Origin of the sequence: Nodosilinea sp. E11 (genome assembly GCF_032813545.1) — a bacterium.
In the GTDB taxonomy this organism is placed as follows: Bacteria; Cyanobacteriota; Cyanobacteriia; order Phormidesmidales; family Phormidesmidaceae; genus Nodosilinea.
In genome coordinates this window covers 4316870-4373253 of sequence record NZ_CP136520.1, presented here as the reverse complement: position 1 = coordinate 4373253, position 56384 = coordinate 4316870, and the positions used below count along the sequence as shown (strand labels likewise).

Genomic DNA, 56384 nt, shown 5'->3' with positions numbered 1-56384 from the left:
AAATCATTAATTGCTCGTCTTTTTGCCCTGGTGCTAGTGGCTGTCATCGGCCTGACCGGGTGCAGCGCAGGCACCAGCGGCATGCTCACCGGTGACTATCGCCAAGATACGCTGATGCTGGTGGACAGCCTCAGAACCTCAATTGCCCTGCCCGATGACGACCCTGCCAAAGCCGAGGCCCAAGCCGAAGCCAAGGCTGTAATCAGCGATTTTGCCTCCCGTTACCGTCGGGATACCTCGGTCGCCAACCTCAGCTCATTTACGACTATGCGGACGGCTCTAAATGCGATCGCAGGCCATTACAGCAGCTATCCTAATCGCCCTCTCCCCGAAAAACTTAAAACTCGAGTTGAGCAAGAATTGAAGCAGGTCGAAGCGGCCTTGAAACGCGGCGCTTAGCCCTTAAGCAGCTCGAGCCCTCGAGCCCCAAAAAGAAGCCGCCTTCCTGGGAAGGCGGCTTCTTTTTACCCTTAAGCCAAACTCAGTGGAAAAAATTTTAATTGACGGGATGCCGTCAGTTTGCTAGCATAGCAATTCTGTAGTGAAGTGCGAGTTGGACATGAAAGTCCGTGCGTCTGTTCGCAAAATGTGCGATAAGTGTCGTGTGATCCGCCGTCGCGGTCGGGTCATGGTGATTTGTTCGAACCCCAAGCATAAGCAGCGTCAGGGGTAAGTCTAGACTGGTACGGCATTAGCAATCCTTGTAAATGCCGATTCAGATGCCAGATAGCGCTGAGTATATTGACTAAGAGCAAGTGTTCAAGGTTTTTGTATAAGGCTTTTGATGGTCTGGGCAGCGGCCCAACATAAAAATACTGAGTAGCCACAACTGGGCTGCATGGTTAGTACCAAGTATTGGGGGAGATAGGTAAAGGTGGCACGGATAGCAGGCGTGGATTTGCCGCGCGACAAACGAGTTGAAATTGGCTTGACCTATATCTACGGTATTGGTCTAACCCGCTCTAAGGAGATTCTGGCTAAAACCGGAGTCAATCCTGACGTGAGGGTCAAAGACTTGACCGATAGCGATGTAGCAAAGCTACGGGACTCTGTCGAAAGCGATTACCAAGTAGAGGGAGACCTCCGACGACTGGAAAGCATGAACATCAAGCGATTGATGGACATTGGTTCCTACCGAGGACGACGTCACCGGGCTGGTTTACCAGTGCGTGGGCAGCGTACTCGTACCAACTCTCGCACCCGTCGCGGTGGTACCCGTCGGACCGTTGCAGGTAAGAAGAAAGCTCCTCGCAAGTAAGTTCAATTCTGTACCCTGAATCCCCATGGGTTTCGGGGTTTTGGAATGAATAAAGCTCGCTGACCCATGTGGCGAGTTTTTCTGACTGTTTAGCAGTCTGCTCCTCAGTGAGCTGCTGACCTGAGTTAATCGAGCAGTGCTTCTATTGACTTCAAGTTTCGTTGAATAGAATTTAGTGACAACGCCATGGCCAAACCAACCCGAAAGACCGGACCTCGCAAAAGCAAAAAGAATGTGCCCAGTGGGGTAGCTCACATTCGCTCTACCTTCAACAACACCATTGTGACTATCACTGACCAGTCGGGAGAAGCCATTTCCTGGGCTTCCGCCGGGTCTAGCGGATTTAAGGGTGCCAAAAAAGGGACTCCTTTTGCGGCCCAAACGGCGGCAGACAGCGCTGCACGGCGAGCCATGGATCAAGGCATGCGTCAGATAGAAGTTATGGTCAGTGGTCCTGGTGCCGGACGAGAAACTGCAATTCGTGCTCTACAAGGAGCTGGATTAGAGATCACTCTAATCCGTGACGTTACCCCCATTCCTCACAACGGCTGTCGTCCGCCCAAGCGTCGCCGAGTTTAGGGGTTAGAGGTATCATTGGCCAGGTCTATCGCGAACCGGGTTCATCGCGAGGTTAAAGGGAGGCAGGATTTTGGCACAGTTTCATGTTGATTGCGTAGAGTCTGTCGTTGAAGACGATCAGAGTCAGTACGGTCGCTTTGTGATCGAGCCCCTTGAGCGTAGCCAGGGCACTACAGTGGGCAACGCCCTCCGCCGAGTGTTGCTGTCTAATCTTGAGGGGGTAGCTATTACAGCGGTGAGAATCGCTGGTGCTACTCACGAATTCTCTACGATTACAGGCGTTCGAGAAGACGTGCTGGATATTCTCCTCAATATGAAGGAGATTACCCTGCGGAGCTACTCGAGCCAGCCTCAGATTGGCCGCTTGCTCGTGCAGGGTCCGGCTAGGGTGACCGCTGGGCATTTTGAACTGCCCTCGGAAGTAGAGGTGGTGAATCCAGAACAGTACGTCGCTACCGTTGCCGACGGCTGCACTCTAGAAATGGAGTTCAGAATTGAGCGCGGGCAGGGCTATCGAGCCGTCGAGCGGAGCAAAGATGATGCTACTGCGCTCGATTTCATTCAAATTGACTCGATTTTCATGCCGGTCAAAAAGGTCAACTATACCGTTGAGGAAGTAGTTGTTTCTGGCTCCATGCAGCGTGACCAGCTCATCATGGACATCTGGACCAACGGCAGCATTACTCCCCAGCAGGCCATGAGTCAGGCAGCAGACATTCTAGTGGGGCTGTTTATGCCACTCAAGGATGTCACCTTAGAGCCTAAATTTGACGAAGAAGTTAAGGAAGAAGATCCGAATAATCAGATTCCTATTGAGGAATTGCGGCTGTCAGTGCGGGCCTACAACTGCTTGAAGCGAGCCCAAATTAACTCTGTAGCCGATCTATTGGATTTCAGCCAAGAAGATCTGTTAGAGATTAAGAACTTCGGTCAAAAGTCTGCCGAAGAAGTGATCGAAGCGCTCCAAGAGCGACTTGGTATTACTCTCCCCTTAGAAAAAGCTTCTAAGACCGCTTAAGGCTACGGTTTTTTAACCCTTACCTTAGGTTTAACTAGGAGCAGGCCAAGTGAGCGGGCTAAGCTGCCCCTCCCCTTATGTTTCTCCTGTTACGTGTAGTTTTGTTGTTCACCTGAGTTCAGTGTCATGCGTCACCGTTGTCGCGTTCATCAATTAGGGAAGCCCGCAGACCAGCGTAAGGCCCTACTTCGCTCCTTGACTACCGAGTTAATCCGCCATGGTCGAATCACCACAACCAAAGCTCGGGCTAAGGCTGTGCGCGAAGAAGCCGATCGCATGATCACATTGGCCAAGGATGGCTCTTTGCCTGCCCGACGCCAAGCGATGGGTTACATCTACGATAAGCAGTTAGTGCACGCCCTGTTCAGCCAAGCAAGTGAGCGCTATGGTGCTCGCGATGGTGGCTATACTCGCATCGTCAGAACTGTTCGTCGCCGTGGCGACAACTCTGAGATGGCCATCATTGAGTTGACCTAGTGCGCTGCTGGCTTGTCTAACGTCGTTATTTTTAGTCCTTTGCCCGTTTTTATGGAGAAGTCGTCACCCATACAGCGCAGCTTAGAAAGCCAGCCTGCCGAGTTTGCTGAACAAACTCAGCGGGTCGCTCTAGTTGTGCAGTATGTCGGCACTCATCTCCACGGCTGGCAGTGGCAACCCAATGCCCGTACGGTGCAGGGCGAGATCGAAGCAGCGATTCGTTCCGTATTGGGTTATGACGCACGTCTCAGTGGAGCTGGTCGTACCGATAGTGGCGTTCATGCAGCGGCTCAGGTAGCTCACTTTGATGCCCCTAACTTTATCCCGGCTCACCGCTGGGCTGATGTGTTAAATGCTCGACTGCCTGATGACATTCTGATTCGAGCATCGGCAAGGGTGGCCGATACCTGGCATGCCCAGTTTTCGGCCTGTTGGCGGCGCTACCGATATACCCTTTACACGGGGCAGCAGCCTAACCTGTTTGTGCGTCCCTTCGTGTGGCACTACTATCGCCACTACTTAGACCAGGGCAAAATTCAGACGGCGCTTGATGCTATGGTGGGCCACCACGATATGTCTGCCTTTCACCGGGCGCGATCGGGCAAGAGTCATTCTTGGGTAGATCTGCAAGCTGCCGAGTGTAGTCGTCAAGACACATTTCTCACGGTTGAGCTTCAAGCCAAGGGTTTTTTATACGGCATGGTACGGCTGATTATGGGTTTGGTGGTCAAAGTCGGTAGCGGCGACCTCACACCGATAGAGTTTGGTCACCTTTGGCAACAGCGCCAGCGTCATAGGGTCAAGTATGCCGCCCCGGCCCAAGGCTTATGTCTACTCCGGGTAGGATACGACGATAATCCCTTCGCTCAAGACGTGTGGTTTGACGCCCAGCCTCACTTCTTTTGGGGGTCATCAGTGGCCTAAGTTTTTCCAGTTTTTTTAACTCGTTTGTTTCATTAGTGTGGTTCATCCAAGAAAGGCAGCTCAAGCGCTATGACTACTAAGACCTACATTCCCCCCACCGATTCTATTCAGAGGCAGTGGCACGTAATCGACGCTGAAGGTCAGCGCCTGGGACGGCTGGCCACTGAGATTGCGACTATCCTGCGCGGCAAAAATAAGCCGACCTTCACCCCCCACATGGATACCGGCGACTTTGTCGTTGTAGTCAATGCTGAAAAAGTGGTGGTTACCGGTCGCAAGTCTACGAACAAGCTCTACCGACGCCACTCGGGTCGCCCCGGCGGTATGAAGGTAGAAACCTTTGACAAGCTCCAGGCTCGTATTCCTGAGCGGATCATTGAACAGGCCGTAAAAGGCATGCTACCCAAGAATTCTCTCGGTCGTAAGCAGTTCACCAAGTTGAAGGTGTACGCTGGATCAGAGCATCCCCACCAGGCTCAAAATCCTGAAATCCATGTTGTCAACACTATTCCTGGAGAAGCGAAATAATGCAGGCTACCGATCAATCTGAACGGGCTGTGTACTGGGGTACCGGCCGCCGTAAGACCTCAATCGCACGGGTACGCCTAGTACCTGGTAATGGTCAACTGGTAATTAACAAGCGGCCTGGGGATGACTACTTGCAGTTCAATCCGGCCTATCTCAACGCCACCAAGGCTCCCCTAGAGGTTCTTGGTCTCGAAAATGCCTATGACGTTCTAGTCAATGTCAAGGGTGGGGGTCTGACTGGTCAGGCTGATGCAATTCGTCTGGGCGTGGCTCGCGCCCTATGTGAGCTCGACCCTGAGAACCGGAAGCCTTTGAAGGTTGAAGGCTACTTAACTCGTGATCCTCGGGCTAAGGAACGTCGGAAGTATGGCCTGAAGAAAGCTCGTAAGGCTCCTCAGTTCTCTAAGCGTTAAACTTTGTATGGGGATGGTTCAGGCATTTTCTACTGGAATGCCGTTTCAGGTTTCTAGTTAGAAATTTTCCTGACTGCTCTCGTTTCTGCTGTTGATGTTGTTTTAACCTACTGCTATGGCAAAGCCTGATATTCACCCCACCTGGTACCCCGAAGCTAAGGTTTTCTGCGACGGTAAAGAGATTATGACCGTTGGCTCTACCAAACCCCAGCTCAGCGTAGATGTCTGGTCGGGAAACCACCCCTTTTATACTGGCACCCAAAAAATTATTGACACCGAGGGTCGTGTTGAGCGCTTTATGCGCAAGTACGGCATGGCTGATACTTCGGCTACCTCTGAGGACAAGGCTGCCGACAAAGCTTAGGAATTGCTTTCCTTGCAGAGCGTGAGGGTTGGGCATTCTGGCTAGTTCGGTGGACAAGAGGAGATCATGGCTGAGGCATACTTAATTGAAAAGCTTAATTCTGTGGAACAAACGTTCCAGGAGTTAACTCGGCGATTAGCTGACCCGGATGTCGCTAGCGATCCGGATGAGTTTCAGCGTATTGCTAAGTCTCGGTCTTCCCTAGAAGAAACCGTCATCACTTACGCCGAGTGGGTATCTACTGGCGAAGAGCTAGCTGGTGCACGGGAAATCTACAAGGAAGCAAACAGCGACCCTGAGATGAAGGAGATGGCAGGCCTTGAGGTTGCTACTCTGGAGGAAAAGTTGGTAGGGTTAGAGGCTCGCCTTAAAGTACTGCTGCTGCCGCGTGACCCCAACGATGATAAAAATATCATGTTGGAGATTCGCGCGGGTACTGGCGGCGATGAGGCCAGTATTTGGGCTGGAGATTTAGTTCGCCTCTATTCCCGCTATGCCGAAACCCAAGGCTGGCGAGTCAAACTGCTCAGCGAGTCGGCAGCCGACATGGGTGGATTTAAAGAAGCAATTCTAGAAATTGCTGGCGATCGCGTCTATAGCCAACTCAAGTTTGAGGCTGGAGTACACCGCGTGCAGCGGGTACCCGTTACTGAAGCCGGAGGACGCGTTCACACCTCCACTGCCACCGTGGCCATTATGCCTGAGGTGGATGATGTGGAAGTACAGATTGATCCGAAGGACATTGAGCTAACTACGGCGCGATCGGGTGGAGCTGGGGGACAAAACGTCAACAAGGTGGAAACAGCCGTTGACCTGTTTCACAAACCTACGGGTATTCGGGTGTTTTGTACCGAAGAACGCTCTCAACTGAAAAACCGCGAGCGGGCGATGCAGATTCTGCGGGCCAAGCTATTTGATATGAAGATGCGGGAGCAGCAGGAAGCGGTGTCGTCGATGCGTAAGTCGCAGGTAGGCAGCGGGGCACGGTCTGAAAAGATTCGCACCTATAACTACAAAGACAATCGGGTCACTGACCATCGCCTCAACCAGAATTTCACTCTGACGCCCGTGCTGGAAGGAAATATCGACGATCTGATTCAGTCGTGCATTAGCCGCGACCAGCAGGAGCAGCTGGAAGAGCTCGCCGCTGAATCTTCACCGGTCTAGGTGCTAGCCTGGGGGGGTTGCGATCGCAGGCTGGGCTATGGCCAAGTTTCTCCATATTGCCGACATTCATCTGGGGTTTGACCGCTACGATACCCCAGAGCGCACCAAGGATTTTTTTCGCGCCCTGCAAACGGTGCTAGAGCGCTATGCCATTGAGGCAGGCGTAGATTTTGTGGCGATCGCGGGTGACCTCTTTGAGCATCGCAACATTAAGCCTGCGACCCTCAACCAGGCCCAGGTGTGTCTCCAGGCACTCAAGCAGGCCAATATTCCAGTGGTGGCGATCGAGGGCAACCACGATAATCGTCCCTACGGCACTCGTACTAGCTGGCTCAAGTACCTGTCGGAGTGGGACTTACTTAAGCTGTTGGAACCCAACGACGGAGCCGATGCCCAACATCGGTTGACAGCTTGGGATGAGCGCACGCGCTCCGGTGGTTACATTGACCTACCCTGTGGCGTGCGAGTAATTGGCTCCAACTGGTATGGAGCCACGGCATCCCGCGCCATTGAACTGCTGGCCGATGCGATTAGCGCTCTGCCCCCTGGTCCTACCCATACGGTTTTAATGTTTCACCACGGCCTTGAGGGGCAAATTGCCCGTTACGCTGGGGCCTTGCGCTACAGCGAGTTGCTGCCGCTTAAGGCAGCGGGGGTAGATTATCTGGCCTTAGGCCACATCCACAAAAACTATACCGCTGAGGGCTGGGTGTTTAACCCCGGTTCTCTAGAGGCCAACAATGTGGAGGAAAGCCGTTATCCGCGTGGCGCTTACCTCGTAGATCTATCTGCTGAGGGGGTTAATGCCCAACTTCAGACAGGCTACTTTCAGCGACCCATTGTTCGCTTAGAGCTGGTAGCTAAGGGGCAAGAAAGCTTAGATGAGTTGATGCAGTTGGCGATAGATCAGGCGATCGCCGCGGCGGCCCAACACCAAGGGGACACCGCCCCTATTTTAGAGCTTAGGATCACGGGCCAAGTCGGGTTTGATCGCCTGGAGCTCGATACTCGTCGTCTCCAAGAAGCCATCAAAGCCGCCTGCAATGCCCTCATGGTATTGATTAAATACGACGTTGAAGACGTAGCCTACCAAACTCCCTTAGGAGATGGCCAAAACCGCATTGAAATTGAGCAGACCATCTTTGAAGACATGCTCACCGCTCACCGGGATTACAAAAACCGGGCCACCGAGCTGGCTCGGGGCCTAACTGATCTCAAGGATCGCCAGCTCTCGGGGGCTGATGAAGAGTCTCTCTACAGTCTGGTTGAAACGCTGCTCGACCTGGCTGAAACAGCAGATGAACCCATCCATCAAGCTGTTGTCCCCGAGTAATCCTAAAGTCTATTTGCCTACCCCCGGTTCAGCAGGCGCATGACATGTACCCCTAAAGTTTGGCCGTTTGAAAATCAGGATTACGCAATTCGGATTTGGTATCAGCTGTTGTCCCCGGGTAGGTAGATTGGCAACCAAGGCCCTGAGATACTTAGCGTTACATCAGCCAGACCGTTAAAAAGTGACGCTGCTGCCAAATCATGGCCACGCCGCTGACGGCGACGAAGGCAAACACCAACTGACGAAACTGCTGAGCAGACATTTTGGCCAGCACCCTCTTGCCCAACCAATTAGCTGGAATTGCGCCTAGCCCAATCACCAGCCCGTAGAGCAAATACTCTCGGTTAAGGCTCCCAAAGGCTGCATAGGCGGTTAGCTTAACCAGATGTAGCACGGCCTTGTTCAGCGCTTTGGTCGCGACCATCGCTTCTTTTTCTAGACCGTAACTAAGATATACCGGGTTCATGACAGGGCCGGTGCTGCCAATTAGCCCAGAGCCAATGGCGTTGACTAACGACAAAGGCAAGAAGTACCACAGCTTGAGGGTAAATTGACTGTCTTGAGAGGCGAATAGATAGTTGGCCACCATCACCAGCAGCCCCACACCCAGTAAAAGTTGTAGCCCCTCCGCATGGATTTGAGTCAGCCCGTAGCAACCAATTACGGCTCCGACCAAAGCCCCTGGTACGTACCAAGCAGTTACCGCCCAGTCAACATCGTCCCAAAATGCTAGCCCTCGCTGCGTATTGCCAATCAGCAGCCCAGTCGTAATGACTGGCGCTACAGCCTGAGCCCCCAAGAGCAAAGAGATCATGGGAATTAGAATAAACGGGCTACCACCACCCGCCAGCATACTGAGGAACCAGGCCACAAAACTGGCCACAAACAGGCTGAGAGCGATCATAAGGCAGGGGCACCGTGAGCAGTGATGTTTAGTCTAGGATGCAGCTGAGAGTCTCAGCCAGGGTGCTTCACCCCAATTATCTTGGGTTCTTAGCTTTTGCCTTAGGGTAAGCCTAAAGACCAGAATGGGAATAGTTGGTTATGCTTGAACATTTCTACCCTGTAGTGGCGTATGGCCCAGCCCATAGACCCTAATTCTCCTACTCCAAACTCCGATCGTCGCCCCGGCAGATCGGTAGAGGAGGTGTATCGCCAGGCGGTGTCCGCGTTCAAAGGCCACCAGTATGCTCAATCTCTGGTACTGTTTCGGCGGTTAGGGCAACTGCCACCGAGTTCGCCCTACTACCCTAAAGCCCTGATGGGCCAGGTGCGATCGCACCAACGACTGGGTCAGCTTGTTCAGGCTAGAAGAGTTTGCCGCCAGCTGCTAGACAGTGATTCCCCCGCAGCAAGTCAGTGGGCTAAGCAAACATTAAGCCAGCTGCCTCAAGCAAAAGAGGGGGTAACCCCGCCAGCAGAGGGGGTAACCCCGCCAGCAGAGGCTCAACCGCCGGCTAAACCCACGAGGGGCCAGGCTAGCCGGTCGGATCTAAGCGGATTTGTACCGCTAGAAGGTACGGTGAGTACGCCCCAGCCGCCACGCCAAACGCCTCCAGCAGCAGCGTCGGGGCCGTCGCCATCACCGTGGCCTGGAGCAGCCAGGGATGAGGATTTTACCCCCAACGACATTGACCGTGACCCCAGCGCTCCTGAGGCTGAATACCGCTCGCTGTTTCATTATCAACAGCTCAACCAACAGTCAGAGCCGGAAGCGGCCTCCGAGCAAGCCCCAGGGCAACGCTTAGAACCGCCCCTAGAGTCAGCGCCATCACGGCTACTAAGCCAGTCGGCTGCAGGCCAACGTTCTACCGCTCAGACGGTAGCTCCTAAGACCAGCTCCATCAAGCCTCGATCTGAGCCTCAAAGACCTCTACCCAAACGTCCGCTAGAGCTGTGGGCGGGGCAGGGATTAACCGCGATCGCCGTGCTGTGGGCGATCAACTGGGCCGTTCATGCTGCCCTCAGAACCGTGGATAGCGGCCTACGCTGGGTACGCTGGCCCCTGCGGCTCAGCCTGCCCGGTGCCCAGCAGTCCTACACACTATGGATTGTGATCGGTCTAGTGCTGCTCGCTCTGGCCAGCCCTTGGATACTGGATTTTGCCCTAGCCCGCTGGCACCGTCAGCAGCCGCTGACGCCCCGCCAGCTTCAGGCTCATAGCCCCAGTGCCCTGCGCCTGCTACACCAAATGTGTCGTCAGCAAGATTGGCAACTGCCGGAACTGCGGCTGATTTCTGATCCAGCACCGTTGTGCTTTAGCTATGGTTGGCTGCCACGCAACACTCGCATTGTTATCAGCCAGGGTTTACTCGAAAGCCATTCCGATCAGGCTTTAGCCGCACTCTACAGCTATGAACTCGCCCGCATGGTCAACGGCATGCCGGTACTCTCGGCTATGGGGCTACTTTTGCTACTGTTACACAGTGGCTATCGGTGGCTAGCTGAGGTAGGCAACGGCCTCAGCAACCTACTACTTCGCAATAGTCTTGGCCTTTTGTCTAGTACTTTCTACGGCTTATTTTGGCTGCTGCGGCAGAGCGCGCTATGGCTATCGCGGCTGTGCTGTAGCTGGGGCGATCGCCGCGCCGTAGCTCTGACCCAGCATCCTGACTACCTAGCTGAAGGCTTGTTGCAGCTAACTGGGGCGATCGCCACTCATCTCCAGCGGCAAGGCACCCTGCATCCCCTCCAGATCAGTCTCGAGATATTAATGCCAATCAGCCATCGGCAAGCCATTACTCCTGGTAGCTTGCTGATCTCAGCAGAGCCCCAACCCGATTCCTCGCTGATGCTGATAACGCTGGATGGCCAAAACCCCTACCGGCAGTGGCTGCGGGTCAATGCCTCCCATATTCCGCTCGGAGAACGCTTACGTTGGCTCAACCAACAAGCCTTGCTACGGGGGCAACCCAGCATCAGCTCAGACCATCAGCCTGCGATCGCTACCACAACCGTTTCGCTCCTCCTGCTATGGCTTCAGAAAGCCCCCCTAGCCGGTCTTATGCTGGGCGGAGGCCTAGCCATGGGGCTTTGGTTTTTAGGAGGCATTTTCGAGTGGCTAGGCTGGCAACGCCTCAGTTGGCTGTATCAAGACCCCAGTCTTTTGTGGGGCGGTCTGTGGCTAGGTCTGGGCCTAGGACTCATGGTACGGATCAATGCATTATTTCCTGATGCAGAACATCAGCTCCCCCCAGCCACCGCGACCTTGAGCAGTGGAACCGTTGCGGCCCTACTACAGAACACATCGCCCCTACCCGTTCAGGGCCAACCGGTAACCCTACGGGGCAAGCTCAGGGGTAGTGTAAAGATAGAGAACTGGGGGTGCCAAGAACTTTACCTTGATGACCCCTCTGGCTTGGTAAAACTGATTAACCCCGTGCCCCTAGGCAGTATTCAGGGCCTCCTTCAGGCAGGTCATCACCCGCTTCGGTGGATAGGGCGCATAGTAACGGTCAAGGGCTGGGGACGTTACGGCGGAGGCATGCTCTGGGTAGATATTCATCAGATTCAGCTGGATCAACGCTCCCGTTTTCAAGCCCATGGTCCAGCCTGGGCCACCCTACTGAGCTTAACGAGCAGCCTGATTGGCATCATCATCATCGTTAGGGGGGGCTAAAAACCAAGCGAATAAATCAGAAAATGTAAAGTTGTGTTGCAATCAAGCGCTGCCAGTGTTACATTGATTTACAGAAACACATACCTGGGTTCCAAGCCAATTCTGAAGGATTGGCGGCTGGATTGGTTAGGTATTGGGTTCTCCTACTCTCAACACAGCAAATGAACCAGCCCTCGTCGGCTGGTTTTTATTTGTGGGTTAGGTTTCAGTTCAGCGGTTTGGCTAATTGCAGGGCAAATACCGTGTTACCTTGATAGGTGGTTCCGTCGGCTAGGGCAAAGCCCGCCCTGGAATAGCTGTCATGCACAGCCATGCCGATAGAATGGTACATAGCTTGGCTCTCTCTTTAGAGAGGTGACTAAAGGAAAGCATCTTTGGGACGCTTGTTCTATTTAATCTAAGGCTACTTGAAACATCAAACTGGATCACTCGGGCTAGCCGTTGGTTTTATGGTACGAAACTTAACTCAGAGCCAGGAAGCGGTTAGGTTAGCCCTGAAGTAAAAATTGGTTTATCTACTAAAGGACTTAGATTGAGCGTCTACACGGGGTTTATTGGCGTTTTAGGTCAAGATCTGTGATCCTGATAGTAGTTAGCAATGTAGGTAAATGGGTTCGGGAATGGCAGCTAACCCGTAGTCCAAACTTTAATCGGCAAGGTTATCGATCTCGATTTATTTGCCTTTAGTTTTAGAACACCAGAGGTATCTCAAATGTCAATTCGCCTTTACGTCGGCAATCTCTCTAAAGATTTAGAACGGCAAGAGTTTGAAAGCGTTTTCTCTGACTTCACCGCCGACTTAGTATCTATCAAGCTTATTGCTGATAAGAAAACTGGAAAATGTCGAGGGTTTGGGTTTGTCACGGCAAAAACCGACGAAAAGGCCGATGAGCTAATCGAGAAGTTGAACGGTCAGGTTGTAGCCGAGATGCCCATGAAAATTGAGAAGGCTTTACCCCGGACCAAACCCGAAGGAGAAACTGAGGCGCGTCCTAGTAGTGAGGGCACCGCTAAGCGCTCGAGTCGCAATGGTGCTCGTAAGGCTGCACCCGCCGCCACGGCGGCCACCAGCGCATCTGCGCAACCCGACCCCCGTTGGGCTGGTGAGCTTGAAAAGCTCAAGCAGATGTTGGCCGCTCAGACTACATCTAACTAACCCCCTGAGGGCTATCTAGCCTAGCACTAAGCCCTCTTCAGAGGTTCAAGCCCTCAAAGGCCATGGAGATAGTTATCTCCATGGCCTTTGAGGGCTTGTCGTGTTGACTGGCCTGGCGGTGACATGAGGGCTAAAACTAATGGTCAAGGGTTTCGGCAACCTGCTTAAGACGGTTGAGCTGGGCCGCCATGTCGCGTTGAGTCCAGCCAGCGGCAAACCAGTTAAACCCAGCTTGAACCAAGGGGTTAGGAATTTCAAACTCAAATTGATTGAACAGCTGAGTTTCCCCACCGTCGGGTCGCCATTCCCATCGATCTTGGCCGGTGAAAAATCCTGAAAAAGCCCAAACAATTGAATCGGGTCCTCGCTCTACCACCGTACTGATTAAGGTCGGTTGCCATAGGGGCAGTCGCACGATGAATCGGCTTTTGGCACCCAGGTCGGTGCTCCAGTCACCGATGGGTTCACAGCATAGGGCCGGATTAAGCCAACGGTGCATTAGATCTTGGCGAGTGAGACACTGCTCGATTGCGGTAGCACTGGCACAAATCGAAATGCCGTGATTAAACACTTGGCGGGTAGACATCCTGACGTTCTCCTGCGAGAATCACCCTGAGACGACGTTTTTCAAGAAAAATGACTCTAATACTAGAGTAATGGATGCTGGCAACTCGGTAGTTCGCGACCATTTATTCGGCTGCAAACTTGTGAGTTATCTGGTAAGCAACGGTCCAACTGTTATGGCTGTTGCCGTTCCTCTACCGAACCTGCGTTAAGGGTGGGTTTGCCGCAGTGCTGTTTCAGGATGCCCTCAACCGCCACCACAATGATGAATGTTTACCCCCTAACTTTACTTCAAACGCCCGGGACGCCAATTGCCCCTTTAGCTAACCCGGCCAATGGCTCTAATGCCTTTCTACAAGGAGCTTTTGCTCAGCTAGGACTGTTTTTGCCCAGCTTAATTGGAGCAATTGCGCTACTGCTGCTGGGCTGGATTGTGGCGACTATAGTCGCCTTGGTTGTGCGCAAGCTGCTGCAACAAACGAATTTAGATAACCGCTTGGCCAATTGGGCCATGGGCCGGGAGGCAGATCGCCCCATAGCCGTAGAAAAGTGGGTTTCGACCCTGGTCTACTGGGTGATCTTTTTATTCGCCATTGTGGCATCACTCAATGCGCTCAACTTGGGTGGGGTATCGGCACCACTCAACAACTTCTTGAGTCAAATTTTTCTGTATCTTCCCCGCATTGGTGGGGCGTTGCTATTGCTAGGCATAGCCTGGCTGGCGGCAACCCTCGTGCGATCGCTGGTAATCAACGGTTTAGGGCGGTTTAACCTAGATGACCGTTTAGCCCAGCAGACGGGTTTAGAGCAAGGAAGCAGCCCGGTGGTTTTAAACGAAACCATTGGCAATGTGCTGTATTGGTTCATTCTGCTGCTGTTTATTCCGTTAGTGTTAAGCGCTCTACAATTGCCGGGACTGCTAGCCCCAGTGGAAGGGTTGATTAACTCCTTCCTGCAAGCGATTCCTCGCATTGTCACGGCAGGCATTGTGCTGGTGATTGGTTGGGTGATTGCCCGGATTGTGCGCGGGGTGGTGACTAACCTGCTGCTGGCTGCTGGGGCCGATCAGCTAGGGGCTCGGATGGGACTACGGACAGGGAGTCCAGGTGTCACCTCTAGCGGTCTTTCTCTGTCGAGCCTGGCGGGCACCTTGGCTTACGTGCTGGTGTTGATACCAGCCGTGGTAGCAGCGCTGAATGAACTCAACATTGATGCCATTTCAGCTCCAGCGATTTTGATGTTGGAGCGGGTGCTAACCGCTATTCCGCAAATCATCATGGCTGGGGTTGTGATTGCCGCTGCCTATTTTGTGGGCCGGATTGTGGCCGATTTGGTGACCAGCCTACTGCGGGGGGCTGGGTTTGACGGCATCATGGGCATTCTCGGTCTGCCAGAGCTCAATCTGGGTACTGGGGCAACGGTTCAGCCTGGCCTGGATGCCGAAGGTCGACCGATCGCCTCAGTGCAGACGCCAGGGCGCACCCCTTCAGAACTCGTGGGCATTGTCACCCTAGTTGCGATTGTGCTGTTTGGGGCGGTTACCGCCACCGAAATTCTTAACTTTGCTGGCCTAACCGATATCGTGCGGGCCATTCTGCGCGTTGGAGCACGGGTGCTGAGTGGGGTCGTGGTGTTTGCGGTGGGCCTCTATCTAGCCAATTTGGCCTTTCGCTTGGTCAATGCCATGGGCACCGGGCAGGCCAAGGTGCTGGCCCAAGCCGCTCGCATTGCCATTTTGATCTTTGTCGGAGCGATGGCCCTACAGCAGATGGGGGTGGCCCCCGACATTGTGAACCTGGCCTTTGGCTTGTTGCTGGGCGCGATCGCCGTGGCGATCGCGATCGCCTTTGGCCTAGGCGGGCGCGATGTTGCCGCTGACCAACTGCGCCAGTGGATGGCAGACTTTAGGCAGCGCCGCTAACCCCAGGGAGCTGGAATTAGCGCTAAGATTCGCGCCAAGCTCGGTGACTGAGGCCGGAGGGATTTCTCTCCGGCCTCAGTCACGTTAGTATTATTAACTCGGTCTTAACATTACTGCGGCAGGGGAGTCTTCTTAACACCATGGCTACGGTAGACCATCGCAGCAGCAAAGCAGACCCCGATCTCAGCGATCCGCAGTATTACTTTAGCCGCGAGCTGAGTTGGCTGGAGTTCAATCGACGGGTGCTGCACGAGGCTCTCGATGAGCGTACCCCCCTGCTGGAAGCGCTGAAATTTTTGGCGATTTTTAGCAACAACCTCGACGAGTATTTCATGGTGCGGGTAGCGGCGCTCAAGCAGCGGATGGAGGCCCAGATCACTCGGCTTTCCCCCGATGGGCGATCGCCAGCAGAGCATCTTCAGGCCATTAGCACCGCGTTGCGGCCAGTGGTTGAGCAACAGCACCAGACCTTTGCCAGCGAGCTCCGGCGACAGATGGCCCAGCGGGGTATCTGGCTGCTCGACTATGACGAGCTAACCTCGGCTCAGCAGACCTACTGTCGTGACTACTTTGAAGAGCAGATCTTCCCAGTACTCACTCCCTTAGCGGTCGATCCGGGGCATCCCTTTCCCTACATTTCAAATCTCAGCTTGAACCTAGCGGTAGTCGTGCAAGACCCCCGCAACCAACAAACCCACTTTGCCCGCGTTAAAGTTCCTCGGGTATTGCCTCGCTTCATTGCCCTACCCACACCACCAGAGGGTGAACCTAAGGGCGATCGCCAGAACCATCGTCCCTGTCGCTGGCTGGGGGTCCCCCTTGAGCAGGTAATAGCGGCCAACCTAGCAGCCCTATTTCCCGGCATGGTGGTGCAAGAACATTACAGCTTTCGTATTACCCGCAACGCCGATCTGGCCGTCGAAGAAGACGAGGCCGACGACTTGATGCTAGCCATAGAGCAAGAACTGCGCAAGCGCCGTCGAGGCGGGTCAGCCGTGCGTATGGAGATTCAACGCACGACTCCCGGTCCCGTGCGAGCCATGCTGATGGAAGAGCTGGAGCTGGCAGAAACCGACGTCTACGACATCGATGGACTCCTCGGGCTGGGCGATCTGATGACCTTTATGGCTCTGCCCCTTCCCGACCTCAAAGCTCCTAGCTGGAAACCCACTGTGCCCCCGGCCATCGACAGCCTCAGCCCGCCGGGGGTCGAAGCCGATGACACTGACCTAGAAACGGCTGAAGAACTCTTCTCACTGCTGCGACGGCAAGATCAGCTCCTCCATCACCCATACCACTCTTTTCGGGCTACGGTACAGCGCTTTATTACCCAAGCCGCCCATGACCCCCAGGTGCTGGCCATTAAAATGACCTTATACCGCACCTCGGGCGACTCACCCATTGTCAGTTCGCTGATTTCTGCTGCCGAAAACGGTAAGCAGGTAACCGTGCTGGTCGAGATTAAAGCCCGCTTTGATGAAGAGAACAACATTAATTGGGCTCGCAAGCTGGAGCAGTCGGGGGTGCATGTGGTCTACGGCCTGGTAGGGCTCAAGACCCACAGCAAAGTCGTGCTGGTGGTGCGCCGGGAAGGCGAGCACATTCGCCGGTACTACCACGTGGGCACTGGCAACTACAACCCTAAAACAGCCCGTCTCTATACTGACCTAGGGCTACTCAGTGCCCGTGAAGACATTGGGGCCGACATCTCTGACTTGTTTAACTACCTCACTGGCTACTCTCGCCAGCAGGTCTATCGTCAGCTTTTGGTAGCGCCCCTCACCCTGCGCCAGCGGCTGAGCACAATGATTGAGCAAGAAATTGCGTTTCACAAACAGGGTAAGGGCGGACGCATTATTGCCAAGATGAACTCCCTAGTCGACCCGGCCCTGATTACCCTGCTCTACCAGGCTTCTCAGGCGGGGGTATCCATAGACCTGATTGTGCGGGGCATCTGCTGCCTGCGCCCAGGGGTGCCCGGCGTGAGTGACAACATTCGTGTGATTAGTATTGTCGGTCAATTTCTAGAGCACTCTCGCATCTTGTATTTTCAACATGGCGGGCAGGAGATTTTTCTGCTGGGCAGTGCCGACTGGATGCCCCGCAATCTAGATCGCCGGGTGGAGGTGATGGTACCAATTATCTCTGCTTCGATTCGCCAGGAGCTCAAGACTTTGTTAGATCTGTGTTTGGAAGACAATCGTCAGGCTTGGGATATGGCCGCCGACGGCAGCTATAGCCAGCGCCGTCCCCAGGATGGAGAACCTAGCCGCAGTGCCCAGGCGCTGTTGATGGATCGAGCCAGTCAGGCGCTGCCTGGTTCAACTCGAGATCGGTAGAGTTAGCGCAGAGAATAGTTGAGATTGATACCGCATCTGAATTCCATACCCCCGATACCCAACCGGTCCACCTATAGGGGCGAACCGCCGTTCGCCCGGTGGAATCGGGAGTTAGCCAAGTAAGATTTGCTCTAAAAATAACCCTGAGACGGTGCATCGCTGCGCGGATGCACCCTACCTTTTTCATCGTTGGGGGTGTCATCTTGGCGACATGGACGATTGGTATTAGTCTTATAGCGATAGTCACTTGGGTTAGGACATCCAGATACCTTAGAAACGTTCGAAAGTTCAAACGTTTTTAGGGAAAATGTCTTAACCAGACTGGCTACAGCTATAAATTCTGGCCTTGGATTCTGACCGAGGATAGGGGAGATCGAAGACAGATTATTTAGCCCACCGACTCCGGCGAAAGATCAGCAGGCCTAACCCCGCTAGCAGGGTCAATCCCAGCAGACCCGCTAGGGGATTGCCATCGATTCCGGTGACCCAGTCTGGCACCGCTCCGGTAGGCTGCAGCAAATTACCTACCGAAAGCAGGTAGTAGCCCCACACCAGACCAGCGTGCAAGCCTACAGGATGGCCCAGCCCCGTCTTGTCGGGGCCAACCGGAATGCGTCTGGCCCAGCCCAGCACCAGACCCAGCAGCAGCAACCCAGCAAATTGGGGGAGTAGGGCCAAAATAGCATCGAGGGGTTTAATAAAGTGGGCGATCGCAAAAATCAGGCTAGTTGCCCCCAGGGCCAACCCCGGCGACCAACCCTGCTCAAGCTCGCGCAGCAGCCAACCCCGAAATAGGACTTCCTCAGACCAGCCCACAGCGGTGGACGCGATCGCACCCACCAGCGCCACCTGCACCAGGCCTAGACCACGGGAGCCGTCAGGGTCTAGGGTTGCCCAGCCCAGGGCGAGCTGTACCACCACCAGCAACCCCAAACTCACGGTCCCCAGCATCACGCCAACCGCCATCCCGTTTGCCAGCGCCCGGCGACCCACAAAACCTACCTTCGTCCAGGGCTGACGCTCACCCCGCACCCGCCGCTCCCACTGGGGGAGCACCAGCAAAAACACAACATATAACAGTGCCGTAGGCAGTAGATCGCCACCGGGCAGTAGCCCGCGCCCCGCCAGCCAGTACAAGGGCAGCGCTCCAGGCAGCCAGAAGGCCACCACAATCAGCAAAAAAACTAGCACCCGCAGCAGGGGCGGATAGGTAGCAAGCTGGGCCGAGGCAAGTTTATTCATCGGGCTCGATGGTACTACTCAGCCCCAGATTGCACAGCCCTTCGCTGTAAAACTCAGCATGCTCAAGTTCGCAGGTGATCACCAGAGCAACCCCAGCGGTGTGAGCCTGCATCATAATGTCGACCGCCTGGGGCATGGTGAGACTCGGCACCACCTTGAGCAGCGATTCCACCACATATTCCATCGAGTTGAAGGCATCGTTGTGCAAGAGCACGCGGTAGCGGGGCGCGGGCTTGCGAATGGTGGAGGTTGTCGTTCGCTCGATGGTTTCAACTGACACAGCTATACCTCTTTACCTGGCTCACGGGCACGTTTAAACAAGATAACTGAGGAAGGCTAGCCTTGGCCTAGGGCATTCGGGAGCTGCTGCGGGTAAGACGAGCCAGATCACGGGGCGATCGCACGATCGCAGCTCCTCAGGCCAGAGGTGTACCCAGGCAGCTTACCTCAGACGTTCCACCATCATAAAACTTCACGATGGCATTGACACGAGCCTAGGATCGAGAGCACGGTGTTGGGCCATCGTCGTCTGGGAAATCTGTCTACCATAGGAGCAGCCGCTCATCTACCGCTTTACTGGGGCCTACGCTACCCCAGGCACAACTTTTGTTCCTATGACTACCTTAATCGCCGGTCAAATCGTCTTTTTAGAATGTCGCCATACCCGCCTCTACGCAGAGGTCATTCAGGTGCTCGAAACCCGGCAGATGGGATGGCTGCGTCCCCTAGCTCTGGTCCACGACCAAGAAATTAGTCCGCTAGGCACGGCCTTTGGTTTAGCCCAAGCCGGGTTGGATCTCACCACCCCAGATATGCTCTGGCCCCTCAACCAGCTTCAGCCTGCCCTCGATACCGACGTCATACCGCTGTTGACAACTCTAACGGCCAAAGCCTCAGCCAATGAGCAGACTCTCTCTCCAATATCTCACCCTGGACAGATGACTGTAACCGAATTTGTCCGACAATTTTGGGCCGAATACCAGGCAAACTGGAACGGCGAATCGCCAGCCCCGGGCCTAGGCTAAAAATCCGGAAGATCTTTGTTAAGTTTCCATGAAGATAAGTTTGCCTCTCAGAGAAATCTCTGAGTTGATATAAAAATGCTGGGCAACAGCTAATCTTGGGCTCTAGGTTGGGGGCGAGAGTCTGCTCAAAACAGAGGCGAGACTGTCTGCTGAAGGGGATCGCCACAAAAGCCCACTCTTGGAACCAGGCGAATGCGTCCTTCGTCCATCTCATACATCAGGAGCTCTAGAGCTTCAGAATCACCGATGGGCAAATAGCCCAAACGGGTTAGTTCAGCGTTGATCCCCTGCTCAATATCAGGGGTTAGTAGCCCACTATGCAGGGCTTTCTCAACCAGTCGACGAATGGAAAAGGTGGAGGCCATAACCATTTACCTGAGGTGTGGTGATATCTGCTGATTGTCCGCCCTAACAGGCATTTCACGGGTGACAGCACCTCAAAAAAATTGTGAAACTGACCACAGCAAACCGTGACTCAGATCACAAAACAAATCAACCGTAAGAGATATCTTCGGTAGATTCACGGAGGCGAAAGATTAATTGGGTCTGAATCTATATCAAGATATGACTAACCCGTACTCCTACTCCACCCCAAAGCCAATTATTAGAATTACCTTCGTGAAGTAGCTCACCCGTTTAATTAGTTCTTGTCAGTATCCGTTGATCTGGAGTATATCGATTATGCAGACTATGTCTTCTAAAGAAATGGCTATTTTTCAAGCCGAGGGCTCCCTCAACGCCTCCAATGCCCACGCCTTTCACACCTCTCTCATGCAGCAAATTCAGTCTGACCTGGCCAGTGGCCTATTTGTTGATATGAGCCAGGTTGAGTCCCTTGACAGCGCCGGTCTGATTTCCCTAGTGTCGGCCCTCAAGCATGCTCGCCAGCTGCAAAAACGTCTCTGCCTGTACTCGGTGCCTCCGGCCATTCGGATTGTATTTGAGCTGACTCAGCTCGATCGCGCCTTTGAAATGGTCGACGAGCTACCCCAGCCTCTGCCCATGGCTGCTTAGGCTTCTCCCCTACGGGTCCCAAAGGCAGACTCCCTGCCTCGGTATAGTATGAACAGTAGAGCGCCCGCCCTGGGAATTGGCCTAGCTTACCAGGGCGGCAGGTTTAACCGTTGGCGAAGGCAATCTGCCTTTTGAGCGAGTTGACCGCTGCTCTAGTGTTTCTATCCTTGAGGGTGATTGGGCTGTGCCTGTATCAATCAATACATTAGTCGCTGCTGACATTGCAAAACCTGCTCGTTATCTAGGTAATGAACTGGGTGCTGTTCACAAACCCTGGTCTCAGGCGGCAGTGCGCTGGGTACTGACCTATCCTGAGGTCTATGAGGTTGGAGCCTCAAACTTAGGCCACATCATTCTCTACAGCATTTTGAACGCCCAGCCTCGGCAACTGTGCGATCGCGCCTATCTGCCCGCCGCCGACCTGTCCACTAAGCTCAAAACCACCGGCACGCCTCTGTTTGCGGTAGAGTCGCAGCGCCCCCTGACCGAGTTTGACATTTTAGGCTTTAGCCTCAGCTACGAACTAGGGGCCACCAATATTCTTGAAATGCTCTCGCTGGCAGGCATTCCCCTCACCTGGCAAGAGCGTGACCAGGCCGGGGCCTTTGCCGTAGACAAGGGCGCTTGGCCGCTGATCTTTGCCGGCGGACAGACAGCGACCTCTAACCCCGAGCCCTACGCCGACTTTTTTGACTTTGTCGCCCTGGGCGATGGTGAAGAACTGCTGCCTGAGATTGCCCTGGTGCTCGAAGAGGGTAAGGCCGCTGGTCTCAGCCGGGAAGCACTGCTGCTCGACCTCGCCCAGGTGCCCGGGGTCTATGTGCCCCGCTTCTACGATATGGCCGACGACGGCTCGGTACACCCCAACCGGCCCGATGTGCCTACGCGAGTGCTGCGGCGGGTAGCCACTCCGATTCCGGCCTACGCCATGGGCCTGGTGCCCTACGTCGAAACCGTGCACGATCGCCTGACCGTAGAAATTCGCCGGGGCTGCACGCGGGGCTGCCGTTTTTGCCAACCGGGTATGCTGACCCGCCCCGCCCGCGACGTAGAGCCTGAGGCGGTGGTTGACGCCATTGAAACCGGCATGCGCAAGACCGGCTACAACGAGTTTTCGCTGCTGTCGCTGAGTTGTTCTGACTATCTGGCCCTGCCAGCGGTGGGGGTCGAGGTAAAAAATCGCCTCAAGGACGAAAATATTTCGCTGTCGCTGCCCAGCCAGCGGGTCGACCGGTTCGACGAAAACATCGCCAATATCATCGGCGGCACCCGCCTCACCGGGTTAACCTTTGCCCCCGAGGCGGGTACCCAGCGGATGCGCGACATCATCAATAAAGGCCTGACCAACGAAGAACTGCTGCGCGGCATCAAGACTGCCCACGAGCAGGGCTGGGGTCGGGTAAAGCTCTACTTTATGATTGGCCTGCCCGGCGAAACCGATGTAGATGTGCTGGGCATCGCCGAGACCGTGCGCTGGCTGCGCCAGACCTGCTACATCAAGGGGCGGCGGCCTCTGACCTTCAATATCACGATCTCCAACTTTACCCCCAAGCCCCACACCCCTTTTCAGTGGCACTCCGTCTCGACCGAAGAGTTTCGCCGTAAGCAGCGGCTGCTGCGGGCCGAGTTTAGCGAGATGCGCTGGGCCAAGGTGAACTTCACCGACGTGCGGATTTCGGCGATGGAAGATTTTGTGGGCCGGGGCGATCGCCGTTTGGGTTCGGTGGTGCGCCGCGCCTGGGAACTGGGCGCTGGCATGGACAGCTGGTGGGAAAGCATAGAGAAGGCCTTTGGGGCTTGGACCCAGGCCATTGACGAGGCGGGGCTGACCTGGAAGTACCGCAAGGTAGACCAGGGCGAATGGAACGTGATGGACACCGATGTTACGGATAGCGGGAGCGATCGCGCCAGCCTAGACGCCCCTCTGCCCTGGGATCACCTGGACACAGGCATCGACAAAACCTGGCTCAAAGAAGACCTGCTGCGCGCCCTCGAAGCCGCCACGGTGCCCGACTGCTCCTTTGAGGGCTGTAGCCACTGCGGCGTGTGTGGCCCCGACTTTGGCCACAATGTAGTGGTACCGCCGCTGCCGATTCCGGCCTTTGCGGGCCACGGACAGCCCAACTCCGAGCGGGTGCAGCGGCTGCGAGTGACCCTGGGCAAGCTGGGGACCATGGCTCTAATCGGTCACTTAGATCTAGTGCGTCTATTTGACCGTGCCCTGCGACGGGCCAGCTTACCCATCGCCTTTACCGGCGGCTTTCACCCTGGCCCCCGACTGTCACCGGCCAATGCCCTGCCCCTAGGGGCCACCAGCAGTGGTGAAGTGGTCGACTTTGAGCTGATGAGGGCGATCGCCCCCGACGACTTTCTGCAGCGGCTCGCCGCTCAGCTCCCCGACGAAATTCCCCTCTATGGCGTCACTGAGGTGCCCCTTGATCAGCCCTCGGCGACCAAATGCCTCGACCGGGCCGAATACTACCTACAGTTTGCGCCAGAGCCCAATACTATTGCCCCTTGGGAGAGCTGGATCAACGCCATTCTGGCCCTAGAGGAGGTGCCGTGGGAGAAGACCACCAAGTCTGGCAAGGTTCAAATAGTCAACCTGCGAGAGCGGCTGCACGAACTCTCGCTAGTTACCCCGGATCAGTCCTTACCCCCGAGCCTGAAGTATCCTAGAGAAGGGGAGAGTGTGTGGCTAAGGGTAGTCGGCAACTGCCGCAACGATGGGAACCTGCTGCGTCCAGAGCACGTCGTGACTCTAATTGAGCAGGTGGCGAATCAGAGCGTAACCCTACAGCACGTGCATCGCAGCCGGTTGATTTTTGTTTAAAGAACCCTAAGGGGGCAGGATTATGGGTAGGCAACTAGGCTATTCGCCACAGGTACAACGATTTTGCCTACCCCTAGCGATCGCTGGCATGCTGCTAGCGGGAACCGCAGCCCCCAGTCGGGCGGGGGAAGAGGTCTGTGGATCTGATTCTGCTAGCGCTACCACCGATGCGGCCTGCTGCCCTAGCGATATGTTGTCAACGTACTGGCCGGGGCGATCGCGTCAGCTGAGCGAAACCCTTTGCCAACTGCTGATGTTTCCCACCGCTAGTCTGCAAACCGGTGACGACTTTACCCAACGCATTATCGACGGCTCTCTCTCTAGCGACAGCCGCCGCGCCTCCGCCGATACCATGACCTTGCCCAGCCTCTGGTGGAGCCGCGATTCGTTGACTTCTCACCTCGGCGGTCGCCGTCTGGTGCAATCTTGGATTTCTTACCAAATTAAAGACTCAGCTACGACCGTAGTTGATGTCATGGTCAACCCTCAAATGTGGTCAGTGCTGACCTATAACGAGCGCTACGCCGTGCTAAACCAGTTTGGCACAGCGGCTCGAGACTTTGGCTACAACCTACGATTCTTTCAGGGCAACACCCGTAATTACCGTCTGGTGGGGCTTTACGCCTGCAATTTTGAGCCTCAGCCCAGCGAAGCGTCGGTCGCCTTAACGCCTGGTCTCACCTGCTCTGCCAATTTAAATGCGGGGCTGATTGTACAGCTCCAGCGCAATTTGGTCGCCGAAAGCGAACGTCGTCAGCAGTTGGCAACACCCACCGCCCAGTCTGTTGCCGCCGATAGCAGACTGTAGGTACCAGAGCGATAAGTACCAGAGCGATCGCCCCTAACTCCGCACCGTCTTCCACAGGTCGAGATAGCGCCCTTCAGACTCGGCCCCAAGGGGAAGCAAAAACTCGCTCTGCTCAGCCACAGTGGGGGGCAACGCCAGCCCGCGCGGCTCTTGTAGGGGCTCGGGCAGCTGATCTGGGCTTACACCCCACAACCGAGTAGAGGTAGCTTGGCCAAAGATAGCCAACTGGGTAGCAAAGTCGTCGTTGAGGCAAAAATCTAGCCAATCGTCAGCCAAGGACGACCCATTGGCAGTGGCTTCTAGCACCTGGGGTCGCACCCAGAGCTGAGCACTGAGCAGCGTTCCCTCCGGCGGCACGGCTACGGCCAGGTGCCGATATTGCTTCACCATGGGCAAGACATCGTCGGACCAGGCCACGACCGCCGTGGCATTGCCAATCAGCAAACTTTCGAGGTAATGATTAGCGTCGTAGGCTCGCACCTGCTGGTGCAGATCGTGGTAGAAAGCCTCTAGCCCCGTCGCCGGAGTTTCACTGTTGGCCGAGGCCCCCAGCGCTTTTTGGGCCAAGCCCAGCACCAGGCGCGGGTGGTCGGGCAAAATCACGCGGCGCGTTAGCTCAGGGCGCAGTAGATCGGCCCAGGTGCTGAGTTGATTGCGATCGCGCGGCAACCGGCTAGGATCGTAGAGCAATACCAAGTGGCTCCAGCGATAGGGCACAGCCCAAATACTGCCATCGGGGCTGGGCAGACCGGTTTCGCTCCGGCGCACTAGCTCTGGCCACACCGCCGCCAGGTCATCCCAAGCGCGGAGGGAGTCAACCGCTAGCGGCTGCACCAGCCCTTGGCGAATGGCTGGGGCCAGCCAATAGTCGGCCAGACTGACCCAATCGGCCACCGGAGCACGAGCGGTCCCCTGCGCCTGACTCTGCCAAGTTTGCAGCAGGGTATAGAGACCCAGCAACGACTCTTCGGGGGTAACGGCAACGGTAATGGTGTCCTCGGGCTGTTGCTGAAAGGCTCTGAGCAACTGCGCAGGTACAGCATTGGCTAGCATGGCCAGCCGCAAATTAGCGGCACTCGATCGCTGGCATCCGGCCAGCAAAGTAGCCAGGGCTACCCCACCGGCCCCCGCCAAAAAGCTGCGACGATTCATGAGCATTTGGCCCTCAGCTTCCCTCTCCAGGGGAGAATACTGATCAACCATAGCGCTTTACTAGGCCCATGAAAGCTGTTCGAGATATTGTCAGCGTCTCTATTACCATCGTTTTGGTGTCGTTTATTGGCCTCAGTTTGGCCCGGATAGTGTACTTCTTTCTCCACAGCCAGCAAATTATCTAGGGCCATACTCTGCCCACTAGCACCAGCCATTGCGATCTCGAGCAGCTCCGTCTGGGGCACAGCTCGACTGCTAACCAGGGGTAAGGGATCGCACCCTCCACAGCATCTTCCCAGTCGCTCCGAAATTTAGGCAACAGCCGGGCCAAGGGTCGAAGCAATCCGTAGGGCCAATTCTGTGAGATTGTCGCCGTCGGTGCAGAAATGCTCGGCCTTGGAGCGAGGCACCCCAGCGTCGACCAGGTACTCTACCAGCAGGTTGAACAGCATATCTTCGGCTAACGCCCGCTGGTCGGCCCAGCCTCGCTGCTGGTAGTGCAAATATTCTTGACAGCGCAGGGCTAGGTCTTGGTAGGTGGCGTCGCTGGTTAAAAACTGAAGGCTGCTGACAATCATGGCGACCTCAGAATGCGGGTTGCCTTTAGTTTAACGAAGGGTCGATCGGCTAAGGCGACTTCTGGAAAACGTTCTCCCTCATGGTGGGCAGTGCCCACCCTTGTATCTTTAGAGGTGTGTGGCAGACCGTCCCACCCTAGGTTGTCCAAAACCGAACGTAGCATGGGTCGCTGCACACCTCTGAAGTTAACTCGCAAAATCGCCAGGAGCTTAGACTCCGTATCGAGCAAGGACGAGTGATGTCAGATTAACCTCCTACACGGGTGGATACAACCATGACTGAACTATCACAAGCGCATCAATGGGTTGGCATTGACGTATCCAAGCGCACCTTAGATGTGTACGTCCGTCCACTTGGATTAAGCGTTCAGGTGGCCAACAGTGACTCTGGTTTAAGAGAGTTGCTACAGGCGTTAACGGCGTTTCGTCGCGAGACGAGTCTGATTGTGCTGGAAGCGACCGGGGGCTATCAAGCCCTGGCGGCGCGAACGTTGATGGCGGAGGGCTGGCCCGCCGTTGTGGTGAATCCACGTCAAGTGCGTGATTTTGCCCGGGCCACGGGGCGCATGGCTAAAACAGACAAAATTGATGCCGAGGTGTTGGCTCACTTTGCCGATGCCATCCGTCCAGAGGTACGGGCGATGGCGAGTGAGGCCAGTCAACACCTTCAAGACCTCGTCACGCGACGGCAGCAACTCGTCGAGATGATGAGTGCCGAAAAAGCCCGGCAACGCTCAGCACGAGCCAGGACGGGTCAGAGCATTGAGCAGCATATTGACTGGCTCAAGCAACAGATCCAAGACCTCGATACCCAGATTGAGCAGCTCATCGCCCAGAGCGATCAGTGGCAGCGCACCCGCGAGATCCTCACCAGTGTGCCGGGTATTGGGGCTGTGACGACGGGGCTCCTCTTGGCCTCACTCCCCGAGTTAGGACAGATCTCAGCGAAGCGCCTAGCCAGCTTGTGTGGCCTCGCCCCGTTCAACCGCGATAGCGGCCAGATGCGGGGTAAGCGGATGATTAGCGGCGGTCGAGCCACCGTGCGCACAGGCCTCTACATGGCCGCGTTAGTCGCCACTCGCCATAATCCGGTCATTCGCGATTACTACCAGCGCCTGCTGCAGCGGGGAAAACTCAAAAAGGTTGCCCTGGTGGCCTGCATGCACAAACTGGTGATTATTCTCAATGCCATGGTAGAACATGACACCCTCTGGCAGGCTCCGGCTTGCTCCCTGCCCGCCGCCACATAAGGAACAGCAAGACTCTGTCTGATGCAGGCAGGGCTCCTGGCTTGATTTCCGCTGCCATCCCGCCGAGGCTAATCGCATAGCAGGATGAGCTTGACAAAGAAGATAATCGCTACGGTGGCTACAGTCGCCGAGTAAAGCGGGGATCTTCTTTTCTGTCTCCTAAGCGATCGCCCTGAATATCACCGAAAGATTGTTGGCGGGCATGGCTACGGTTTCGACTAGGGCGAGATTGTGGGCTTTGGCGGCGGTGACCACCACTTCTAAATCGCGCACGCCCCAGTCAGGGTTTTGGGTCTGCAAGCTAGCATCGAACGCCGCATTGCTAGGGGCGGTGTGCTGCCCGTTTTGCTTGTAGGGGCCATAGAGGTACAAAATACCGCCGGGCGGCAAAATTCGCCCCGCCCCTGCCAGCAACCCCAGGCAGGCCGCCCAGGGCGAAATGTGAATCATATTGATATTGACTAGGGCGGTGATGGGATAGCGCTGCAAGTCTAGCCCGGTCAGCGCATCTTTGACGTTTTCAGATTCGATTGGCCATAGGGGAGCGGCGGCATCTAGCGCTAGGGGCGGATGCAGGTTTTCGGCAGGGGCAGCGGCTTGCCAGGCCACAATGCTGTCGCGGGCCAAGGGGTCGAGGTCGGAGGGCAACCACTGCCGAGGCGTAAGGCGAGGCGCAAAGAAAACGGCGTGCTCTCCGGTGCCGCTGGAAATTTCGAGCACGGTGCCGGTGGGGGGCAGCACCCGCTGGAGCACCGCTAAGATCGGTTCGCGGTTGCGCTCGGTGGCGGGGGCATAGCGGCGGGCATCGGGAGGTGTTGACATGGTCACTGTGGGCCGCTCAGATTAACGAGAATCGCCGCCCTCTATCATAGGAGGCTTTGGGTGGGGGAAAGCTTGCGCTCAGCCGTTTGGGTGTGGCCGATGGCCTGATCGTCGCTGGTTTGCCTGTGACCGAGCGGCACCCAACCGCTGTGAGGCTGCTGGGTGCCACTGGTGCGTTAGGGCCTGGTCACCCCTCGGCGGCGGGTCATGACGCTGATATATTCGCCGCTGCGCCCGGTGGGGATGGGCTCTGACCAGGCGACTCTGTCGCAGTAGCCCAGCGAGGCTAGATGGTTGATGCCATCGATCAGCGCACTGTAGTCGCCTAGCAAAATATGGCGTAGGGTCTCTTGCCGATAGGTGGGCAGAGCGAAGGTGTCGGGGCCGTTGCCCTCTGGGGTGTTGTCTACAAACATTCGGGTTGTCTCCGTTTTCGGTAAAGAAAACGGGGAACTATTCAGATCCCTCGTTGTGGTGAAGCAAGAGACCGGAACTAGAATGAGTCCAGTCGTCGCAGCTTACCTTGCTTAAGTTGGGACGATTAGGGGGCTTGAGGAGGTGCAACTCCTCAGGCCCCCGCCTGAAATCATTCCCCGCAAAAATAACTTACTTCAGGTACGCCACAAGTTCAACCGTATTGGCTGGTTGATATATCAAGATCTTGTGACGGCTCTAGTATGTGAGATAAGCGCTGATGCAAACTGGCGTAGCTTTGTTGAGAGATGCGGAAGGTTTCTTGCGATCGTTCTAAAACCGAAACTTTCTCTCTAAATTGAGATTGTTAGCTGGCATAAAACGTACTCAGCTCTTAGCATAGTGTTAAGCATATCTGTGATGCCTTAAGAGACCTATGCAAGCAAACGTCGTTTTCACTCCAGGATTTTTGCCGGAATACACTTACAACGAGCGGGAGCAACTTAAGCTTGAACAACGCCTCTCACAGGCTATCGCGACACGAGGTTTTATTTGCTCTGTTTCTGGACCATCCAAAAGCGGTAAAACTGTTCTCTGTGAAAGTGTAATAGGCAAAGAGAAAATGCTCCTTGTTACTGGAGGAGGCATAAACGAAGAATCAGTATTTTGGCAAAAAGTTCGCAAAAAATTGCAACTACCCTCATCCAGATCTATCTCTACACAAGCTACACGAACCTCACAACTTACAGGCAAGTCGGAAGCTGGATTGCAAGTACCTCTGCTACTTAATGCAAAAGGAGGGATTGATGGGAGCCTATCTACAGGGCAATCTCAAAGCGAAATTAATCAATATGATGGCCCCGACGGCACTGAGTTACTTGAATTTATAGGGGAGAATGGATACACACTTGTTGTTGACGACTTTCACTACATTGGCAAGCCTGTACAGCAGTCACTTGCAGAACAGTTCAAAGAAGCAGCTAGACTTGGCACATCAATTGTAATTGTATCAGTAACCCATCGTAGTGATGATGCAATTCGGGCAAACCCAGATTTGCGTGGACGAGTTTCTTGTATAGACATTCCCTATTGGGAAAAGCAAGAGTTGCGAGTTATTGCTGACAAAGGATTTCCTCTGCTCAAACTTCAGCCTGAGCCAGCACTTATTGATAGATTTGTATCTGAGAGCGTGTCGTCGCCACAGCTAATGCAAGCTATATGTTTACAGTTTTGTCGAGATATAGGCTGCGATGTAACTCGGCCAACCATGGCTTCTGTTGATTTAAATCAGGAGCAAGTAGGAGTGCTTCTTCGCAACACAACTTCATTAGCTAATTGCAAAACTGCATTTGATATTATTGTGACAGGACCAAAGCCACGAGGAACTGACCGAAAAATTCATTATCTAAGTGATGGAAAACCTGGTGACGTTTACTATGTCATACTAAAAGCCCTTGCATTTGGAGATCCAGTACTGACCCTTCCTTATGCAAATATTAAAGATCGTATTGAGATTTTAGTGCCACATGATCCACCCCGTGGTGTTGGCATAGTACAAGCCCTTCAACAAATGGGCAAAGCTGTTGAAGAAAAACTTGGTGAAGATAGAGTTTTAGAATGGGACGATGAAAAAGAGTTTCTTAACGTTCCAGATCCGTATTTTATCTATTATCTCCGGTGGGCTGATTGGTGACACACTAGAAAAGCTAGTGCGATCGCCCGCCCGTAGTTTGGGTTGATGAAGGAAACCCAACAACTCCTTAACCACCTACCTCACTTGCTTCAGCGATCGCCAGTTAATCCTTACGCGCATCGGACGGACAGCAACCTCTGGCTTCCGAACTCTTTCAGCTAGTGCCCCAAGCCTCCAACGGCTAGCCAGTCTAGGGTTGACAGACCACTAGGCCATATTTTGCTCTCAAACAGTTTTGAAGGGAAATTGAAATAAGATTTTCCTTTCGACAACTTGAGAAAAGCCCTTGACAGTCTTCCAAATGGTGGGCAGTGCCCATCCTACAGTAGTTACAGTCTCTGGGTTGAAGTGGGTATCTTCTCTTCTAGAAATCTCCTAACCACCCTGTAAAAATCCACAAAAAGAGGGCACAGCTAAGCTGCACCCTCAAAGTTAAGCTTTGGCTTAACGACTAGGTTTTATCGGCTACTCGCATAGCTCGGGTTCACACTCTGACTTGAGGTAAAGATATCCCAGTCACGGATGCCGTTTTCGCGCAGCACCAATTCAGCAGCCCGAATATCTTGCTCGGTACCATCTACCAGCACCAGATACTCATTGCTGTTATTAACGCGATCGTTGTAGTAGTTGGCCCGGTCTTCGGGTACGCCAAGACCGATCAATGCGCCCAACAAACCACCACCAGCGGCACCAATACCACTACCGAGCAGCGTGTTAGCCAGCAAAATGCCAACTTCAGCAACTGGGCCAACGCCTGGAATCGCCAGAACGCCCAGACTGCCAATTAAACCCATGGCACCACCTGTGACAGCACCAGCGGTAGCACCAGCACCGGCACCCCCCTGGGCTTGCTCTTCCTTAGACTTGCTGGGGTCATACTTTTGGTCAGTGGTGAGATCTCTTAACCCCTTCCCTGACTTGGCGATCACAGAAATGCGATCCATATTAAAGCCTGAGTCGCGTAGACGGTACATGGCCTGCTCGGCCTCTGGCCGACTCGCAAACAGCCCAACCGCACGACGAGATTGATTAGATCGATTGTCAGTCGTTCTCATAAAATTTTCCTCCAGTGAGGATTGCAACAGGCGAGGTCAATGGCAAACACCATCGCTCACCTATCGATAGCCTCACAAATAAGAGGCTGATCCACCTCGCTCATTAGCCATAAACCAAAGTCACTCTTGAGGTAGACATCAGCCCTATGGGTAGCAAGGAAAAAATTGGCACCCTAGCCATGCCGTTGCAGCGCCAAACGAGCGGCTCCGACCATGCCGGCCTGGTTGCCCAACTCGGCCACTAAGACCTGCATGCCGTCGCGAGACGTGGGCAGCACACGAATCTCTAGCTCCGCCAGGGTAGTCGGCAAAAACAAGTCTGCCGCCGCACTAATGCCGCCGCCAAGGATCACCGCCTCGGGAGTGAACACGTAGGCCAGGCTGGCAATGCCCGCACCCAGCCAGCGCCCGTAGGTCTGCCAGAAGGCGATCGCATGTTCATCTCCCGCCTTAGCCTGGTCAAACAGTGCCGCTGGGGCTAGCCCCGTCTCTCGCTCGATGGCCTGCACTGAACAGTATTGCTCTAGAGAACCCCGATTGCCGCTGTTGCAGGGGGGGCCATCGGGGTTGAGGGTCATCAGGCCCAGTTCTCCGGCGGTGCCGGTGCGGCCCACAAACAGCTTGCCGTCGAGAATAATCGCGCCGCCCACCCCAGTGCCCAGCGTCAGCATCAGCATGTCGCTAAAATTGCGCCCAGCTCCGAGCCAGGCTTCGCCCAAACCGGCACAGTCGGCGTCGTTGGCCACGGTGACGGGGCGATCGGTTTTGGCTTCGAGCAGGTCGGCGATCGGCACATCGTGCCACCCGGCCATATTGATAGCCACGCGGGCAATCCGGCCCGTGACATCGGCGGGGCCAGGGGTACCCACGCCAATGGCGGCGGCTTCACGGTTGGGGTCGATGGCGTCGATCGCCGCTGCGATCGCCTCTATCACTGCCGCTGGCGTCGAGGGCTGAGGCGTGGGCACCGTCACACTGGTTAGGCACTGCCCAGCCTGGGCAAAGCGCCCCAGCTTAATCGCCGTGCCGCCCAAATCTACGCCAATCACCTGCTGCGCTACTGTTGCCATCGCTGTTCTTTAGCCCTTGAATAACCCGCCAGGGCCATTGTCGCAGATTGTTTGGGCGTTGTTAGCGGCGGGCGGCGGCGGCTTGAAACGCCTCACAGTATTGCCGGTAGCCGCCGGGAAACACGACGTTGAGCACCAGCGGATCGTCGCCATCGCGGGGATCGCCGGGGCCTTCGATCACCACGCTGGTGCCGCGACGATCTTCTAGCTTGAGGGCTTTGCGGTTCTTGAGTTCACCGCCGCTGCTATCCACGTAGGTAACGATATTGCCCGTATCAAAGTGCTGACCGATCGCTTGAATCAGGTGCAAAAAGTTGCGATCGCTCCCTCCCCGCTTGGCCACCGGTTGCCCAGCTTCTGTTACCACCACACTGGTCACCGTATCGCCGACCCCGACCAGGGTAGGCATAAGCGCCGGATCAAAGGTTTGCTTAACCAGATCCAGCAGCTCGGTGTGGCTGTGGGGGGCCTGGCGCACGCTAAAGTCTTCGCCCAGGGGAAAGGCTCCCGTTCTGGCGGCATAGTAGCGGTTTAGCAGCGCCAGCACCCCGGCCTCTTTGATCGCCCCCCGCAGCATAAACTGAAAGTCGGTGGTACCCGACTCACCGCCTTGACCAAACCAAAGAATCTCTTTACCGTCAGGGCCGCGCCCATGGTTGGGGGCATAGTGCACAAAGAACGAATCCCCTAGTCCTTGGCGGGCCGCATCGCGCAGCAAATCTTCCATCAGCGTCTGCATGGCGTATTGGAGATCGGCATACACCGCTGGCTGAAGTCGGTTATGCAGCGTATTTAGGTTAGCGGTCGGAGAGGCAAGGTTGTCTAAGACCGTCGACTGAATCACCGTTTCCAGATCTGTCTCCAGATTTAAGCTATCGCCATCCCTGGGTCGCCGCTGCCAAAATTGCCGCAGCTGATCGGCCATCTTCTGGGGCACCGCCGCCAAAAAGGCCAGCTCGGCCTCGCTCACCCCTGGGTGAGAAATCTGACCCTCGCGGGTTTGCCACTGCACCCCTCCGGCTGCCAATCCCGGTAAATAATAGCTCCCTGCCTGGGCCTGGGCTTTGCCCCCTAAGGCCCGTTCAACAATGCCGTTCACGCCCCGCTTGCCGGTGTGCTCTCCATTGGTCAGCACGTAGAAGTGGCCATCAAAGCGCTGGGTGGCCTCTAGGTAGTCGAGGGCCATCACCCGGTCGAGGGGATCGTTGACCAGCCCCATACAAACCCCATCGAGATCTTGAATAATTAGCAGATTTTCGGTGCCAGCTAGCTGATCAACCCAGGCAGCATGATCGAGGGAATACACCTGCTGATGCAGCGAAGGAGACGCTAAAGAAGACATAGATGGGCCAAAATTACCGACTGGACAAACAGCCCAACCTTACTAGAGAGCACCTTAAATGACACCTACCCCCCGACTGAAATTGCTGTCTACAGCCAGCCCTTTAGCCAATAGATGCCGATGCCTAGGTATTCTTTTAGGGCGCGGGTGAGATAGTGCAGATTTTCGGTTTGGGGCACGAGGCTGAGGGTGCGGCCCTGCCAGGTGCGCATTTCAACATCAAGAGGGTCTTGCACGACATGAAAATCGGCAGGGGCGGGGGTGACGTCAAAGCCCTGCTTTTTGAAAATCGCCAGCGACCGGGGCATGTGCATGGCAGAGGTGACCAACAAAATGCGCTCAATCCCCAAGTTGGCCAACAGCGCTTTGGTATTTAAGGCATTTTCAAAGGTATTTAACGAATCTGGTTCAATCAAAATAGCGCTGGCGGGCACTCCTAGAGCCTCGGCCAGCTCAGCCATATCGGCCGCCTCAGAGCGGCGCTGGTGTTGCCCCCAGGTAATGCGCCCGCCGCTGAAGACTAGCAGGGGTGCCCGCCCGGCCAAATATAGCCGTGCCCCGTGCAAGACGCGATCGCCTTCTTCAGCCACCTCTATCCACGGACGCGGCGACAGTTGAGGGTGGATTGCACCCCCCAATACCACGATCGCCTCTGCCGTCGGCAAATCGACCGTATCGGGATAGCGCCACTCCAGCGATCGCATCATGCCCGTGGCCACCCAGCGATTGCTGCTCACCAACAACAGGGCTAGAGCGAGGGCGATCGCCGCTGTCGCCCACTGTGGTCGCCGCTTAACGCACACCAGCGCCACGACTAGCAACCCACAGGCCAACCCCAGCGGGTAGATCAGCAGCGGCAGCAGTTTAGAGAGAAACAAAAACATCGCGGGTCTAGTCCCCCAATCTGGCGTCTTGTTTGAGCAGGGTACGCAGTTCTGCCATCAGGGTTTCTTGCTCGGTTTGCAGCATCTCTAGACGGGCGACAATTTCGCTGAGGCGATCGCGACTCTCCGCCGTCGCTGAGGGCTTCACCCAGCGCCGCACTAGCAGCCCCGACAAGGCCCCAAAGATCCAGCCACTGAGCTGAAAGGGTAACTTAACGAGGGAGAGCCAAAAGCCCTCGGTCAGACGGGCGATCGCACTCCACAGCCCTGCAAACAACAGCAGCGCCACCCCCGCCACGGCCCCCGCCACTAACGGGTGCCCCACCAGCCAGCTCAGCAGCGGATGCGCCGCCAGCCAGTTTTGCACCGGCCCCAATAGCACCGACTGCATCCCGTCAGCCCAAGAATTTATCACCGTATCCGTCCATATCCCCATCGTTTTGCCTGCGGTGAGCGCCAGCTAAACCCTCGCCAGCCGCCTAGGGAGCCGGGGCCGCAGGCGGCGTTTCAGGCGTCTCGGGCAGCTCCGGCGCTCGGCTTGCCAGCCACCACCAGCCTAGCAAGCCCACCAGCAGCACCGATCCCGATATCGCCAGCAGCCAACGGGGAATGCCCGCCGGCGGTTTAGACTCGGCGGCAGAAACGAATTCTTCCTGGGGCGAGCTTTCGCCGTAGAGCTTAGCTCCCACCGGGGACGCCGACTGCTGAGCGCCCGTGCGGGCGGCTTCCGACCCAGTTTGTGCCCCAGGCTGAACCAAGACCTTATGCTGCATCAGCACCACAGCGGTGTTGTCGTGACCGTTTTTTTGGTTGGCCAGCTCAATCCACGACGCCACCGCCGAGTCAAGGGTGACAATGTCCTTCACAATTAGGCCAATGTAGTTAGCCCAGGCATCTTCGATCCGGTAGTTATCGCTGAGGCCATCGGTACACAGGAGCAAGATACCCGTTTCATCAAACACAAACCGCTGAATATGGGGCCGCAGGTGATCGCCGCTGCGGGTGCCCAAGGCCTGGGTCAGCGCATCGGCATCGCTGCGCTCTAGGGCCACCGGCCAGGTTTGGCGACCGGCGATCACCTCCCGCCCGGCAATGTCGTCGTCTACGGTGAGCAGATGACAATAATCGGGCGTAATCCAGTAGGCGCGGCTGTCGCCCACGTGGGCCAGATACACCTCATTGACTCGCTCCCAGCCTTCGCCGGTCTGCACCCGCTGGGGAATCACTACCGCCATCGCGAGGGTGGTACCCATACGATGGCGACCCACCCGACCCTGGTTATCGTTTTGAAAGTTGATCAGCTCATTGACGATGCGAATGACCGCTTCCAACTGCTGAATGATCACCTCAGGCGGCAGCGCTCGCAGCTCGTTTTGAGTCTCAGCCAGCAGCGCCTGAAGCTGAATTTGCAGGGACTGCACCGTTAGCTGGCTGGCCACTTCTCCGCCATCGTGACCGCCTACTCCGTCACACACCATGGCCACCTGCAAGCCCTGCGCCCCATCCGCTTGGGTACCCTGGGGCCAGCAGGCGTCTTCATTGCGGGGCTGGGTCGGCCCCTGGGCCGTAGCCCCCGATAGGGCAATGCGAGTGGTAGCGGTGGCTGCCTGACTCAGCAATATCTGGTTCAGTTCTAGGCTGAGGGTATCGGCATCTAGGGTACCGGCATCTAAGCCATTGACTAAACGGCGCAGCGGCTCTGATACCGACAGATGCAGGGGCGACAACAGCGATCGCCACAGTTCCGTCAAGTCAGCTAGGGTAGGCGGCTCCACCTCAGGCGCTAGCTCCCGCAGCCGCAGCCGCCAGCCATCTACCCGCAGATTGCCCGGCATCAACACACTGCCCGCCAGCCCCAGCTCACCCAAATTTTTCCACAGCTCCCACAGTTGCCACAGCCAGTTGGCCTGGCGCAGGGGCAACGCACTAGCCAACCCAGCCGCTAGCTCCGGCAGCAGATCGCCCGATTGGGGGTGAATAGGAGCATTGTCCAACAGCAGAATCGGCGGTGCTCCGGTGCGTTCTAGCACACTGTACAGGCCCGGCACATGCAGCCGCAGGGGGTGAGCCTTCAGATAAGGCATCGCCTCGGGGGGAAACGTATCTGGGGCGCTCGGGCGCTGGTCAGGCTGAGTATCTAACCAAATATAGGGAGCCACCACGCGGTAACGCTGTCCCACCAGCTCGTCCACCGGCAGGGTTTCTAGATCAGTCCCGACGGCCCACAGGTAGGGCTTATAGCGAGATGGACGGCGTTCAACACGGTTCATAGGGGTTATCGGCACACTTCAACGCCAGGAATCGCTCAAAACTCTTAAGACAACGTAATCAGCCCCCACAAAGGCTAGACCCTAAAGATAGATTAATCCTAGAGGATAGGGAGACTTTCAGAAGGGTAACCTGGGTTGGGTTTCATGGATCGGCATTTGGATCAGATGCTCCCTCACTTTAGGGACTAACGTTTTGATTGGGCTATTTTTTACTGGGCTACTATGAACTACCCTCTGTTTTGGGCCATTCTTGGGGCCATTTTCTGCCTCATGGAGCTATTTTTGCCCACCGGTTTTGTAGAGTCTACCCTAGGCATCAGCGCCTTTATTGTGGCCGTTTTGGCCCTAGTGGTGCCCTCCTTTAACCTTCAGATGGTGGTGTGGGTAGCCCTCTCGCTAGTGTTTATTTTCTTGCTGCGGCGGTTTGTGCCCAAGCGCACCCCCTACAGTCTGCAAGAATCAACCGAAGCCCGCACCATTACCGCCATTGACCCTGGGCAGACCGGACGGGTGATCTATGAAGGCAACTCCTGGCAGGCTCGCTGCGACGATGAAACCATCACCATTGGGGCCAATCAGCCTGTGGTGGTGATCCGCCGTAAGGGCAATACTCTCTACGTGATGCCCGAGAGTGCCCTGAGAGCGTAGCAGGGGAATTTTGCGCTGTATCAGTTCAAACCACTTTCACAAACCCGATTGAGGATTTAGATGTATGGGCGGCTTTTTTAGCTTTTTAGTTGTGCTGATTTTTGGGGGCTCTATTGCCGCCAGCTCAGTCAAGATTATTAATCAGAGCGATGAGGCCTTAGTCGAAACCCTGGGCAAATACAATGGCAAAAAACTCACCCCCGGCCTTAACTTTTTAGTGCCTTTTCTCGACAAGGTGGTGTTCAAGCAAACGATTCGAGAGCGGGTGCTCGATATTCCGCCCCAGCAGTGCATTACCCGCGACAACGTGTCGATCACGGTGGATGCGGTGGTGTACTGGCGGATCGTAGACATGGAAAAGGCCTACTACAAGGTAGAAAACCTGCAATCGGCCATGGTTAACCTGGTGCTCACCCAGATTCGCTCGGAAATGGGTCAGCTAGAACTCGACCAAACCTTTACCGCTCGCTCTGAAATCAATGAACTGCTGCTGCGCGAACTCGATATTTCTACCGACCCCTGGGGCGTAAAGGTGACGCGGGTTGAGCTGCGCGACATCGTGCCCTCTAAGGCCGTACAAGACTCGATGGAACTGCAAATGGCGGCAGAGCGTAAAAAGCGGGCCGCTGTGTTGACCTCTGAAGGGGAACGCGAGTCGGCGGTGAACTCGGCCAAGGGCCGGGCCGAATCGGCGGTGCTCGATGCTGAGGCCCGCCAAAAGGCAGCGATTTTAGATGCCGAAGCTCAGCAAAAGACGATTGTGCTACGGGCTCAAGCCCTGCGGCAGGAGCAAATTTTACAGGCTCAGGGTACCGCCGAAGCTATGCAGGTGATTGCCAACTCTCTGGCGACCGATCCGGGCATGCGAGAGGCGCTGCAATTCATTCTGGCCCAGCACTACCTGGAAATGGGGCTGAAGATCGGCAGCAGCGACAGCAGCAAAGTGATGTTTATGGATCCCAAGAGCATTCCGGCGACCCTGGAAGGCATGCGGGCGATCGTCGGCGAAGGGTAACCGCAAGGGAGTCAACGGGAGTTTCTCTAGCCCTCGGTGGACTCGTCGAGGGCGGCAACCACCTGGTCGTAAATTTCGCGGGCGTGGTCAGGGCTAGTGCCAATGCAGGTGAGGCCGACTTTGCCATACTCCGACAGACAGCCCATCAGGTGAAAGGCAGCTCCCACGCCGCTAATGGAGTTAAAGTGCAGCTGTTTAGCCACGATGATATCCATCAGGTCGCTGGGCAGCAGCCCCCGGTAGTGGGGTTTTTGCAGATTGTCGGAGGCGTGGTAGTAGCGCACCTGCTCTTGCTTGGTGTAAAACAGCCCGTCGGCCTGGTGAAAGTGCCCTTCAGTGAGCATTTTCATCGCCATCAGGGGGTGGGTGGTGCCTCCTTTGCGCAGGTTAATTTCGATCGCCTGAAGATCCCATTCGGGGGCGTTGGGGTCACCTTTGGCCACGGCGATGAAGTCAACACCGTAGCGCTCCAGTGCACCCTGGCGGGCCAGTTCTTCGCCGATGCGCTGCCCCATTTCCTGAATTTCTAACCGGTAGTCGGGCCGAGACGGAAAAGAGCAGCCGAGGAAAATTTGACCATCGGGGCCGCCCAACTCCTGGTCGTGGGTGGAGAGAATTTCGACCTCACCCAGGGGGGTAATGCGGCCCTGGACACTGGGAGATTCTTTGTGGTCGCCTTCGATAAAGGCTTCGGCGATCGCCCCCAGCACCGGTATTTTGGCGGCAAAGTGGTCCCACGTTTCGGTGTCGCACTGAAAACTGAGATCGGTAAACGCGGCGGCAATGGCCTGGACGCGATCGCGATGGCCTGCATTTCCCGGTGCCACCGGCTGCAAGGTTCTCAAGTCGAGAATGGCGTTGCCTTCGCCCGAAAACCCTTCGTTGAGCTTAATGACCATGCGCTTGAGGCTGGGGTCTTGCTCCCACACCTCAGCGGTGACCGTGGCTAGATCTTGCTGATTAAACACCAGTTCGCTGCCGATCGGGTGGGGAATGCCACAGCGTCTAAAGATTTCTCGACTGCCGCTCTTGGTGCCCCAGTACAGCAGGTCGGGGTCGAGGGCCAGCAGCGGCACCCCTAGGGCCAGGGACAGATCCCGCTCCCAGGGAGTGGAGTTGTAGCAGGTCATATAGGCCCGCTGAGGGTTTACGGCCTTGCGCAGGCGATCGAGCAGGCGAGGCCGTTCTAGCAGCTTTTGACTGAGGGGCTTGCGCGAGCTGTCGTAGGCGGCAAACAGGGTGAGGCGATCGCGGGCATGGGAGCTCGGAATGCCGGGCAGCAGCTCTAGATAATAGTCAATGATGCTGGGGTGCAGCGGCATTGAGGTGACATAGACCAGGTGCGTGTTGGGGTTGCGCAGCCGAATCAGCGAAAACAGCAGACGCTCTTCGTAGTGGTTAACGCCTTCAATTTTTTGCAGCTCTTCTTGGTCAAGGCTGAGGGAAGGCACCACCACAATGTGCCGTTCTTCGGTGTCAAATTCGTCGGTGGACACCCAGCGATCGCGCAGGGATGCTTGCAACCGCTGAAATTGCGCAGCATCTTCAGTCGGCAGTTCTGCAGGTTCTGTAACCGTAGCCGCCTCTTTCGCCGTCACCATACTGCCTACCTCCCGCGATCGCTGCTGGAATGAACCGAGTATAGACGAAAGCTCTTACTAGCCTGCCATCGGCACGGAGCAAAGGCGATCTCTATTCCAAGAATAATATTTTCCCACTGAAATTCTAGATTGCTATCCCCACGGGGGCATAGGCCCAACATCGCTAACACCCCTCTTGCAGCTGTGCCACCAGCAGCAAGAGCTGATCGATCTGCTCCCGCAGGCGGCTAGCAGGCTGGTTAGAATGGTTGATCACAATACTAAACACCAGAGGCTGATAATTGGGGGGCTGCACGTAGCCCGACAGCGACACATTTCCCGTCAGCGCCCCCGATTTACCCTGCAACCGGCCCTCTAGCGCTGTGCCCCGCAGCCGATTGCTCAGGGTGCCGCTCTGGCCCGCGATCGCCAGAGACTGCCTAAATGCGCCTCCCTGGGGGTGCCTGGTCATCACCTGGAGCGTCTCCACCAGCACCAGAGGCGAGACTAAATTGTGGCGCGACAGCCCAGAGCCGTCGGCCAGCCGCAGGGCCGTTGCCGCTACCCCCATGTCTGTCAGCACCGTTTTGACCGCTTCGCCCCCTGCCTGGCTGGCCTCGGTAGGCGCTGCCGTGGCCGTCACCCCCAGGGTTTTAAACAGCGCCTCGGCATAGAGATTGTCGCTGTCGCGATTGGCCCACCGCATCAGTTCGCCCACCGAGGGTGATTCCACCGCCGCCAGCTCGGGCGCTGAAATGGGAGTCGAGGTTTGCGTAATCACCGTTTGCCCCACCGGCAGCGATCGCTGCCGCAGCGCCTGCTCCATAGCCGAGGCAAACTGCTGAGCTGGGTTTAGCACCGCCAAATTTAAGGTGCGAGGATTGCTGCCGGTGGTCATTTGCCCTGTCACCCGTAGGGTGGGCGAATCTCCCGTGCGCCAGAGCGAGAGCGGAACCGCTACCGCCCCGGCAGCTACGGTCGTCGTCTCATTGACCACCGGCAGGGGGCCAGCAGGCAGCCCCCTCAACCACGCTAGACTTAACGGCCTGCCCACCTGGGTTGGGGCCACCTGCACCGCCACTGCATTGCGGTCTAAGATCAGGCTGTTGACCGGGGCAGCATAGGCAAACTGGGCATCTTCCCACTCCCAGGTAGGGTTGGTGGCAAACCCCGGAAAGTAAGAGTCGTCAATGATCAGGCGGCTCACCTGTCTCACCCCAGCCTGGGTCAACTGCTGCACGAGATCGTCAATCTGAGCGATCGTAAAACTCGGGTCGCCCCGGCCTACCACCCGCAGCATCGTGCTGCCTCCAGGGCCGGGCATGCCATAGACAGAGGTGCGCAGGCGGTAGTCGGCCCCGAGGGAGTGGGCAGCGGCAGCCGTGGTCAGCAGCTTGATGTTAGAGGCTGGCGTCAACAGGCGATCGCCGTTGCGGTTGTACAGGGTGCGCGGCGTTGCCCCTTGGGTTTGCAGCACCAGGCCTACATAGGCCGTAGCCAGCGGGGCTTGGTCAAGGGCAGCATCTAGCTGGGTCGCTAGCTGGGCTGGGCACAGTGAGGCCTTGGCATCAGCGATCGCGACTAGAAACGCTAAGCTGCCCGTAGCCGCTGCCACACCAACCGCCCTTAGCCCTCGAAGGTTTGCCATAGGGTTTGCTGCCGCCTAACCGCTAAAACCACGATGGCGCTTCTTTAGCGTCTCCACCTGCTCCGCGATCGCCGGATCGTACAGCCGCAGATAGTTCCAGTAGCCGCCAAACACCGCTCGCACATAGCCCTTGGTTTCTGGGTAAGGAATTTTCTCGGCAAAGTCGTCGGCATCGACAAAGCCACCTCGGTTAATCCAGTTCGCTACAGCGCCCGGCCCAGCGTTATAGCTGGCCACCGCAAACAGCGAATGGTTGTCGTACTCGGCATGGGTGTAGTCGAGGTACCAGGTACCGAGCTTAATGTTGTCGGTGGGGTCATTGAGGTCGTAGGTATCGAGCCCGGCGCGGCCCTTGATCCATTCGGCGGTAGCGGGCATCACCTGCATCAGGCCAGCGGCTCCTACGCCAGAACGAATTTTGTGCTCAAAGCGCGACTCTTGACGAATCAACGCCGCCACCAGCAGTGGATTGAGCTGACGCTCCGCCGACCAGGTGGTGATCAAATCGCGGTAGGGCATCGGATACACCCCATGCCAAAAGTCGGGGCGCTGCTTGAGTGCTTGAACCGTTTCTAGATCCGCCGGGTCATCGGTTAGGCTCAGGCTCGACACCTGATAAATGCCGTTGATGTTGTCGTAGGTGCCCAGGCGCATCAGCCCGTCGGTAAACTGCTCCTCGGGGGTAGGGTCCTGGTAATTCGCATACTCTAGCTGCCACCGCTCCCAGGCCCGCTGATTTTGACCCAGTAGGTACAGCTCTTGCAGGGTGTCAGACCCCGTAGGCAGCGGGGTGCGCTGAGCTGGAGGGGTCACCGCTGGGGTGAGCGATCGCACCGTCTTAAAGTCTCCGACATTCCACCCCAGCGCCACGGCTGAGCGCCAGGCATAGTACGACTCGGGATGGTGAGCAATCACACTTTCAAGGGCTTTCTGAGCCACATTATCTTGCCCCATCTGACGCCCCCACTTGCCGACCCAATAGCCCGCATCGGCAGCCAGATCACTATCGGGGCTGTACTTAAGCACGTCGCCACCCCAGCGCAGGGCCGTCGCCAAATCCCCCTGCGCAGCCGCCGCGAGCGCCGCCGTCAGGCGAATATCGGCAGCGGCATCAGAGTCACCGTATTCCCGCAGAATCAGTTCGCGGTTGCCCTGGGCCGAGGCCGCACTGTTCAACTTATCGAGAATTTTGGCCTTTTCTAGCAACGCCTCTGCTGCCCGGTCGGGGAAGCGGCTCACGACCTGATCGAGCACCCCCAGCGAGGCTTCGTCGGGCAGACTCAGAGTCAGGCGCAGCAGTCCGGTGGCGGTCTCCGGGGCATCGGGAAACTGCTGGTCGAGCTGGTTGTAGAGCGCGATCGCGCGATCGCGCTGACCGCCGCTCACCTGAAGACCCCTCGCCGCCCGATACAGATTGCGGGGCGAAGGTGGAGCCTGGGCGTAGGCGGCCCCGGCATCGCCATAGCTGTCAATGCGCCAAAAGCCAAAGCCTACGGTCTGCCAGTCTTCGGGGCTAAGCTGACCGCCAAACTCATTTTTGAGCCGCAGCAGCGCCGCCCCAGCGTTGGCATGGTGCAACCCCGCCCGCGCCTTAATCATCAGCAGCGGCAGGGCATCGGCCCGATTGGGGTCAGCGGCCAGCCGCTGGTCGGCCACCTCCACCGCCTTGGGATGGGTGGGAAACTGCTGCACCAGGCGATCCCAGTAGGCCGGGTCTTGCTGCCCCAGTTCAAACAGCAGCGGGGCGATCGCCCCATCATCTCCGTACTCCGTCAGCAGCCGGGCTTGGGTTTGTTGAGCGGCCTCAGCCTGGCCCGCCGCCCGCTGAGCCTGGGCCAAAGCCAGCGCCACATAGGGGGCCATGGCCCTATAGTCTTGCTCCAACCCGTCTAGCAAGGGCAGAGCGCTACCGCCCCGATCTTGATTGATCAAATCGAGTGCTAGCAAATATCGGGCGCGGCTGCGGCTGAGCGAGTCTTTGCCCTCAACAAACGTGGCCAGGGCCTCCTGGCGCTGGTCGGCCAGCTGTAGCGCGAGGGCAAGCACAGGGTCATCGGCATTCCAATCAGGCGATCGCCCCAGCCCCGGCAGCAGCGACTCCTCCAAAATAACCTGAGGATCGCCCGAAGACGACACCGCATTCACCAGGGCAGCGGCCATACCAAACGACAGGGCACTCACCCCTGCGATCGCGACCAGCGGCAGGTTCGCTTTTAACCGTTTCACCATGGCACACCCATGAACTCTGCTAAGGGGTTTCGTCCTAAAAGTCAGCCCGTGGCGTAGAAGGTGGCCAGGGAGTTCGTTCACTAATCCGTCTTATACTAGCGAACCTACTCGAGGGTGGTTTGCCTAACCCAAACTCGTCCTGGACGGTTACCAAGGTTTATAGTAAACAGAGCATACTAACCCCAAGGTTGAATGGAATTTCACGCATCTAGTACCTCCTGTCTCGATTGGTCTGGCGACGCCCTGATCATTGGCCTTAGCGAAGACGCCCTTCCCCTATCCACCACCCTGGCCGAGCTCAATAGCCGGGTCTCTGGGCTCTTGCAAGAACTGATTGATGAGGCCGAATTTACGGGCAAAAGCGGCACCACTGCTATCACCCGTGTAGGGAGTGGGGCCGCCATGCGCAAGCTGGGCGTGGTTGGGTTAGGTGCTACCGATGCAATTACCACCGAATCTCTGCGCCGTGCCGCCGCCGCCGCCGCCCGGCTAGCCAAAAAAGAAAAATGCAGCTCGCTGGGGCTGAGCATGCCCGTGCTTAACCACGATGCAGCGCTTACCGCTCAGGCTTTGGCCGAGGGTGCCAGGCTGGCCCTTCACCAAGACAACCGCTTCAAGTCAGACGACAAGGCCAACGGCAAAATTACCCTCACCCGCATTGATCTGCTCGGCTTGCCCGACCAGGAAGCCAGCCTAAAAGCTGCCCAGGCCGTCTGCGAAGGCGTCATTCTGGCCCGTGAGCTAGTGTCGGCCCCAGCTAACATCGTCACCCCAGAAACCCTGGCCCAAACCGCCCAGGCGATCGCCACTGACTACGGTCTAGAACTAGACATTCTCGAACAAGAGCAGTGCGAAGCCCTGGGCATGGGGGCCTACCTGGGGGTAGCCAGAGCCTCTGACCTACCACCCAAATTTATCCATCTCACCTATAGGCCTGCGGGTACACCCACCCGCAAGCTGGCAATCGTCGGCAAAGGTTTAACCTTCGACTCGGGCGGTCTCAACATTAAAGGGGCCGGCAGCGGCATCGAGATGATGAAAATTGACATGGGTGGAGCTGCCGCCACATTGGGAGCCGCTAAGGCGATCGCCCAGCTCAAACCCAATGTTGAGGTTCACTTCATTAGCGCTGCAGCCGAAAATATGATCGGCGGCAATGCGATGCGCCCCGGCGACATTCTCACCGCCTCCAATGGCAAAACCATTGAGGTCAACAACACCGACGCCGAGGGCCGTCTCACCCTAGCCGATGCCCTGGTCTTTGCCGAGAAGCTGGGTGTCGATGCCATTGTTGATCTAGCCACCCTTACGGGGGCCTGTATTATTGCCCTGGGCGACGACATCGCCGGGCTGTTTAGCGAAAATGACGAATTGGCCGGGGCGATCGCTACCGCCGCCGAGGCCGCTGGTGAAAAGTTCTGGCGTTTGCCCATGGAAGAAAAATACTTCGACGGGCTCAAGTCTATTGTGGCCGACATGAAAAATACCGGCCCCCGTCCCGGCGGTTCCATTACCGCAGCCCTGTTCCTCAAACAGTTTGTGAACACCACCCCCTGGATTCACCTCGATGTTGCAGGCCCCGTGTGGACCGAAAAAGAAAACGGTTACAACAACCCCGGTGGTACCGGCTTTGGGGTCCGCACTTTAGTGCAGTGGGTACTCGCCGCTGCCTAACCTCTCAATCGGTTTCGTAACGATCGCCTTGGTCTTCATCCAGACTGAGGCGATCGTCGTTTGGGGAGAAATTCTCTAGGTGTGAGATGGGCTACTGCTAACTAAATAGGAATCGGCTATCATAGCTAGCAAATATTGAAGCCTAGGGTAGGTTTAAGGCCTTAAAACAAGGCTTTAGACCCTATAACCAACGACTTGAATATTTGACCTATCGGTATTTTGGTTCGGAGAGACTCGTGACTATTTACATTGGTAACTTGTCCTTTCAGGCATCTGAGGACGATATTAAAAGTGTTTTCGCCGAGTATGGCGAGGTCACCCGCATTAGCCTACCCATCGATCGTGAAACCGGTCGCAAGCGTGGCTTTGCCTTTGTCGATATGGCCGACGAGGCCAAAGAAGATCAGGCTATCTCTGAACTAGACGGTGCCGAGTGGTTAGGCCGTGAGCTTAGAGTCAATAAGGCCCGTCCCCGTACCGATGATGGCGGCGGCGGCGGCGATGATAGCCGTCCCAACCGCAGCAACCGATTTTCCCACAACCCTCTCTAGGCCTTTCGCGAGGGGCGCTGCTCTCAAACAGCCCTTAGCACAACGGCTCTATCGCTCCAAATGTCCTGCTATGGCAGAGGTGTTCCTTGAATGCCTCTGCCATGCTAGTTTTTAGGGCATTGTTTTACGCTATTCTGCACGAACCGTCCTTGGTTGAGTAGAGCACACATGGCACGGTGGCGATGGGCATTCATTCTCGTAGGGCTGCTGCTGGGGTTAGGGGCCATCCTCGTGCTGGCCGATTCACTTCTGCGGCTGTATGCGGCCTTAGCATTACTGTCGCCCCTGCTGGCCCGGCTAGTGATGGGGGCGATCGTAGCCATTGGCTTGGCGATCGCCGGTTTTGGGCTCTACCGTCTCAGGCCCTTTCTTAGGCCCCGTCGGCGCAAGCCCAGACCCCAAGCCCCTCGTGATCCAGGCGAAGCCGCCGCCGTCACCCTACAAACTGTGCAGCGCCAGGTTGAGCAAATTCAAGATCAGGTGGCCCGCGAGGCCCTGGCACAAAAGGCGCAAGGGTTACAGGCTACTCTGGGCGATCGCACGTTTACCATTGCCGTGTTTGGGGTCGGTTCTGCTGGCAAAACGGCCCTGATCAATGGGTTGCTGGGTCAGGCCGTTGGCGCAGTAGGGGCGGCCATGGGCACCACCCAAACTGAGCACACCTATACCTGGCAACTCGCCGATCTTCCCAGAACCCTACAGCTGATCGACACGCCTGGCATTGCCGAAGTTGGGGTAGCCGGTACCGAACGAGAACAACAGGCCCGCGAAATTGCCGCTAGAGCTGATTTGATTTTATTCGTGATTGATGATGACCTCCGCCAGGCCGAGTACACGGTACTGCGATCGCTGATGGCGATGGGGAAGCGAGTCTTGGTGGTGCTCAACAAAGCCGATCGCTATCCTGAAACCGATTTAGATCTGCTGCTCGGGCGATTGCGATCCCGTACCGTACCTCCCCTCAGCCCCGATGATCTAGTCGCCGTAGCCGCCCTTCCGCAGCCTTTACCTCAGGTGGGCGGCGGTTGGCTACAAATGCGCCCTAACCTCAGACCGCTGCAAGCACGACTAGCCGATGTACTGCGCCAGGAGGGCGAAACTCTGCTGGCCGACAATCTCCTCCTACAAACTCAGCAATTGGGCGAAGCTGCCCGCCAGATCATCGATCACCAGCGCCAGGCCCAGGCTGAGGCCATTATTGATCGCTACCAGTGGCTGGGAGCAGGCGCGATCGCCATTACTCCCCTACCTGGCCTCGATTTTTTAGCTACCGCCGCCATCAACGCCCAAATGGTTGTAGAACTGAGCAAGGTCTACGGCTGCGAAGTTAGCCTTGAAGAAGGCAAAGCGCTAGCGGTATCTGTGGCCAAAACCCTCACAGGACTGGGGTTAGTCAAAGGCACCGTCGATTTACTAGCCCTAGGGCTACAAACGAATCTGGCCACCGTAGTAGCCGGACGTGCCCTTAAAGGAGCTAGCGGTGCCTATCTAACTCGCATTGCTGGAAAAAGCTTCGTAGAATACTTTCGCCAAAATCAAAGCTGGGGCGACGGCGGTATGGGTGCCGTGGTTGAGCAGCAGTTTCGCCTCAACCAACGCGATGCCGTTATGAAAGCCTTCATTAAAGAAGCGATCACCCGAGTCGTTCCCTTGATCTCAGATCAATCCTAAAACAAATCCAAACCAGCTTAATTGCCCCACTACCACCGATGAAGTAGCCGTTCTCACGGGCATACTACAGATTAGCCATATCAATAAGACTCGTCAGCCTCTACCACAACTACACTCGGTGGGGCTGACTTTTTATTCAGCACAGCTATTGCTCAGTCATTTCCCCACGCTACATCAGCCCCTCGCGTTCAAAGTCTGCACAGTCAATCGCTAACTCTGAAAGGGCAACTTTTGGATGGATTGGGCACTTTAACCGATGATCGTTAGTAAAGTAACGACAGTCAGCACAGGGGATTTGATGCATTACCGTAGCGCGACTAACCCCAGCACGCACAGCCGCTACCAAATTCCACACAGTCAGCCCCACCAGGCACCAAGCGAGCACAAAGCACAGAGGCACAAGTATAGTTTGCACCAGAGACACCAGCCGCACCGGCAAGGCCAGAAATTGTAACGCCATAATCAAAGCCCGAACTGCTTTCTCTCAGCTTTAAGTATGGCTTAAAATTTGACAGCCCCGGAGATTGACAAGTTATTGAATCTAGATGTTTTGCAATACAGCACTAGAATCGTTCATGTCGATCCAAAACAGTTAGGTCTTTAAGGCTGACCGCCTTCTGTCGCGATCGCCAACTGCACCCCAGGCAACGTCCGCAGTTGATCCATCACCGCCACAACCCGACCATAATTCACTGATTGATCAGCCCGAATTACCACAAGGCCACCGTCGGATAGGGTTCCCAGCGTTTGAATCGCCTCCAAAAGCTGCTCATCCGCCACTGCCCGCTCACCGACAAATATTTCACCCGACGCATTTACTGTTACCACCACCTGGCGCTGGGTCTGAGTTTCAGCTGTTTCGGCCCCTGGCAACACTACCGGTAGCCCCTGGTTGCGGGTTAACAATAAGCTAGAAATAATAAAAAATGCCAGCACCGCAAACACCACATCGATCATGGGCACGATGTTGATCTGCAAAGGTGTTTCAGGGTCTTCAGGGAGATGCATGGGGGATGGTAATTGCAGATTTTGGCAGTTAGCTTTGAATTTGGCTTGGACAATCCTCATGCTGCGGAACTTGCCGAATAGCATGTTTAGGCTACCACCTCAGACCTCACATTTTCATTGGGGAGTAAATAGCCAGAATACTACTTTAAACAGCAAGATTACTCAGTGGTATAGGCCATTTTCAAAAGCTTTTGAGCTATCGTATCCTCTACCGGCATCACCGACAGCCGATTGCCCCGTCGCACGACCCAAAGTTCATCGGGGGTAAAGGCCTCTTTGAGCTGATCAAGGGTAATGCCTCTCGCAAAGGTTTCTACATAGCCCACCGTCACCGTATGCCAGCGCGGCTTGTCTGGGAATGACTTGGGATCGTAATATTTATGGGTTGAATCAAACTGAGTCGGGTCTACCACATTGGTTTCAACAATTTCCACCAGCCCTACGATCCCCGGTGGTTTGGTGTTGGAGTGGTAAAAGAAGGCTTGATCACCTAATGCCATGCTGGTGAGAAAGTTGCGGGCCTGGTAGTTGCGCACGCCGTCCCAAAGTTCGGTGCGATCGCGCTCCAAATCGCCAATGCTGTACACATCTGGTTCAGACTTCATCAGCCAGTAGGCCATCGCCAATTACCTGCTCCAACAACACAATCTGTTCTTCTCCAACCGCTGTCAGCGTAGCCCGTCGCCCACCGCTAGGCAGGTTTTCCAATCGCAGCCGCAGAGCCGATGCAGGATAGTCCAGCATCCGCTCTGACCATTCAATTGCCAACAGGCCAGGCGCTATGTCTATGGCCTCCCAGTAGCTCTCCAACTCTAAAGAGCCTACCTGCTCCGGTTCTAATCGGTATAAGTCCACATGATAGAGAGGAATGCGCCCCTCCAAATACTCATTGATTAAGGTAAACGTCGGGCTGCTAATCGGTTCCGCAATGCCCAGGCCCGCCCCAATCCCCTGCACCAGGGTTGTCTTGCCCATGCCCAGATCACCCGCCAGCAGCAGCGCCGTGCCCGGTGGGCACAGTTCCCCCAGCCGCTGGCCCAGTTGCTGAGTTGCCGCCGCATCGGGCAAATCCACCCTAAATTCTGCCATACTGCTTACCAAAGCGTCCTCGTCTAGATGTCCCTGTCTACACATCCTCGCTCAGGTGTCTTTGCCAAAGTGTTCTCACTAAAGTGTTCACCTAAAACGTCAGGTAGCACACCGCCAGCGCCGCCACCATAACGGCAAAACCTGCTGTCAGCGGCGCTGCAGCGTGTAGCGAGTATTCATAATACCAATGCTGCCGAGGTAAACTGCCATCCCATAGAAGGTGGTCTCGGTAGATCCCTGCATGGCCGATACTAAATAGGCCACAAAGCTGTCTGGATTGTTTCAATCCATGCATCAGTGGTAAAGATGCGCCAACTTTTAGCTGTCAACTAAGACGGTTCTTATACATCACCCCGTTTTTCATAATCACCAAAAAGTTAGCCTCCGGATCCTCAATGAGCCGAATATTTTCCAGCGGATTGCCGTTCACTAGCAGCAAATCCGCTAGGGCACCCTCTTCCACGACACCCAACTTGCCCGGGTAGGGGTTACGCGGCCCCGACAGCGCTAGTAAGCTTGCATTTGTGCTGGTTGCCATCCGTAATACCTCCGCTGGGGTATACCACCGCACCAGCTTGGCTAGTTTCGCCCCCTGACGAGCTGAGCCTTGGGGGTTGAAGAGGTTATCGGTGCCCCAGGCCGTTTTAATGTTGTACTGTTTGGCCAGGTTGTAGGCCCTGTCGGTACCGGTGGCCACCATCAGCTGTTTAGCTCGGTTTTCAGTTCCCTCAGGATAGGGATTGGCGTCTTCGTCATCAAGGAACGGCTGCGGGCTCAGCCAAACATCGTTCTCGGCGATCATCCGCGCCGTCTCTTCGTCGATTAGCTGACCGTGCTCAATGCATTTCACCCCAGCCCGAATCGCCTTTTGAATCGCCCGGGGAGTATAGGCATGGACAGTCACGTAGGTGTTCCAGTCTTCGGCAGCGTCCACCGCCGCTCTCAGTTCCGCCTCGGTGTACTGAGCCACGTCAATAGGGTCGAACTCTGAGGCCACCCCACCCCCGGCGGCTAGCTTGATCTGACTAGCCCCCAGCATTAGTTGCTCACGGGTGCGGCGCAGCACTTCGTCTACCCCATCGGCGATCGCCCCCACGCCAAACTGCTCGGCTAGGCTCAACTCTGAAGTAGGCGTGCGGGGCAGCTCACTCAGTTCCCGAAAATCGCCGTGACCGCTAGTCTGGGAAATCATCGCCCCTGACGGCCAAATGCGCGGCCCCACCACATCACCTCGATCGATGGCCCGTTTCAGCTCAAACACCGGCCCTGCCAGATCTCGCGCACTAGTAAACCCCCGCATCAGCATGGCATTGGCGTTCTCCTGAGACCGTTGAAACAGTCGTTCCGGAGCCGTGGTAGCCGCGATCAAGTCTTCCTGGGTGCTGGTTTCCATAAAGAGGTGGGTGTGGGCATCAATCAGTCCTGGCATCAGCACCCGTCCTGCACCGCTGATCCGAGCGACGCCAATATCCGCTGGCATCGGCAGAGGTCGGGTATCAATCGCCTGAATGGCGTTGCCAACCACCAAGACGTTCGACGGAGCCGACAGGTTGTCAGAAACACCGTCAAAGATCCGCACATTTTCAAAAAGGACAGCCACCGCTTGGGAATTTTGGCTATTGCCAGGGCCTTGGGCAAAACTTACCTGAGTTATTAGACTAAATAGCCCCAGCAGCACAGCCGCTACAGGAAGCAAATAGCACGATCGCATCTGCATAGACTCTCCCCACAATCAGTACATGTGCCCCAAAAAATTGGTCAGGAATGTTACAGACAAAAAACACCAGCGATCCAAAGGCCATGCAACCCATAGCAGCAGCCTTCTAAATAAAGCAAGCTCAGGCATCAACTTACGTAAATCTTGAAAGCAGTGCCCACCTGACAAAATTTCAACACTAGGTACTCCGTGTGCCCAGCCTCCCAATTGAGACACAATGTTTACTCTACTAGAATCTCCCTTAAAATTTTGCTGTTTCTACCTTGTTAGGCGACTTTATAGGATAAAAATATGATGCGAATAGGCTAAAAACTGTTCTTAACTAGTTATCAACTTCACGTATGATGCCTTTGTAGTTAGCTTGACGCTGGGCCTCTTGGCTATTTTCGACTAGTACTAAGAAACAATTTTTAAGGGCGATCGCGCGCCAGAGATTAGCCGCTAGCGCCAGGCAAAACATTCTGAATCAGTTCAAGAATCATCAAAAGGTTATCGCTATGAAAATCCGCTCAATTCTGGCCTACTCAGCTTTAGCCTGTAGCGCTGTCGTCACAGCTATAAGCACCCCCCAAATGGTCGGGGCAGCCATACCAACGTTTTCATCCACTGTTATCGCCCAGCAAGCCAACTTAAACTTGGTGGGAGAAGGAGAAGGAACCCTATCCATTGGCAGCCGCCCCAGTCAAACCGTCACCTTCGTTACCGTGACTAGCCGCCCCAATCAACAAGTTGAAATTTCCCTGCGATTGACGGATGGTAACTTGCAGCGGTGGACTGGGCAACTGGTCAATCACGGTGCAGGCGAGGCTCAGATTCAGTTGACCAGTGCAGGCGCAGCTGATGCTACCGGGACGCTCACCGTCCGCTACCAAGACAATACACTAATTTCCCTGAGCGGTAGCGGCACTCTGGACGGCCAGCCCCTGTCGATTCTGTTCACCATTGGCGATGACAGCATCAGCCGTCCCCCTACCCCCGATGTGGTCACCCTAACTCAGCAGGGTCAAGGGGTGTTCGGTCTTCAAGGCCGTCCGAACCAAAATATTTCCTTTGCATCGGTAACCGTTCAACCTGACGATAGCGCCGAGCTATCGATTCGCCTGTCCGACGGCAACAATATCGCTTTTGCCGGGCAGCAGACTCGCAAGACCGCCGAAGACATCGTCCTCAATCTCACCTCCTCGGGCAATGCCGATGCTCAAGGCCCCGCCAATATACGCTACGGCCCCAACAACTCTATCCTCAGCCTCTCGGCCAACGGCACCCTAGACGGACAAACCTTCTTCATCCAATTTAGCAGTCAACAGGCTACGGTCCAGCCTCCCGTAGCTCCCCCAGCGAGCGGAGCTGTCGTTTGTACCGGGCAGATGCAGAATGGCTGGCAATATCGGGCTGAGGCTACCAATCAACGGTTCACACAAATTCGATGGGAGCGAGCGGGCGCAGAAACTACGGTGTCAACCCTTCGGTTTTATCGCAATAATGCCCAAGAACAACCAGTTTATCGGGGGTCTTTCCGAGCTGCAACGGAACTAGCCCTGGTTGACCTCAGCGGTGGCAACCCTCGCCAAGGCTCCCAAGTTTCCATTGGGGTCCAGGAGTGGGGATGGTCACGAGGAAACTGCCGTTAACAGTACCCAGCATTAGAAATGCTTTAACAGGTCGTTCGACGAGTTAATAGCTAACTTCAAAACAGAACGGCCTCACCCACTAAGTGGGTGAAGCCGTTCTGAGTAAGGACCTGGCATCGAGCTATTTTGACAAGGGGCAACCCCCTCACTATCTTCGCCGCAGCTGCGTTTCACATTTGAGTTCGGGATGGGTCAGAGTGGGACCACAGCGCCAAAGACACCAGGAAAGCTTAGTTGCTTTAATATTATGTTGTTTAAGTTCCTTGAAGAACTGAATTGAGAGAAGTGAGGCTGTGCACACAGCCATTGTTGGTTGGTTGATGGACTTGAGTGTGAGGTCAAGCCCTCGGTCTGTTAGTACGCCTCGACTACATCCATTGCTGGACTTCCATCTAGCGCCTATTAACGGGTGGTCTACCCGTGACCTTACTGGCTTATGCCATGGGAACACTCATCTTGAGGTGGGCTTCCCACTTAGATGCTTTCAGCGGTTATCCACTCCGCACTTAGCTACCCTGCGTTTACCGTTGGCACGATAACAGGTACACCAGCGGTGCGTTCTTCCCGGTCCTCTCGTACTAAGGAAGACTCCTCTCAATGTTCCTACGCCTGCACCGGATATGGACCGAACTGTCTCACGACGTTCTGAACCCAGCTCACGTACCGCTTTAATGGGCGAACAGCCCAACCCTTGGGACCGACTACAGCCCCAGGTTGCGATGAGCCGACATCGAGGTGCCAAACCTCCCCGTCGATGTGAACTCTTGGGGGAGATCAGCCTGTTATCCCTAGAGTAACTTTTATCCGTTGAGCGACGGCCCTTCCACGCGGAACCGTCGGATCACTAAGGCCTACTTTCGTACCTGCTCGACTTGTCAGTCTCGCAGTCAAGCTCTCTTATGCCTTTACACTCAATGGCTGATTTCCAACCAGCCTGAGAGAACCTTTGCGCGCCTCCGTTACCATTTAGGAGGCGACCGCCCCAGTCAAACTGCCCACCTGATACTGTCCCCTGCCCGGATAACGGGTCAAGGTTAGAATTCTAGCCTTAATAGAGTGGTATCTCACCAGTGACTCCACAACCCCCACAAGGGCTGCTTCATAGTCTCCCACCTATCCTGCGCAATTAAAGCCCGAACCCAATACCAAGCTACAGTAAAGCTTCATAGGGTCTTTCTGTCCGGGTGCAGGTAGTCCGTATCTTCACAGACATTCCTATTTCGCCGAGCCTCTCTCCGAGACAGCTCCCAGATCGTTACGCCTTTCGTGCGGGTCGGAACTTACCCGACAAGGAATTTCGCTACCTTAGGACCGTTATAGTTACGGCCGCCGTTCACCGGGGCTTCAGTCGCTAGCTTCAACTCCGAAGAGCCTGACCAACTTCCTTAACCTTCCGGCACTGGGCAGGCGTCAGCCCCCATACATCGTCTTGCGACTTAGCGGAGACCTGTGTTTTTGGTAAACAGTCGCCTGGGACTCTTCACTGCGACCCACTCTCGTGGGCACCCCTTCTCCCGAAGTTACGGGGCCATTTTGCCGAGTTCCTTAGAGAGAGTTATCTCGCGCCCCTGGGTATACTCTACCTTCCCACCTGTGTCGGTTTAGGGTACGGGCCAATTTGAATTAACGTGGTTCGGGCTTTTCTTGGAAGCCTGACATCAGACACTTCCCCGTCGTAACGGGTCGTACTCGCTTCTCAGCTCAAGACGTTTTCGCCGTCTCTCATCACCTCGATAGCTTAAACCGGTAACCATCATCCGGCTGTCTTAGCCTTCTCCGTCCCCCGCCACAATCCAAATCAGGTACGGAAATATTAATCCGTTGTCCATCGACTACGCTTTTCGGCCTCGCCTTAGGTCCCGACTAACCCTCCGCGGACGAGCCTTCCGGAGGAAACCTTGGGATTTCGGGGTGTAGGATTCTCACCTACATTTTCGCTACTCAAGCCGACATTCTCACTTCTGTACAATCCACGCCTGCTCTCGCTAACGCTTCAACTCGTACAGAACGCTCCTCTACCACTTGTACAAGTACAAGTCCACAGCTTCGGTAGGATGCTTAGCCCCGTTCATTTTCGGCGCAGGATCGCTTGACCAGTGAGCTATTACGCACTCTTTTAAGGATGGCTGCTTCTAGGCAAACCTCCTGGTTGTCTCTGCAATCCCACCTCCTTTATCACTTAGCATCCATTTGGGGACCTTAGCTGGTGGTCTGGGCTGTTTCCCTTTCGACGATGAAGCTTATCCCCCACCGTCTGACTGGCATTGTGTGCTACGGGTATTCTGAGTTTGACTCGATTTGGTACCGCTCTCGCAGCCCGCACCGAATCAGTGCTTTACCCCCCGTATATAATCAATACCGCTGTGCCTCAACACATTTCGAGGAGAACCAGCTAGCTCCGGGTTCGATTGGCATTTCACCCCTAACCACAGCTCATCCGCTGGCTTTTCAACGCCAGTCGGTTCGGACCTCCACTTGGTATCACCCAAGCTTCATCCTGGCCATGGTTAGATCACCCGGGTTCGGGTCTATAAAATCTGACTATCGCCCTATTCAGACTCGCTTTCGCTTTGGCTTCGGCATTCCCGCCTTAACCCGCCAGACCCTATAAGTCGCCGGCTCATTCTTCAACAGGCACGCTATCACCCGTTTAATCGGGCTCTAACTGCTTGTAGGCTCACGGTTTCATGTTCTATTTCACTCCCCTCCCGGGGTTCTTTTCACCTTTCCCTCGCGGTACTGGTTCACTATCGGTCACGCAGGAGTATTTAGCCTTTCGAGGTGGTCCTCGATGATTCACACGGGATTTCT

The 56384-nt window shown here is 55.8% G+C and carries 52 protein-coding genes and 2 rRNA genes (2 of these 54 running past the window's edge); 28 read left to right on the top strand and 26 right to left on the bottom strand.

Going from position 1 to position 56384, the window contains the following annotated elements; all coding sequences use genetic code 11:
- The 12 genes from psb27 to RRF56_RS21625 form a co-directional block, all read left to right on the top strand.
- Window positions 1-399: the 3' portion of a photosystem II protein Psb27 gene (gene psb27 / locus RRF56_RS21680; protein WP_317035229.1), read on the top strand. It extends 3 nt beyond the left edge of the window; the window shows 399 of its 402 coding nt (coding positions 4-402); its start codon lies off the left edge, out of view; its stop codon occupies window positions 397-399.
- A gap of 160 nt (window positions 400-559) precedes the next feature.
- Entirely contained in the window at window positions 560-673 is a 114-nt protein-coding gene (rpmJ, locus tag RRF56_RS21675) for a 50S ribosomal protein L36 (RefSeq protein WP_071527191.1), read from the top strand.
- Between the two features lie 201 nt (window positions 674-874).
- The gene (gene rpsM / locus RRF56_RS21670) at window positions 875-1258 is read left to right on the top strand and encodes a 30S ribosomal protein S13 (protein ID WP_317035228.1); all 384 of its coding nucleotides are present in this window, start codon (window positions 875-877) and stop codon (window positions 1256-1258) included.
- A gap of 186 nt (window positions 1259-1444) precedes the next feature.
- Window positions 1445-1837, top strand: a complete 393-nt coding sequence (rpsK, locus tag RRF56_RS21665) for a 30S ribosomal protein S11 (RefSeq protein ID WP_073609638.1) — start codon at window positions 1445-1447, stop codon at window positions 1835-1837.
- Window positions 1838-1907: 70 nt separating this feature from the next.
- A complete protein-coding gene (locus RRF56_RS21660) occupies window positions 1908-2855 on the top strand; it encodes a DNA-directed RNA polymerase subunit alpha (protein ID WP_317035227.1) in 948 nt (315 codons plus the stop codon).
- A gap of 126 nt (window positions 2856-2981) precedes the next feature.
- Window positions 2982-3332, top strand: coding sequence for a 50S ribosomal protein L17 (gene rplQ / locus RRF56_RS21655; protein WP_317035226.1), 351 nt, complete (start codon window positions 2982-2984; stop codon window positions 3330-3332).
- 51 nt (window positions 3333-3383) lie between these two features.
- On the top strand, window positions 3384-4256 hold the full coding sequence (gene truA, locus RRF56_RS21650; protein ID WP_410510668.1) for a tRNA pseudouridine(38-40) synthase TruA: 873 nt from the start codon (window positions 3384-3386) through the stop codon (window positions 4254-4256).
- A 69-nt stretch (window positions 4257-4325) separates the two neighbouring features.
- Complete coding sequence (gene rplM / locus RRF56_RS21645; RefSeq protein ID WP_317035224.1) at window positions 4326-4784, top strand: 50S ribosomal protein L13; 459 nt, start codon at window positions 4326-4328, stop codon at window positions 4782-4784.
- Window positions 4784-5197 carry a 30S ribosomal protein S9 gene (gene rpsI, locus RRF56_RS21640; protein ID WP_317035223.1) on the top strand — a complete coding sequence of 138 codons (414 nt, stop codon included), beginning with the start codon at window positions 4784-4786 and terminating at the stop codon, window positions 5195-5197. The genes rplM and rpsI overlap by 1 nt, the downstream gene beginning before the upstream one ends.
- A gap of 115 nt (window positions 5198-5312) precedes the next feature.
- Entirely contained in the window at window positions 5313-5561 is a 249-nt protein-coding gene (gene rpmE / locus RRF56_RS21635; protein ID WP_317035222.1) for a 50S ribosomal protein L31, read from the top strand.
- 66 nt (window positions 5562-5627) lie between these two features.
- The gene (prfA, locus tag RRF56_RS21630) at window positions 5628-6728 is read left to right on the top strand and encodes a peptide chain release factor 1 (RefSeq protein WP_317035221.1); all 1101 of its coding nucleotides are present in this window, start codon (window positions 5628-5630) and stop codon (window positions 6726-6728) included.
- 37 nt (window positions 6729-6765) lie between these two features.
- Window positions 6766-8061, top strand: a complete 1296-nt coding sequence (locus tag RRF56_RS21625; RefSeq protein WP_317035220.1) for an exonuclease SbcCD subunit D — start codon at window positions 6766-6768, stop codon at window positions 8059-8061.
- A 157-nt stretch (window positions 8062-8218) separates the two neighbouring features.
- Here the strand turns inward: RRF56_RS21625 and RRF56_RS21620 are convergent, their stop codons facing one another.
- Window positions 8219-8965, bottom strand: coding sequence for a sulfite exporter TauE/SafE family protein (locus RRF56_RS21620; protein ID WP_317035219.1), 747 nt, complete (start codon window positions 8963-8965; stop codon window positions 8219-8221).
- Between the two features lie 171 nt (window positions 8966-9136).
- Between RRF56_RS21620 and RRF56_RS21615 the strand changes: the two genes are divergently transcribed.
- Entirely contained in the window at window positions 9137-11680 is a 2544-nt protein-coding gene (locus tag RRF56_RS21615; protein ID WP_317035218.1) for a M48 family metalloprotease, read from the top strand.
- A 205-nt stretch (window positions 11681-11885) separates the two neighbouring features.
- Here RRF56_RS21615 and RRF56_RS21610 read toward each other — a convergent pair whose 3' ends face one another.
- On the bottom strand, window positions 11886-12011 hold the full coding sequence (locus tag RRF56_RS21610; RefSeq protein ID WP_317035217.1) for a hypothetical protein: 126 nt from the start codon (window positions 12009-12011) through the stop codon (window positions 11886-11888).
- A gap of 381 nt (window positions 12012-12392) precedes the next feature.
- On the opposite strand from RRF56_RS21610, the gene RRF56_RS21605 reads away from it, so the two are divergent.
- Window positions 12393-12836, top strand: coding sequence for an RNA-binding protein (locus RRF56_RS21605; protein ID WP_317035216.1), 444 nt, complete (start codon window positions 12393-12395; stop codon window positions 12834-12836).
- 136 nt (window positions 12837-12972) lie between these two features.
- Here the strand turns inward: RRF56_RS21605 and RRF56_RS21600 are convergent, their stop codons facing one another.
- Window positions 12973-13422 (bottom strand): SRPBCC family protein, encoded by a 450-nt coding sequence (locus RRF56_RS21600; protein ID WP_317035215.1) that lies wholly within the window; start codon window positions 13420-13422, stop codon window positions 12973-12975.
- 219 nt (window positions 13423-13641) lie between these two features.
- On the opposite strand from RRF56_RS21600, the gene RRF56_RS21595 reads away from it, so the two are divergent.
- Entirely contained in the window at window positions 13642-15321 is a 1680-nt protein-coding gene (locus RRF56_RS21595; RefSeq protein ID WP_317035214.1) for a mechanosensitive ion channel, read from the top strand.
- A 140-nt stretch (window positions 15322-15461) separates the two neighbouring features.
- A complete protein-coding gene (gene ppk1, locus RRF56_RS21590; RefSeq protein ID WP_317035213.1) occupies window positions 15462-17660 on the top strand; it encodes a polyphosphate kinase 1 in 2199 nt (732 codons plus the stop codon).
- A 384-nt stretch (window positions 17661-18044) separates the two neighbouring features.
- Here ppk1 and RRF56_RS21585 read toward each other — a convergent pair whose 3' ends face one another.
- Window positions 18045-18902, bottom strand: a complete 858-nt coding sequence (locus RRF56_RS21585; protein WP_317035212.1) for a type II CAAX endopeptidase family protein — start codon at window positions 18900-18902, stop codon at window positions 18045-18047.
- The gene (gene clpS, locus RRF56_RS21580; protein WP_317035211.1) at window positions 18895-19182 is read right to left on the bottom strand and encodes an ATP-dependent Clp protease adapter ClpS; all 288 of its coding nucleotides are present in this window, start codon (window positions 19180-19182) and stop codon (window positions 18895-18897) included. Before clpS ends, RRF56_RS21585 begins: the two co-directional genes overlap by 8 nt.
- A 334-nt stretch (window positions 19183-19516) precedes the next feature.
- On the opposite strand from clpS, the gene RRF56_RS21575 reads away from it, so the two are divergent.
- A complete protein-coding gene (locus RRF56_RS21575; RefSeq protein ID WP_317035210.1) occupies window positions 19517-19927 on the top strand; it encodes a hypothetical protein in 411 nt (136 codons plus the stop codon).
- A 125-nt stretch (window positions 19928-20052) separates the two neighbouring features.
- Here RRF56_RS21575 and RRF56_RS21570 read toward each other — a convergent pair whose 3' ends face one another.
- The gene (locus RRF56_RS21570; RefSeq protein ID WP_317035209.1) at window positions 20053-20292 is read right to left on the bottom strand and encodes a hypothetical protein; all 240 of its coding nucleotides are present in this window, start codon (window positions 20290-20292) and stop codon (window positions 20053-20055) included.
- 316 nt (window positions 20293-20608) lie between these two features.
- Between RRF56_RS21570 and RRF56_RS21565 the strand changes: the two genes are divergently transcribed.
- The 3 genes from RRF56_RS21565 (at window position 20609) to RRF56_RS21555 (ending at window position 24582) form a co-directional block, all read left to right on the top strand.
- The gene (locus tag RRF56_RS21565; protein ID WP_317035208.1) at window positions 20609-20941 is read left to right on the top strand and encodes an STAS domain-containing protein; all 333 of its coding nucleotides are present in this window, start codon (window positions 20609-20611) and stop codon (window positions 20939-20941) included.
- 184 nt (window positions 20942-21125) lie between these two features.
- Window positions 21126-23774, top strand: coding sequence for a TIGR03960 family B12-binding radical SAM protein (locus tag RRF56_RS21560; RefSeq protein ID WP_317035207.1), 2649 nt, complete (start codon window positions 21126-21128; stop codon window positions 23772-23774).
- Window positions 23775-23796: 22 nt separating this feature from the next.
- On the top strand, window positions 23797-24582 hold the full coding sequence (locus tag RRF56_RS21555; RefSeq protein ID WP_317035206.1) for a hypothetical protein: 786 nt from the start codon (window positions 23797-23799) through the stop codon (window positions 24580-24582).
- Window positions 24583-24615: 33 nt separating this feature from the next.
- Here RRF56_RS21555 and RRF56_RS21550 read toward each other — a convergent pair whose 3' ends face one another.
- Window positions 24616-25785, bottom strand: coding sequence for a substrate-binding domain-containing protein (locus tag RRF56_RS21550; protein ID WP_317035205.1), 1170 nt, complete (start codon window positions 25783-25785; stop codon window positions 24616-24618).
- A 260-nt stretch (window positions 25786-26045) separates the two neighbouring features.
- Window positions 26046-26312: a hypothetical protein gene (locus RRF56_RS21545; protein WP_317035204.1), complete on the bottom strand. Its 267-nt coding sequence runs from the start codon at window positions 26310-26312 to the stop codon at window positions 26046-26048.
- A 275-nt stretch (window positions 26313-26587) separates the two neighbouring features.
- Between RRF56_RS21545 and RRF56_RS21540 the strand changes: the two genes are divergently transcribed.
- Complete coding sequence (locus RRF56_RS21540) at window positions 26588-27562, top strand: IS110 family transposase (protein ID WP_317033747.1); 975 nt, start codon at window positions 26588-26590, stop codon at window positions 27560-27562.
- A gap of 159 nt (window positions 27563-27721) precedes the next feature.
- On the opposite strand, the gene RRF56_RS21535 is transcribed toward RRF56_RS21540, so the two are convergent.
- Window positions 27722-28384, bottom strand: coding sequence for a DUF938 domain-containing protein (locus tag RRF56_RS21535; RefSeq protein WP_317035203.1), 663 nt, complete (start codon window positions 28382-28384; stop codon window positions 27722-27724).
- Window positions 28385-28560: 176 nt separating this feature from the next.
- Window positions 28561-28800, bottom strand: a complete 240-nt coding sequence (locus RRF56_RS21530) for a hypothetical protein (protein WP_317035202.1) — start codon at window positions 28798-28800, stop codon at window positions 28561-28563.
- A 434-nt stretch (window positions 28801-29234) separates the two neighbouring features.
- Here RRF56_RS21530 and RRF56_RS21525 point away from each other — a divergent pair, with 434 nt between their 5' ends.
- On the top strand, window positions 29235-30491 hold the full coding sequence (locus tag RRF56_RS21525; RefSeq protein ID WP_317035201.1) for a hypothetical protein: 1257 nt from the start codon (window positions 29235-29237) through the stop codon (window positions 30489-30491).
- 458 nt (window positions 30492-30949) lie between these two features.
- Here the strand turns inward: RRF56_RS21525 and RRF56_RS21520 are convergent, their stop codons facing one another.
- From RRF56_RS21520 to RRF56_RS21495, 6 genes are all read right to left on the bottom strand, one after another.
- Entirely contained in the window at window positions 30950-31546 is a 597-nt protein-coding gene (locus RRF56_RS21520; RefSeq protein WP_317035200.1) for a general stress protein, read from the bottom strand.
- 173 nt (window positions 31547-31719) lie between these two features.
- Window positions 31720-32616, bottom strand: a complete 897-nt coding sequence (locus RRF56_RS21515) for an ROK family protein (protein WP_317035199.1) — start codon at window positions 32614-32616, stop codon at window positions 31720-31722.
- 61 nt (window positions 32617-32677) lie between these two features.
- Window positions 32678-33958: a glucosylglycerol 3-phosphatase gene (stpA, locus tag RRF56_RS21510; protein ID WP_317035198.1), complete on the bottom strand. Its 1281-nt coding sequence runs from the start codon at window positions 33956-33958 to the stop codon at window positions 32678-32680.
- 89 nt (window positions 33959-34047) lie between these two features.
- Window positions 34048-34842: a YdcF family protein gene (locus tag RRF56_RS21505; protein WP_317035197.1), complete on the bottom strand. Its 795-nt coding sequence runs from the start codon at window positions 34840-34842 to the stop codon at window positions 34048-34050.
- 7 nt (window positions 34843-34849) lie between these two features.
- Window positions 34850-35278, bottom strand: coding sequence for a hypothetical protein (locus tag RRF56_RS21500; protein WP_317035196.1), 429 nt, complete (start codon window positions 35276-35278; stop codon window positions 34850-34852).
- A gap of 43 nt (window positions 35279-35321) precedes the next feature.
- Complete coding sequence (locus RRF56_RS21495; RefSeq protein WP_317035195.1) at window positions 35322-37112, bottom strand: protein phosphatase 2C domain-containing protein; 1791 nt, start codon at window positions 37110-37112, stop codon at window positions 35322-35324.
- Window positions 37113-37334: 222 nt separating this feature from the next.
- Here RRF56_RS21495 and RRF56_RS21490 point away from each other — a divergent pair, with 222 nt between their 5' ends.
- Both RRF56_RS21490 and RRF56_RS21485 read left to right on the top strand, forming a co-directional pair.
- Window positions 37335-37760, top strand: coding sequence for an NfeD family protein (locus tag RRF56_RS21490; protein WP_317035194.1), 426 nt, complete (start codon window positions 37335-37337; stop codon window positions 37758-37760).
- A 64-nt stretch (window positions 37761-37824) separates the two neighbouring features.
- Window positions 37825-38775 carry an SPFH domain-containing protein gene (locus RRF56_RS21485; protein WP_317035193.1) on the top strand — a complete coding sequence of 317 codons (951 nt, stop codon included), beginning with the start codon at window positions 37825-37827 and terminating at the stop codon, window positions 38773-38775.
- 26 nt (window positions 38776-38801) lie between these two features.
- Here RRF56_RS21485 and RRF56_RS21480 read toward each other — a convergent pair whose 3' ends face one another.
- The 3 genes from RRF56_RS21480 to RRF56_RS21470 all read right to left on the bottom strand — a co-directional run bounded on the left by RRF56_RS21480 (window position 38802) and on the right by RRF56_RS21470 (window position 44232).
- Entirely contained in the window at window positions 38802-40376 is a 1575-nt protein-coding gene (locus tag RRF56_RS21480) for a peptide ligase PGM1-related protein (RefSeq protein ID WP_317035192.1), read from the bottom strand.
- Window positions 40377-40539: 163 nt separating this feature from the next.
- Window positions 40540-42003 (bottom strand): D-alanyl-D-alanine carboxypeptidase/D-alanyl-D-alanine-endopeptidase, encoded by a 1464-nt coding sequence (dacB, locus tag RRF56_RS21475; RefSeq protein ID WP_317035191.1) that lies wholly within the window; start codon window positions 42001-42003, stop codon window positions 40540-40542.
- Window positions 42004-42018: 15 nt separating this feature from the next.
- The gene (locus RRF56_RS21470) at window positions 42019-44232 is read right to left on the bottom strand and encodes a transglycosylase SLT domain-containing protein (protein WP_317035190.1); all 2214 of its coding nucleotides are present in this window, start codon (window positions 44230-44232) and stop codon (window positions 42019-42021) included.
- Window positions 44233-44424: 192 nt separating this feature from the next.
- Here RRF56_RS21470 and RRF56_RS21465 point away from each other — a divergent pair, with 192 nt between their 5' ends.
- The 3 genes from RRF56_RS21465 (at window position 44425) to RRF56_RS21455 (ending at window position 48128) form a co-directional block, all read left to right on the top strand.
- The gene (locus RRF56_RS21465) at window positions 44425-45906 is read left to right on the top strand and encodes a leucyl aminopeptidase (RefSeq protein WP_317035189.1); all 1482 of its coding nucleotides are present in this window, start codon (window positions 44425-44427) and stop codon (window positions 45904-45906) included.
- A gap of 236 nt (window positions 45907-46142) precedes the next feature.
- Window positions 46143-46457 carry an RNA-binding protein gene (locus RRF56_RS21460; protein WP_317035188.1) on the top strand — a complete coding sequence of 105 codons (315 nt, stop codon included), beginning with the start codon at window positions 46143-46145 and terminating at the stop codon, window positions 46455-46457.
- Window positions 46458-46625: 168 nt separating this feature from the next.
- On the top strand, window positions 46626-48128 hold the full coding sequence (locus RRF56_RS21455; protein WP_317035187.1) for a GTP-binding protein: 1503 nt from the start codon (window positions 46626-46628) through the stop codon (window positions 48126-48128).
- A gap of 169 nt (window positions 48129-48297) precedes the next feature.
- Here RRF56_RS21455 and RRF56_RS21450 read toward each other — a convergent pair whose 3' ends face one another.
- From RRF56_RS21450 to RRF56_RS21430, 5 genes are all read right to left on the bottom strand, one after another.
- On the bottom strand, window positions 48298-48588 hold the full coding sequence (locus tag RRF56_RS21450; protein ID WP_317035186.1) for a hypothetical protein: 291 nt from the start codon (window positions 48586-48588) through the stop codon (window positions 48298-48300).
- 140 nt (window positions 48589-48728) lie between these two features.
- A complete protein-coding gene (locus tag RRF56_RS21445; RefSeq protein ID WP_317035185.1) occupies window positions 48729-49136 on the bottom strand; it encodes a biopolymer transporter ExbD in 408 nt (135 codons plus the stop codon).
- A 158-nt stretch (window positions 49137-49294) separates the two neighbouring features.
- Entirely contained in the window at window positions 49295-49756 is a 462-nt protein-coding gene (locus RRF56_RS21440; RefSeq protein ID WP_317035184.1) for an EVE domain-containing protein, read from the bottom strand.
- The gene (gene tsaE / locus RRF56_RS21435) at window positions 49731-50225 is read right to left on the bottom strand and encodes a tRNA (adenosine(37)-N6)-threonylcarbamoyltransferase complex ATPase subunit type 1 TsaE (RefSeq protein ID WP_317035183.1); all 495 of its coding nucleotides are present in this window, start codon (window positions 50223-50225) and stop codon (window positions 49731-49733) included. Before tsaE ends, RRF56_RS21440 begins: the two co-directional genes overlap by 26 nt.
- Window positions 50226-50550: 325 nt before the next feature.
- On the bottom strand, window positions 50551-51936 hold the full coding sequence (locus tag RRF56_RS21430) for an amidohydrolase family protein (protein ID WP_410510667.1): 1386 nt from the start codon (window positions 51934-51936) through the stop codon (window positions 50551-50553).
- 503 nt (window positions 51937-52439) lie between these two features.
- Here RRF56_RS21430 and RRF56_RS21425 point away from each other — a divergent pair.
- The gene (locus RRF56_RS21425) at window positions 52440-53573 is read left to right on the top strand and encodes a hypothetical protein (RefSeq protein WP_317035181.1); all 1134 of its coding nucleotides are present in this window, start codon (window positions 52440-52442) and stop codon (window positions 53571-53573) included.
- 108 nt (window positions 53574-53681) lie between these two features.
- Here the strand turns inward: RRF56_RS21425 and rrf are convergent.
- Both rrf and RRF56_RS21415 read right to left on the bottom strand, forming a co-directional pair.
- Window positions 53682-53798: ribosomal RNA gene (gene rrf / locus RRF56_RS21420) — 5S ribosomal RNA — on the bottom strand.
- A gap of 109 nt (window positions 53799-53907) precedes the next feature.
- Window positions 53908-56384: ribosomal RNA gene (locus RRF56_RS21415) — 23S ribosomal RNA — on the bottom strand; it runs 407 nt beyond the window's last position.

Bases quoted from the DNA above. Each gene is read 5' to 3' on its own strand.
- ppk1 (WP_317035213.1), top strand. From the start codon at position 15,462: ATGGCTACGGTAGACCATCGCAGCAGCAAAGCAGACCCCGATCTCAGC.
- rpsI (WP_317035223.1), top strand. From the start codon at position 4,784: ATGCAGGCTACCGATCAATCTGAACGGGCTGTGTACTGGGGTACCGGC.
- rplQ (WP_317035226.1), top strand. From the start codon at position 2,982: ATGCGTCACCGTTGTCGCGTTCATCAATTAGGGAAGCCCGCAGACCAG.
- rplM (WP_317035224.1), top strand. From the start codon at position 4,326: ATGACTACTAAGACCTACATTCCCCCCACCGATTCTATTCAGAGGCAG.
- RRF56_RS21600 (WP_317035215.1), bottom strand. From the start codon at position 13,422: ATGTCTACCCGCCAAGTGTTTAATCACGGCATTTCGATTTGTGCCAGT.
- RRF56_RS21430 (WP_410510667.1), bottom strand. From the start codon at position 51,936: ATGCGATCGTGCTATTTGCTTCCTGTAGCGGCTGTGCTGCTGGGGCTA.
- RRF56_RS21520 (WP_317035200.1), bottom strand. From the start codon at position 31,546: ATGAGAACGACTGACAATCGATCTAATCAATCTCGTCGTGCGGTTGGG.
- RRF56_RS21595 (WP_317035214.1), top strand. From the start codon at position 13,642: ATGCCCTCAACCGCCACCACAATGATGAATGTTTACCCCCTAACTTTA.
- RRF56_RS21555 (WP_317035206.1), top strand. From the start codon at position 23,797: ATGGGTAGGCAACTAGGCTATTCGCCACAGGTACAACGATTTTGCCTA.
- RRF56_RS21535 (WP_317035203.1), bottom strand. From the start codon at position 28,384: ATGTCAACACCTCCCGATGCCCGCCGCTATGCCCCCGCCACCGAGCGC.
- RRF56_RS21515 (WP_317035199.1), bottom strand. From the start codon at position 32,616: ATGGCAACAGTAGCGCAGCAGGTGATTGGCGTAGATTTGGGCGGCACG.
- dacB (WP_317035191.1), bottom strand. From the start codon at position 42,003: ATGGCAAACCTTCGAGGGCTAAGGGCGGTTGGTGTGGCAGCGGCTACG.
- RRF56_RS21445 (WP_317035185.1), bottom strand. From the start codon at position 49,136: ATGCATCTCCCTGAAGACCCTGAAACACCTTTGCAGATCAACATCGTG.
- RRF56_RS21620 (WP_317035219.1), bottom strand. From the start codon at position 8,965: ATGATCGCTCTCAGCCTGTTTGTGGCCAGTTTTGTGGCCTGGTTCCTC.
- RRF56_RS21500 (WP_317035196.1), bottom strand. From the start codon at position 35,278: ATGGGGATATGGACGGATACGGTGATAAATTCTTGGGCTGACGGGATG.
- truA (WP_410510668.1), top strand. From the start codon at position 3,384: ATGGAGAAGTCGTCACCCATACAGCGCAGCTTAGAAAGCCAGCCTGCC.
- RRF56_RS21585 (WP_317035212.1), bottom strand. From the start codon at position 18,902: ATGAATAAACTTGCCTCGGCCCAGCTTGCTACCTATCCGCCCCTGCTG.
- prfA (WP_317035221.1), top strand. From the start codon at position 5,628: ATGGCTGAGGCATACTTAATTGAAAAGCTTAATTCTGTGGAACAAACG.
- RRF56_RS21615 (WP_317035218.1), top strand. From the start codon at position 9,137: ATGGCCCAGCCCATAGACCCTAATTCTCCTACTCCAAACTCCGATCGT.
- RRF56_RS21575 (WP_317035210.1), top strand. From the start codon at position 19,517: ATGACTACCTTAATCGCCGGTCAAATCGTCTTTTTAGAATGTCGCCAT.
- RRF56_RS21545 (WP_317035204.1), bottom strand. From the start codon at position 26,312: ATGATTGTCAGCAGCCTTCAGTTTTTAACCAGCGACGCCACCTACCAA.
- RRF56_RS21490 (WP_317035194.1), top strand. From the start codon at position 37,335: ATGAACTACCCTCTGTTTTGGGCCATTCTTGGGGCCATTTTCTGCCTC.
- RRF56_RS21530 (WP_317035202.1), bottom strand. From the start codon at position 28,800: ATGTTTGTAGACAACACCCCAGAGGGCAACGGCCCCGACACCTTCGCT.
- RRF56_RS21450 (WP_317035186.1), bottom strand. From the start codon at position 48,588: ATGGCGTTACAATTTCTGGCCTTGCCGGTGCGGCTGGTGTCTCTGGTG.
- RRF56_RS21455 (WP_317035187.1), top strand. From the start codon at position 46,626: ATGGCACGGTGGCGATGGGCATTCATTCTCGTAGGGCTGCTGCTGGGG.
- RRF56_RS21495 (WP_317035195.1), bottom strand. From the start codon at position 37,112: ATGAACCGTGTTGAACGCCGTCCATCTCGCTATAAGCCCTACCTGTGG.
- RRF56_RS21440 (WP_317035184.1), bottom strand. From the start codon at position 49,756: ATGGCCTACTGGCTGATGAAGTCTGAACCAGATGTGTACAGCATTGGC.
- RRF56_RS21525 (WP_317035201.1), top strand. From the start codon at position 29,235: ATGCAAGCAAACGTCGTTTTCACTCCAGGATTTTTGCCGGAATACACT.
- RRF56_RS21480 (WP_317035192.1), bottom strand. From the start codon at position 40,376: ATGGTGACGGCGAAAGAGGCGGCTACGGTTACAGAACCTGCAGAACTG.
- RRF56_RS21605 (WP_317035216.1), top strand. From the start codon at position 12,393: ATGTCAATTCGCCTTTACGTCGGCAATCTCTCTAAAGATTTAGAACGG.
- RRF56_RS21425 (WP_317035181.1), top strand. From the start codon at position 52,440: ATGAAAATCCGCTCAATTCTGGCCTACTCAGCTTTAGCCTGTAGCGCT.
- RRF56_RS21570 (WP_317035209.1), bottom strand. From the start codon at position 20,292: ATGGCCTCCACCTTTTCCATTCGTCGACTGGTTGAGAAAGCCCTGCAT.
- RRF56_RS21485 (WP_317035193.1), top strand. From the start codon at position 37,825: ATGGGCGGCTTTTTTAGCTTTTTAGTTGTGCTGATTTTTGGGGGCTCT.
- rpmE (WP_317035222.1), top strand. From the start codon at position 5,313: ATGGCAAAGCCTGATATTCACCCCACCTGGTACCCCGAAGCTAAGGTT.
- rpsK (WP_073609638.1), top strand. From the start codon at position 1,445: ATGGCCAAACCAACCCGAAAGACCGGACCTCGCAAAAGCAAAAAGAAT.
- rpmJ (WP_071527191.1), top strand. From the start codon at position 560: ATGAAAGTCCGTGCGTCTGTTCGCAAAATGTGCGATAAGTGTCGTGTG.
- RRF56_RS21625 (WP_317035220.1), top strand. From the start codon at position 6,766: ATGGCCAAGTTTCTCCATATTGCCGACATTCATCTGGGGTTTGACCGC.
- RRF56_RS21470 (WP_317035190.1), bottom strand. From the start codon at position 44,232: ATGGTGAAACGGTTAAAAGCGAACCTGCCGCTGGTCGCGATCGCAGGG.
- RRF56_RS21540 (WP_317033747.1), top strand. From the start codon at position 26,588: ATGACTGAACTATCACAAGCGCATCAATGGGTTGGCATTGACGTATCC.
- RRF56_RS21565 (WP_317035208.1), top strand. From the start codon at position 20,609: ATGCAGACTATGTCTTCTAAAGAAATGGCTATTTTTCAAGCCGAGGGC.
- RRF56_RS21550 (WP_317035205.1), bottom strand. From the start codon at position 25,785: ATGGTTGATCAGTATTCTCCCCTGGAGAGGGAAGCTGAGGGCCAAATG.
- stpA (WP_317035198.1), bottom strand. From the start codon at position 33,958: ATGTCTTCTTTAGCGTCTCCTTCGCTGCATCAGCAGGTGTATTCCCTC.
- RRF56_RS21465 (WP_317035189.1), top strand. From the start codon at position 44,425: ATGGAATTTCACGCATCTAGTACCTCCTGTCTCGATTGGTCTGGCGAC.
- RRF56_RS21610 (WP_317035217.1), bottom strand. From the start codon at position 12,011: ATGTACCATTCTATCGGCATGGCTGTGCATGACAGCTATTCCAGGGCG.
- tsaE (WP_317035183.1), bottom strand. From the start codon at position 50,225: ATGGCAGAATTTAGGGTGGATTTGCCCGATGCGGCGGCAACTCAGCAA.
- RRF56_RS21505 (WP_317035197.1), bottom strand. From the start codon at position 34,842: ATGTTTTTGTTTCTCTCTAAACTGCTGCCGCTGCTGATCTACCCGCTG.